We start from the raw sequence: 44,821 nt of genomic DNA on the forward strand, positions 1-44,821 counted from the left end.
ATGCGTAACAGCGTTTACTATCGTATTTCCTCTTCTATTGACAGTGACCTCGCCAAGAAAAAAATCGAAACGCTGGAAAACTACTACGAGAACTACTCTACTCACTGGGGCACAATGCAGTTTGCTGTAGAAGGCCCGAGAGCGATGCTCTATTTTTCCTTAGGTTGTTTCAGAAATGATGATTGCACACCACGCCAAAATGCTGACCCAAACGGCTGGGTCGTGAGAAACCCTAATAGGCATGGCGACGTCGTTTTGCTGTTTGATGGCCTTGGTGAAACATCATCTTCACCCTATCCAAAATCTCGTTTAGATACACGGTTTCTAAACTTTGAATTAGCCGAATACAGTGGCATCGACTTTTCYGAGRTCAGAGATGTTGACGGTCAAATCGCGGAAAGTGCGGTTGAAATGCCGGTGTACTCCAAAGTGGCGTGGAGTGAAGCCATCAACCCTGAAGATGATTTAAAAGCGTGGAAATATCGCTACTATAAATTTGAACATTCGATKGATGACCCAGACGCTCAGGAAGCAAAAATACAGGCCTATCGACAAGGTGCGTTTGATGGGTACCTCAAGCARACTTACATGCAATTTCTGTTAGAGGGCGATWACGTTAAAATCACCTACTCTGTCTCATGCTATTTGCCAATGACGCAATGCACCGTCACCGAAGATCCCCAAAAGCGCTGGGAATACATCCCAGAGATAGATAGGTATGGTGTGGTCCTGTTTAGCGGTAAAGCCGATATGTCGGATAAGCCATTTGATGGCATCCCTGCACCGCAGTAATTCGGATGTTTACATTCAGTACCCTAAAAGAATGAATCTGGTGAGCTATTTAGGGAGATTTTCGACAATGCCTAAATCAATGAGTCTCCTTCTCGTCTGCTTTGTGCTTATCGGATGTTCAGATGAGCAAGAGGTGTATAAAACTCACGCTCGGCTTGCCAATGCAGGTAGTCTTGATGGGCCATATGGGATCATCGATGTATATGCAACCGACACTTTTGGCGGTCGCATGGGGTTTGGATTCGGCGCTGTAAATGGATTCCCAGGGAAAAGTGCGGATGTAGGTGGCCTTGGTGTACCCAGTTTTATTGCWGGTCATTGGGTCAAGCAAAACCCAGACACAATGCGTAACAGCGTTTACTATCGTATTTCCTCTTCTATTGACAGTGACCTCGCCAAGAAAAAAATCGAAACGCTGGAAAACTACTACGAGAACTACTCTACTCACTGGGGCACAATGCAGTTTGCTGTAGAAGGCCCGAGAGCGATGCTCTATTTTTCATTAGGTTGCTTCCGAAGTAACGACTGCACACCACGCCAAAATGCTGACCCAAACGGCTGGGTAGTGCGAAACCCTAATGGACATGGTGACGTCGTTTTGCTGTTTGATGGCCTTGGTGAAACATCATCTTCACCCTATCCAAAATCTCGTTTAGATACACGGTTTCTAAACTTTGAATTAGCCGAATACAGTGGCATCGACTTTTCTGAGGTCAGAGATGTCGATGGCCAAGTTGCAGAAAGTGCGGTTGAAATGCCGGTGTATTCAAAAGTGGCATGGAGTGAAGCCATCAACCCAGATGATGATTTAAAGCATTGGAAATATCGTTACTATCAATTTGAACATTCGATGGATGACCCAGACGCTCAGGAAGCGAAAATTCAGGCCTACCGACAAGGTGCGTTTGATGGGTACCCTAAGCAGACTTACATGCAATATCTGTTAAAGGGGGATAACGTCAAAATCACCTACTCTGTCTCATGCTATCTGCCAATGACGCAATGCACCGTGACCGAAGATCCCCAAAAGCGCTGGGAATACATCCCCGAGATAGATAGGTATGGTGTTGTCCTATTCAGCGGTAAAGCCGTTATGTCAGATAAACCGTTTGATGGCATACCTGCACCGCAGTAATTTGGATGTTTACATTCCGTACCCTAAAAGAATGAGTGACGCATTTTACTAATGGCAGATAGAAAACACAGAAACCATATTTCAAGCACAGTTGTATTGACGATAACATTCGTTGTTATCTCACTCGAAATAGTCACTCTGCTCGAATTCGCATTGAACTCTGACGCTTACCACTTTGGCTCCGAAGTGAACGGCTTACGGCATGAAAGTGAGTGGCACTATGTTGGATTTTCTCTCGCCACCCTCGCCCTTTTGTTTGCCTCCTTGTTCGTGGAACGTCTATTGGAGTCAACCGAGTGGTGCTTTACTCTTCGTACGATCTTGGCTCTAACATCAGTGTTTGTTTTCTTCGCCGTTTAAGCATCTATCTCATTCGCAAGCCCTTTCGATCAACGTTGACGAACAAGGCAATTATTTCAGGGAGATATTCGACAATGAGTACGCTTCATATCGTGCTGTTTATCAGTCTTTTGGGATTGCATATTTCGCGATGTATTAGTAACAGATACGTCAGGTGCCTCTTCTAATCTCGGTTATGTCAACATAAAATTGGTTTGCTTCCCATAGGAATATAGGCAGACGTAAGCTATTTTGTAACAACCACAGCATCTTGGTTTGCATGGAATGCATCAATGATAAATAACAACGGAGTGCGATGATGCGACATCTTGTTTTGGGGCTGTTTTTGTCTCTATTCACGTCCCCTGTGCTAGCCGCTTGGGATGATGATGCTTATGTAGAAAAAGCCTTTGAGCTGATTGCCCTCAACAATGAATATGATGATGACACTCACCCTATTCGCAAGTGGCGTCAGCCAATAAAGGTCTGGATAGACCATAGAGTGGGTGACCAAGAACTTCATACCATGCTAGTTCGCATGCACCTCACGCACCTATCAAAAGTCACGGGTCACGATGTCCAATTGGTCGATAACCTGGAGAAAGCGAACCTAAGAATGGTGTTTACCCGCCAAAGCCGTTGGCAGGATGAAACGCGAGAATTGTGGGGGGCTAATGAGTCTTACCCTTTTCGCGGCGCTATCTGCATGGCGCACTTTTCGGTGACCAAAAGTAATGAAATCCGACGCGGTCTGATTGTTATTCCGGTTGATCTAGCACGTGAGCGCGGCAAGCTGTTTGCTTGCGTAGTGGAAGAATTGACGCAAGCCATGGGCTTGCCAAATGATTCCAATGAGGTTTTTCCTTCCATCTTCAATGACAACACCAAAAACAGCGTTTTGACACCACTGGATGTGACCTTACTCCGGTTGCTTTATGCACCTGACATTCATGCTGGCATGACAGGGAATAAGGCGCTCCCAATCGTGTCACAATGGCTGAAAGCGCGTCCGGCGTGGGCAGAGGAGTCAAAAAAACTCGCTCGCCAATCAGAGTTTGTCACGGAGTTGGGGTTGTTTTGACCCTATAGGCTAAGCCATGGTATCTCGTCTTGAGTGACGACCATTGCTTTGGGCGTTCTGGCACGAAAAAGTGGCCAACGTAAGCGAAATACTCTCAAAAATGGGGTTTTAAGGATAACTCTCTCAATGATCGTCGTTAAATCTTCATAACGCTTGGTTAACCACTTGTACATCTAAGGCATATCCCCAATAATGTTACAGTAACATTGGAGGTTGGCTTAAGAATATGTCTAAAAACAATAAAAAACAGCGAGCTACGCTTCAAGACGTAGCTGATACCATTGGTATCACGAAGATGACGGTCTCTCGTTACCTTCGAAACCCCGACACGGTCGCGGCAAAAACCCGAGAGAAAATAGCACAAGCCATTGAAGAGCTTGGCTACATTGAAAACAAAGCACCAGCGATGCTATCAAAATCGTCCAGCCGTGCGATTGGCATTTTACTGCCTTCACTGTCGAACCAAATATTCGCCTCTTTCGTTCAAGGTATTGAGTCTGTCACCAAAGCTCATGGCTATGAAACCTTACTGGCGCACTTCAGTTATGACGAGGAAGAGGAAGAGCACAAGATCGCCTCCCTCCTTTCTTATCAAGTCGATGGGCTGATATTAACCGAGAGTCACCACACGCCGAAAACACTGCAAATGATCGAGAATGCAGGCGTCCCCGTGGTAGAAACCATGGAGCTACCAACGAACCCGATTGATATGGCTGTCGGCCTTGACCATATTGCCGCGTCATACGACGTGGTAAATCGCATGATTGCGTCTGGTAAGCGTTCAATTGCTTACTTTGGTGCTCGCCTTGATACGCGTACTCAGTTGCGAATGTTGGGATATGACAAGGCAATGAGCGACGCTGGCTTAACACCAAAACACATTCTAACTGGTGACCATTCCAGTTATTCATTGGCGGCCGACTTACTCACACGCGCCCTCAAGCTGCACCCTGATTTGGATGGGGTGTTCTGCACCAATGACGATATTGCTATCGGTACTTTGCTTAACGCACAACAACGAGGGCTGAAGGTGCCTGAACAACTGTCGATTGTGGGGTACAACGCGCTAGATATCGGTCAAACCGTACAGCCAAAATTGACCAGCGTGGACACACCTCGCTTTAAGATTGGTGAAAAAAGTGCAGAGCTATTGCTGGCAAGGCTGAGAGGTGATGAGATTGAAAACAAGATTGTCGATTTAGGCTACAAGATCAGCGACGGTGGTAGCCACTAGCTAAACGTTCGCTTTTCTAAAACAAACAGGGCAGCCATTGGCTGCCCTGTTTCTTGAGTTTGAACGTACTCACACTGTTGGTACACAAAGCATCCAGACAATATCAGAGAATGAAGCTTGCGCCTTCTTCTGCACTTGTCACGCTCTGACGCATCACTTTAAACATGTTTCGTCCCCATGTTTGCTGCAGGGCTTCGGTATCTCGCTCAATCGGCGTTCTACCTTGAGTATCCGCCAAGTTGTTCAACTCGCCCGTTTCGCAGTTCACAGAAATCATATCGCCCTCATGCACCAGACCAATTGCACCACCACGAATGGCTTCTGGCGAAACGTGAATGGCAGAAGGTACCTTACCTGATGCACCAGACAGACGACCATCAGTGACCAATGCCACGCTAAAGCCGGCTTTTTGAATATTACCGAGAATTGGCATCAGCTTGTGCAACTCAGGCATGCCGTTTGCTGCTGGGCCATTGTGTGTCAGCACCACAATGCAATCTTTGTTCAGCTCGCCACGCTTGTAGGCCGCTTCCACTTCATGCTGGCAACGGAACACTGCCGCTGGCGCTTGAATAACGCGCTGATCCGCTTTTAGCGCAGACACTTTGACAACTGCACGTCCAAGGTTGCCATCCAGCACACGGGTACCGCCTGTGCTTTCAAATACTGCACCGCTCGCCGCAATAACGGCTGCGTCACTTGAACCATGACAAGCCTGCCAGTGCAATTTGCCTTCGTTAAGGCTTGGCAGTGATAGCTGGTCTTCAAAAGAACCAAACGCAGGAACCACATCAGAATGCACCAACTGCGCTTCGTGCAGACGATGCATCAACGCGGGCACGCCGCCTGCTTGTTGGAATGCATTCATGTCTGCAGGGCCATTTGGGTAAACCTTGGCCAATAGCGGAACAACATCTGACAGGTCGCTAATGTCTTGCCACGTCAACATGATGCCCGCCGCACGAGCAACTGCCAGCATGTGAATAGTGTGGTTGGTGCTACCGCCTGATGCCAACAGCGCTATCACACCGTTAATCAGGCTCTTCTCGGTCACAACCTCAGAAAGTGGACGGTATTGCGCAGAATCTTTGGTCATTGACGCGATCTTTGATGCCGCGTGATCAGTCAAAGCCGTGCGCATGGCTGAATGCGGGTGAATGAACGCAGAGCCCGGAAGCATCAAGCCCATTGCTTCAAACACCAACTGGTTAGTATTCGCCGTACCATAGAAAGTACAGGTTCCCGGCGCGTGATAGGCGCTACACTCCATGTCCAACAAGGCTTCTTTACCGACTTCACCCGCAGCGTAACGCTGGCGCACATCGACTTTTTCTTCGTTACTGATCCCTGTCGCCATTAAGCCAGCAGGAACAAATGCAGTTGGCAGGTGAGCATAAGCCAACGCGCCCATGAGTTGCCCTGGTGCAATCTTGTCACAGATACCCAGCAGCAAGGTGGCGTCGTAGCTATTGTGGCTTAGTGACAGCGCAGTTGACTGTGCGATGAGATCGCGAGAAAACAACGACATGTCCATGCCTGGCTGACCTTGAGTCACGCCATCACACATGGCAGGTACACAACCTGCAACTTGTGCAGTGTGGCCTTGCAATGCCAACGTTTGTTTAATTTGGTCTGGGTAATCTTTGTAAGGCTGGTGCGCACTTAGCATGTCATTATATGCGCTGATAAGTGCCACGTTAGCGCGGGTCAGATCGAGAATAGATTTTTTCTCAGATGCACAAGACGCCGCCACCGCATGCGCTAAGTTGCCGCAAGAAAGTTGGTTGCGACCTTTCCCTGCGTCAGCTTGCGCTTGGGTGTGAGCCAAGAATATGTCTCGAGTGGCGCGGCTGCGTTCAATCAAACGCTCGGTGACTTTTTTGACGACGGAATGGATCATGCTACCACCTCGCTCATTCCCAGCATGGCTTGGGCGGCGCGCTCAACCACTGTGTTAATGTCGCAATCGATGCTCACTATGATCGTTTGTGGCTCGTTATCCGGGCGATCAAGCGTTTCAAACTGGCTTTTCACCATGTTTTCTTTCATAAAGTGACCTTGGCGAGCACGCATACGTGTCATGATCAAATCCATATCGCCATCAAGAAACAGGAAAGTCACGTTTTGGTTTCCTTCGCGGATCTGGTCGCGGTACTTTTTCTTCAATGCCGAACACACAATCACACCGTGTTCATTTTTGCTTTCTAAGCTGTAAGCCGCATCGCGAATACGCTCTAACCAAGGCATGCGGTCATCATCATTGAGAGGTTCTCCTGATGACATTTTTTGAATATTAGCGCGTGGATGGAGATCGTCTCCATCGATGAATTTGCGGCCAAGCCGTTTAGCGAGTAACTCTCCAATGGTGGTTTTTCCACTGGCACAAACGCCCATAACGATGACACTACTTCCAGCCATGACTAATCCTCTTTACCAAATTTGCGCGTGCTCTCAATTTTGGAATTCACTTTGAAATATGGGTTTATCTTACGAATGTTATCGGTAACATGTTACCGGTAACGCAAACAAATGTGAACTCACACACAAACAATAACAATGCTAGAAAAGGTGTAACTATGGAGCAGTTAGTTCAACCCTCAGATCCTACGTTTTTGTTAACCATTGCTGTGTTCGCTATCGCGGCACTCTTGGTATTGATCATTAAATTAAAAGTGCATGCGTTTGTCTCACTGACCATTGTCAGCTTGGGTACAGCGATTGCGACTGGCGTTGCGTCAGAACAAGTGGTTCCAACCATGATGGGTGGTTTTGGTGGCACACTGGCTTCCGTCGCTCTGCTTGTTGGTCTTGGCGCGATGATTGGTAAAATCCTCGAAGTCACTGGTGGTGCGCAGGTTCTTGCAGACACGCTGATCGGTCGATTTGGCAAAGACAAGGCCCCGTTTGCGTTGGGTATTGCCTCACTGCTCTTCGGTTTCCCTATTTTCTTTGACGCCGGCCTTGTGGTGATGATGCCTATCATCCTGAGTGTTGCGAGCCGTTTCGGTGGTTCTCCGCTGAAATACGCACTGCCATCAGCAGGTGCATTTGCGGTAATGCACGGCTTTGTTCCGCCGCACCCAGGTCCTGTTGCAGCCGCTGAGTTTCTTGGCGCAAACATTGGTCTTCTACTTGTGGTGGGTTTGCTGGTTGCGATTCCAACATGGTACTTGGGCGCATATCTTTTCGGCCTGTACGCGGGTAAGAAGTTCGATATTCCTTTGTCTAAAGCCTTCTTCAACGGCGATACCGTTGTTGATGAATCAAAGTTACCAAAATTTGCCACGGTAATGAGCATTCTGGTGCTGCCTGTGGTACTTATCTGTCTCGACACGGGTCTGCACACGCTATCAGTTGCTGGCATCATTGACGGCAACACGCCGGTCATTGAATTCCTGCGCATGCTTGGCAAAACACCCGTTGCACTGCTTATCACTCTGCTGGTCTGTTTGGTGGTATTTGCCAAAGACTACGGCATGGCAAAACTTGAAAAACTGTGTGGTGACTCATTAGCGCCAATCTGTGGCGTGGTATTGGTAACCGGTGCTGGCGGCATGTTCGGTGGCGTATTGCGTGCAAGCGGTATCGGCGATGCATTAGCCGGCGTACTGACAGACACTGGTATGCCAGTGATTTTGGCAGCATTCGTTATCTCAACGTGTCTTCGCGTTGCTCAAGGCTCGGCGACCGTTGCACTGACAACCACCGCAGCTCTAATTGCCCCAGTGGTTGCATCGACTGTAGGCTTAAGCGAACTCGATTTATGCTTTATCGTTATCGCCATTGCGAGTGGCGCGACGGTACTTTCACACTTCAACGACTCAGGCTTTTGGCTGGTTTCTCGTCTGCTCGATATGGATGAGAAAACCACACTGAAAACATGGACCGTGATGGAAACATTGCTAGGCGGTATCGCATTTATTATCGTCGCGGCACTTAGCTTCATTTTGTAGAGGTAAACAATGAAAACGATTGAACAGCGACTAAAAGAAATCCAAATCGTCCCAGTCATTGCGATTAACGATGTCGCTCACGCTCTGCCTCTGGCAAAAGTGTTGGTAGAAAACGGCCTGCCATGTGCTGAAGTCACTTTCCGTACAGAAGCGGCAGCGGAATCTATTCGTATTATGCGTGACGCCTACCCTGAGCTATTGATTGGCGCAGGCACCGTACTCACGACGGAACAAGTCGACATCGCGATTGACGCGGGTGTGGACTTCATTGTGAGCCCAGGCTTCAACCCGACCACAGTGAAGTACTGTCAACAGCGCAACATGCCAATCGTACCGGGTGTGAACAACCCAAGTCTGGTTGAGCAAGCGATGGAAATGGGCCTGAAGACTTTGAAATTCTTCCCTGCTGAGCCTTCTGGTGGCGTTAACATGCTAAAAGCACTCGGTGCGGTTTACCCTGTGAGTTTTATGCCAACAGGTGGCGTCAGCCCAGCCAACGTTGATCAGTACCTTGCGCTAAAAAGTGTTGTCGCATGTGGTGGTACGTGGATGGTACCGACTGACATGATGGACAACGGCGATTGGGACGGCATAGCCGCGCTAGTCAAAGCGGTTTCCGAGCGTTAATCGTTAAACAGTTAAACAGTTAAATCCATAACATCCTAAGCCGAGCCCCCCCTGCTCGGCTTTTTTATTGCTTCTATTCCCTCATCACCCTCGCCGTCATCATTGCTTTAGCCTCGCTTGATCGCCGCGCTGTATCAACAATAAACCGCTTGGCTAACTCAGCCACAGCTACCCTATTTGCATCCATTGTGAAGAGGATTTTGCTATGTCTGCGATTCAACAGTTCAGCCTTGATGGGCAGGTCGCCATTGTCACTGGCGCTGCGGCGGGGATTGGTCGGCGTATTGCTGAAATGTTTGCTGATGCAGGGGCTGCAATTGTAGTGAGTGACCTTGATTTACAAGCCGCCAATGACGTGGTTTCTACCATCAAAACCCATGGCGGTCGCGCCGTCGCTACGGTGTGCAATGTCACCGATGATGCAGACCGAATCGCGCTGGTTGATACCGCTGTGCGGGAATTTGGCAAGCTCACAATCCTTGCTAATAATGCAGGAGGTGGAGGCCCAAAACCGTTTGATATGCCGATGAAAGATTTCGAATGGGCCTACCAACTCAACGTATTCTCGCCGTTTCGATTAATGCAGTTATGCGCTCCTGCCATGCAAAAAGCAGGCGGCGGGGCAATGCTAAACATCAGCTCTATGGCGGGTGAAAACAAGAACTCGCACATGGCGTCTTATGGTTCATCAAAAGCTGCGGTCAATCACCTCACACGAAACACAGCGTTTGATTTAGGGCCAATGGGCATTCGTGTGAATGCGATTGCACCAGGGGCAATCCGCACTGCGGCGTTGGAGAAAGTGCTCACACCTGACATTGAAAAAGCCATGCTGAAACACACGCCACTTGGCCGATTAGGGAAAACCGATGATATCGCTTCTGCCGCTCTGTTTTTGTGTTCCCCAGCAGCGGCTTGGGTGAGTGGACAAGTGCTTACCGTCAGCGGTGGAGGTAGTCAGGAGTTAAGCTAATACCCCTTTGATGAGGGGAGAAGCAGAGACAAAGAGATGGGGCAATGAAGCAGGGGGCAAGGGGCGTGTTTGAGTCAAACCGCCCCCTTTTAACATGAGTTAGAATTTAACATGAGTTAGACGTTAGAGAGCGTTTATTGCTCCATAATGACCTTCAGATTCTCTAGGCCCACCTTGTATAGCCCAACAATCGCGCCAATTGCCGTTTCGTCATTCAGATTCTCTGGCGGATCGTTGTTTGGGTCACCTCGGTAAAACCCGGCCTTCCACGTCACGATGCTTTTATCGCCGTCAGCTTTCACTGTGATGGTCGATTGATAGTTGGTCACAGGGAGAAGTGCCGTGTTATTTTTGCTGATTTTGTATTTCAGCAGCATGCCTTCTTTGTCTAACTTTTTCAGTTGCTCCGTTACGCTTTGCTCACCCACATAAACAACGCGCACCGCCCCTTTCTGATCAGCAGGTTCTTTTTCCATCACCACCTTGGTCACAGGTGGTAACCACGTTAGGCTGTCAAACGCACCCACGGTTTTCCATACCTTTTCGGCAGGTGCGTCAATCGTGATGGATTCTTTCACCTTGAGCCTTGAGGGGCCATGAGCATAAACAAAGGACGAACCCAGAAAGCTGATGATAGTGAGTAAAAGGAGGGGGAGTTTTACTAGCATGAGTTGTTTGAGCATGAATCGTTTCCTTCTCAATACTGAAGACCGTTTCTGTTATAACGGTGATTGAGAAGGAACAGAATCGCACCTCAGGCAAAAGTGTTTTTCAAGCCAGCGTGTGCAACTAAGCTATGCAGCCCGCACCATTTTAGGGTTATGCTTCTTGATAAAGCCTTTGATTTTCGGGGCTATAACGTCGCGATAACGCCTGCCATTAAAAATCCCATAGTGCCCAACGCCTTGTTGCTCATAATGCATTTTTTTGGATTTTCTCAGTTTTTCACACAAGTCCAAAGCTGCGGAAGTTTGACCTCGCCCTGTAATATCGTCCAATTCCCCTTCAATGGTAAAGATGGCCGTATCTGTAATGCTATCTAGATCCACCCGCTTGCCACGATAGGTCATGGTCTTGTTTGGCAACTTGTGTTCGAGAAAAACTTTACGAATAGTGTCCAAGTAGTAATGGGCAGGCAAATCCATCACCGCCAAATACTCATTGTAGAACTGGCGATGTGACTCAGCATTTTCGCCATCACCTTTAACCAAGTCACCGAAGAACTTGAAGTGCTTTTGCACATGGGTATCAAGGTTCATCGACATAAAACCAGAAAGTTGAACAAAACCGGGATACACCCATTGTCCCACCCCTTTGTATTGTTCGGGCACAGAACAAATCACGTTCGACTCAAACCATTCTAAATCTTTACCGCTGGCGTAATCATTCACTTCCGTTGGGTTGATGCGCGTATCAATCGGCCCGCCCATCAGTGTCATACTCGCAGGTGTCGCCGGGTTATTTCTCGCTGCCATCAATGCTGTCGCGACCATCAATGGTACACATGGTTGGCACACGGCAATCGTGTGAGTGTCAGGCCCGAGCATTTCTAAAAATTCAACCAAGTAGTCCACATAGTCATCGAAGTGAAACTCACCTTCGCTGATTGGCACATCTCGGGCATTTTGCCAATCGGTTACATACACATCATGATCTGGGAGAAATTCCTTGATGGTTCCACGTAGCAACGTCGCAAAATGGCCAGAAAGCGGAGCGACAAAGAGCACTTTCGGCTGCTGAGGCTGCGCTTTACTTCGGCGAAAATGAAGCAAATTACAAAATGGTTTATTCGAAATTACATTGTATTGAATCGCCAGACTTTGGCCGTTAATCACCGTATGGTCGAGCCCCCAGGCAGGTTCGTCATAGCAATCTGTTAATCGCTCCACCAGCTCCATGGACGCATCAAAAGTGCGAACGACGGATAAGTCACGCATGCAATTCCAAGGCGCAGCGTTAACATCTCTGACAAATTTCACCCAACTGTTTAGCGGTTTGATGGATTCCATATATGTCGCATTGAGCTCGTAAAGCATACGCTGTCCCTACTGTTAAAAAACACGTGGCACAACGCCACTATTAACTAACTACTTAATTAACAGACTAGACCAGAAAATCAGGACACAGGATTAAGCACTTGCTTTAACATCGAAAACCATTCATCCACGCCTCTCTATCCCTTTTAGACACCGAGAGTCTCACTGGCGAAACATTCGTTCTATTTCTAATCTCTATAGGTGCAAGTGGTATTTGTGCACTGGCTGATGAAAAATTCAATGAAACCATAAAGGAATACCAATGACGCGTATGCTAATGCTAGGCATGGTGACCTTGTTGCTTACCAGTTGTGAACGCAATGCCGAACCTAACACCCAGACTCCGGTGAAACCCGAAACCATCACACTTACCTTGGCACTCTCCAGTGCATCGGGAAAAGCTGAACTTCAGACAGCAGAGCACTTCGCGGATCTCGTTAACACCACAACGCAAGGTCAGATCTCTGTTAGCGTGATATCAACACCCACATCTACATTTGATAGGGAGATCATTGCGCAAGTGCAGCAAGGCGAATTAGACATAGCGATAACGCCTTCCTCCAAATTGTCCCATTTAACCCCGAAAATGCAGATTTTAGATCTGCCTTACCTATTCAAAGATGAGGCTGCTGCACGTCGTGTTTATAACAGCAACGCAGGGCGAACACTGTTATCTGATCTAAAAGCTCATGACTTAGAAGGCCTGGCGTTATGGCCCGGAGGATTAAAACAACTCATCACCAATTTTCCGCTTTTGAGGTTCGAAGATTTTAATAACAAACTCTTCGATACCATGGAAAGCAGAGTGATACGGGAGCAGTTCGACGCATGGGGAGCAAATACGATAGCCATTGCTGCTAATCAAACTGCCGACGCTTTCACGCAAAAAGCCATTGATGGAACAGAAAACACTTACGCTAACATCGCAAAGCTAGGTATTGAGGATTTACATGTCATTGAAACTAACCACGGGTTTCTGACATTTGTCATGATGATGTCTTCTCGCAAACTCAAATCCTTACCCTCCCCACTCAAAACCGCGTTGATGGAGGCCGTTAAAGCAAGCGCTTTACATCATCAAATATTAGTTAATACCGCACGGCAAGAAGCCATCCGTGTAGTGAAAACGCAACAAGCCGTCATTCCTGTTTCTCCCGCATTGCTTCATGACATGGAAAAATCCTTCAAGTCCCTTCTAGAGCTCAACCGAATGGCATTTGGCACTGTGTTGGTTGAGCAGGTACTTCAAGCACGTGAAGATTGGAAGCAAACGCATTCTGACACCTTAGTTGTTGCATTGGATGCCGACCTTCAAGGCAGCGCGGCCCTATCCGGACTCGCAATTCGCCGAGGCATTGAACTGGCGCTAGATGAAATCAATGAACAAGGTGGATTGCTCGGCAAACCCGTCAAACTGATCGCCAGAGACAACTCAATGGTGCCTTCTCGAGGGGTCGACAACATCAAAACGTTCGCAACACAGCCAAACCTTCTTGCTATTTTTGGCGGTATAAGCAGCCCAGTCATGTTAGCTGAACTCGATTTCATTCATGAAAACAATATGCTGATGCTAGCTCCGTGGGCCGCCGCCACCCCTATTGTTGATAGTGGTCGACAGCCAAACTTCGTTTTCCGAGTTTCCGTACGAGATGAGTATGCCGCTGAGTTTCTCCTTAAGGGCGCCTTGAACGTCTCGAATAATATAGGGCTTCTCTTGGTCAACAACGGGTGGGGGCGAAGCAACTACAAGGGCCTAACCGAAGCGATGAAAAAACGATCCATTGAACCCGCGCATTTGGAATGGTTTGATTGGGGTGAAAAAGAATTTACCGCCAAGACTCAACATTTGGTCGACCAAGGGGCGGAAGTGATCATATATGTTGGAAACGCCGTCGAAGGTGAAAAATTTCTCTCAGTATTATCAACGCTCCCTGATCCACCCGTCGTCATTTCCCATTGGGGCATCACAGGTTCTGAGTTTGCAAAAAATGCCGCCAACGCGCTTGAGAAAGTCGATCTACGCGTGCTGCAAACCATTTCATTTATCGACAACGACTCTCCCGCTGTGAGCTCTCTCGCGTCAAAGTATCAACGTAAATACTCCACATCATCAACGAAAGACATTTTTGCCCCGTCCGGCACCGCCCATGCCTACGACTTAATGAACTTACTCGCACAGGCAACTCGACAGGCAAATGAAAACAGCATGGTTCGCATTCGCCAAGAAATGAAAAAGATAAGAAAACATAAAGGCGTGATGAAAGAGTATCTGCATCCATTTAAGCAGCAGCATGATGCCTTAACAGCTGACGACTACATTTTCACTCACTACCACGACGGAAAGCTTCATCCTTTGGAGCAGATCCGCAAATGACTAAAACGAAAAGTACCGCCATTAGCTTCACCAAACTCATTCTCGTCTTGCTGATCACGTTTTTTCTATTCGTCGTGGGTGCGACCACCGTCATGGAGTTGTTTCGCATACAAAAACACGTTCATGCAGAACTTAAGATTCAAGCATTAAGCCACCTACAAGTGATCGACCAAATATTAAAGAGTCAGCGTGAATCCATCATCCGCACTGCACAAAGCCAGCTTTCAATAAACAGTCTGATTGACGTAGATGGCTCTGACTATTACTTCAAGCATGCGTTAGAAGACCTCACACGATACAACGCCATAGATGACGCTCAAATATTTGACTACGCAGGAAATATATTCAAATCAACCTCTCCTCCATCATGGTACTCATCGAGCATTGTCAGCGATGCACTCGTCACGGGAAAAGGCTATGTGAAACTGGAAAATAACGCCGTCTACATTGTTGAGCCCATCCTCTATTTTGGCGCGGTTCAAGGCGGAATTATTGCCTATGTGAAGTTACCTACCCTTGTCACGCCCGTTTTTAAAAATAGTAACCAACACTACACGCTGAGCTTTGAACACCAATGGACATTCGAAAACAGTAAGCTAAGCACAATGGGCACCACAGCATTCGTCACGCCCACCTCTGACATGCTGTTAAGCGATTACAATGTTTCTCTCTCACTTTCAGAACCTTATACACACTTACTCAATGAGATCACCCCATGGTTAACTAGCTTTATTGTCTTTGCACTGATTTCACTGTTACCAATGACCATCATTGCTCGTCAGTTGGGCCGAAAAATGGCAGCCCCCATCGCGCAGCTGTCTGACAAAGTAAAAATAGGCAGTTACCCCATAGAGATGTCACAAACAACAACCGAGTTAGCGGTCATGGCGAGTGCATTTAATCACGCCACAGAACAAATTAGACAAGCTAACAAGCTCACCGTAGAAGCAGAGCGGCAGGCAGGTCAGAGCCAACTCGCAGCCATCGTTGAAACGGTGAATGACAGCATCATCACCATTGATGAGTTAGGCAACATTGCAACGTTTAACCCTGCGGCTGAAGGATTGTTTGGCTATTTTTCTGACGAAGTGATCGGTAAAAACGTGAAGCTCCTAATGCCTGATGCATTAGCTATTCAGCATGATACCTATATTAAGAACTACTTAGATGGTAAACCCGCCAAGATTATCGGTAGCGGACGTGAAATTGTCGCCATGCGCAAAGATGGCTCCACGTTTCCCGCAGATTTGTCTGTGAGCCAAATGGATGTGCTTGGCAAACGCATGTTCACTGGCATCATTCGGGACATCACGGCCCAAAAACAAGAACAAGATATGAAAAGTGAATTCGTCGCGACGGTCAGCCATGAACTTCGCACTCCACTCACATCGATACGCGGCTCACTTGGGTTGGTGCTAGGAAAGTTCGGAGATTCCGTTCCCGCTAAAAGTAAAAAAATGCTGACTATTGCACTCAGAAACAGTGAACGATTAACCCTACTCATTAATGACATTCTAGATATCGAAAAACTCGAATCAGGACAAATGACATTCCAGTTTAGTCGTAATAACCTCAATGCCATTATTCGCCGATCGGTTGACGACATGGATGGATATGCCAAACAACACCATGTCTCTTTGGTATATATCAATGAAATCCAAGATGCCTATATCAATGCTGATTCAAGTCGACTTCAACAAGTCATTGCTAATCTACTCTCGAATGCCATCAAGTATTCACCCGCCAATAGTCAGGTCACCATCACCTTGTTACAAGTAGATACTCAATTTCGCGTTGAAGTCACGGACGTGGGATCAGGGATACCCGCAGAGTTTCACGACCGTATTTTTGAGCGATTTTCTCAAGCAGACAGCTCCGCGACACGGCTCGTTGGTGGCACAGGGCTGGGGCTCAGTATTACCCGAGCAATCATCAATGGTCACAAAGGGAGCATCGATTTCTTCTCAGTGCTAGGAGAAGGATCGACGTTTTTCTTCACGCTACCTATTGATGCATCAGAGGCTAAGCGGTTGGCAGCATTAGATACTCGCGCATCTCACTCCGACTATGCGATACCACAATTACTTTATGTTGGTAACAACCAAGCCTTAAAGCTAACACTTCGTGATGCATTCAAAAACGACATTGAGCTTTCCTGTTCACCATCTCTTGAATCAGCAGAGATAGCAATTGAACACCAACGTTTTGAGTTGATTGTCTGCGATGTCACACGGGGTGAGGCACGTTTTATACCCTTTTTCAATTCGCTTTCAAGCCTTGCCATTCCAGTCATTTTACTCTCTGAGGTGGCGTCGCATACCACGATGCCAAGCAATATTCTATCGCGCCACAAATCATCAGATTTGAATATCGACAAACTCAAATCTGAAGTCCGTCTTATACTTAAGAAAAACTTCCCTCAAAAGGCAATGTAATGAACAAACCAATTACTGTGCTGTACGTTGAAGATGACGAGGATATTCGTGATGTCTCTGAAATGGCCCTAGAGGGAGACGAGTTTGTACTCCTGTCGTGCTGTAGCGGTAACGAAGCATTAGAAAAAGCAGCGCTCTCAGACCCGGATTTATTTCTTTTGGATGTCATGATGCCTGATATGGATGGACCGACGACGTTGGAACATTTACGAAAGTTACCCCATTTGAGCTCAACACCTGCCATATTCATGACGGCTAAAGTTCAACCTTCAGAGGTAAAGGCTTACCACGATTGTGGCGCAATTGGCGTGATCAGCAAACCGTTTGACCCAATGATGCTTGCCGAACAAATCAAAGGCCTCATGGCAAAGGAAGGCTTATGAGACCATCTCAATTAAAAAAATTCCAAGAGCAACAAGCCAAGTTTACAAAAGGCATTCATAAACGTATCAGCAAAATGAAAACGTTGTGGCAAACGATCCATGAAAACAAAGAGTCGCGACATGGTGAACTGGACGAATTGGTCCTTGAAGCGCATAAGTTAGCTGGTACAGCAACAACGTTGGGATTTGTCGACCTTGGAGAACGAGGTCGTGACATCGAGGTATTGCTCAAACCTTCCCTTGAAAACCAGAAGAACCCTTGGCCCAATACAGATATCGACGCCCTCATCGCAACCATTGACGATGTGGCCAGTATTGCCCCCAAACCCCCTGAAGATCTGACCTATGGTGAAGTCACCCTGCTTCATGAGCAAGGCCGCACCAAACAATTGGTTTATATGCTCGCTGATGATCTCAACACCATTCAGGACATGGTCGACCAACTTAAGTATCTCGAATATGACGTGCTGTCATTCGATTCTACGGATGACTTGAAAGAAGCCCTAAAAAATGAAGCGCCATCCGTCTTGATTGTTGATATCAATGAGTGTGACCTTCTAAGCAAAGTCACCAAAGTTTGGCGAAAAAATAGCGGTATTCCGTTGGTGGTTTTAAGTAGTACCGAATGCTGGAGCAGTCGACTACTCGCCGCCAAGGCTGGGGCGTTTGCCTTTTTTCATAAGCCCGTTGAATACGACGACATTCTTAGTGTGCTGGACTCCCTGTGGGAGAGCCACAACGCCCAATATCGCGTACTGATTGTTGAAGATGAGCAAATGATTGCCGAACACTACTCGATAGTGCTGCAAGGGGCGGGGATGAAAACCTTGATCGTGGATGAGCCGCAGCACCTGCTCGATGAACTTGGCGAGTTCAGCCCCGATCTCGTTCTCATGGATTTATACATGCCAAATTGCACAGGCGTAGAAGCAGCCAGTGTGATCAGGCAACACTCGTCCCACACTAACGTGCCTATTGTCTACTTGTCCGGCGAAACCGATTTAAAACTGCAGATGAAGGCATTGCAAGTCGGGGCGGATGACTTTCTCACCAAGCCAATTAATGATCTCCACCTAACGCAAGCCGTTTCCATTCGCGCCAAACGTTTCCGACAGTTAAGTGCTTTAATGGACAGAGACAGTCTCACTGGCCTACTCAATCACTCGAACCTTAAAGTCGCGCTTGAACGAGAGTTGTCGCGAGCACGCCGGCACCAGTCTCCGTTAAGTTTTGTGATGATAGATATCGATCACTTTAAGTCTGTTAACGACCGATATGGCCACCCAGTGGGAGACAAAGTGATCAAAGGTGTCGCACGCTTACTGAATTATCGTTTTAGAAAAACAGATACTTGCGCTCGGTACGGTGGGGAAGAGTTTGCACTCATTTTACCAGACACACCCGCCGATATCGCACTTCGCCTTATTGACGAATTTCGAATCACGTTTGCGAAAACACCGTTCTCAAATGGTCCCGAGACATTTTTCGCTACATTGAGTGCAGGCGTCGCGACCTTCCCTGAGTTTGATGCGATAGAGTCTATTATTGAGGCTGCAGATTCATCGCTCTACATCGCAAAAGAGAAAGGCCGTAACCGAGTAGTGACACATGTAGAATTGAATACGAACAAAAAAAGTCGCGCCTAATCCAGCAACCTTCGGACACAAGACTGAGAGTGCCACCCTCTTACTTTTATGTTCATGACTTACGCGCGCCACAAGTAAATCATTAAATGCATTAGATAAACCGCGCCACCCGAATGTCACCTCGACGGTACTGAGCCTATAAAGGCTAACCCCATACATGGCGCAATATGCACCTGATGAATTTGACATTATTCTGTGAGAATTTCGCAAGAAGTTCGAGACCATTTCGATACTTTTCCACGCCATGCTTTGAATAACTCAATGTATTTGAGCCTTTCATTCAACATGGAGCGAAATATGAAACCACTACTTTTAGCCATCGCAATGGGCGCGGCTTTTAATGCCAATGCCGCCAACATCGATGTCAGCATTACAAACGCGACTGACGGCATTTATTTCACCCCCCTTATTGTTGCCGCTCACCACGACGACGCTAATCTGTTTCAAACTGGTACACCTGCCTCTGACGCCGTTGAAGCCATGGCCGAAGGTGGCGATATCAGCGGATTAGAAGATCTTGCGCTGAGCGCGGGCGCTGCCGTCAGCTCCAATCCTGCAGAAGGCATTCTTGCGCCGGGCGAAACCGCCTCGACGCATCTTTATACTCAGCACGGTGATGTGCTTTCAATTGCTGCTATGTTACTCCCCTCAAACGATGCATTCGTCGGCGTCGACAGCTGGAAAATCCCGCGTAAGAAAGGCACTTATGTCATCAACGCCAATGGCTATGATGCAGGCACGGAAGCGAATGATGAGCTGGCCGCCAATGTCCCTACCCCTCCTTTTATCACCTTTGGTTCGAATGGGACAGGCGTTGACAGTGAAGTAGCAAATGGAAATGTTCATATTCATCCCGGTAACCTTGGCGATACCAACGCCACGGGCGGTATCAGTGATTTTGATAGCACCAAACACCGTTGGTTGAACCCGGTTGCCATCATCACCGTCACGGTTTATTAAGGGAGGGCGTACTATGTTTCGCTTATCTCTCGTTGGGTTAACCGCGCTGGTACTGGCGGGTTGTCCTTTGCAAAAAGAGTACACGGTTACGGTAGAAAATCTGACTGACGCGCAACCAATGTCACCCGTTACCTTGGTCGCTCACCGTAAACATTTCGAACTTTTTGAAGTCGGGCAACCTGTTTCTGTCGCCCTAGAGAAGCTAGCAGAAAGCGGTGACAACAGCGATGTTATGAGGTTTACAAAGCGTCGTTCCGTTGAGGACACCGTATCGGGCAGCGCTCCACTTGCTCCCGGCGCTTCGGAAACATTCACTCTGCAACTGAACCACCAAAAAACGCGCTACCTATCTGTGGCATCAATGCTGGTTAACACCAACGATGCACTCGTCGCAGAGTCCGGTATCAACTTACGAAAACTCAAGCCAGGCCAGAGCATCACACTCACATTGCCTGTTTGGGATGCAGGCACTGAGGCCAACAGCGAATCGCAAGGTTCTGTTCCTGGGCCAGCAGCAAACGGCGAAGGCTTTAATGCAGATCGCGACGATGCGGATCGTATCCGTATACACCCCGGTGTGTTATCAAAAGATGATGGCCTTTCTTCATCAGCACTTAGCTACCGTCACCGTTTTCTTAATCCAGGCGCAAAAATCACCATCAAACGCGTTTGGTAATTAGCAAAGCGGTAAGCGCTAATAACGCGTTATTTAACATGTACGTTGCGCCTAGCATTCCCTCTGTTAGGCGCATTTTTTTCGTGAGTGATTTTTTGTGAAGACATAGTTTTTGTGAAGGCATAGTTTTTGTAGAGCCATATTTGGGGATTCGTTGCTTTTTTTTTGGGGGGGGCGATGTTTAGTTCGCGCATTGCTCTGATCGCCATTCAGATCCGTATTGTGTGATAAGCTGATAATCAGTCATTCATAGCAGGAGCGCGTGTGCTGACATACATTGAGTCGCAGGAATTAACCTTCCGACTGTTCGCCTTTTTTTCAATTTTTGCGGTAATGGGGCTGGCCGAATGGCTTTTTCCTAAGCGCCTGCTTACCGTGAGCAAAGCGAAGCGCTGGCTCAACAATATCTCGCTGATGATCCTAAACACTGTCGTACTTCGTGCCATCTTCCCATTGGCTGCGGCAGGTTTTGCACTATGGTGTACCAACAACAGTATTGGCCTATTTAATCTCATCAACGCCCCGTTATGGCTGTCGGTGTTAGTGTGTATCATCACTTTGGATGGCATCATCTGGCTGCAACACCGCCTGTTTCATCAAATCCCTTTACTGTGGCGTTTGCACGCCGTTCATCATGCAGACAAAGATCTGGATGTCACATCAGGGGCACGCTTTCACCCTCTCGAAATCTTGCTGTCGATGATCATTAAAATTGCCGCTATTGCCCTGCTTGGGGCACCGGTGGTTGCGGTGATTTTGTTTGAAGTGATACTAAGCGGCATGGCACTGTTTAATCACAGCAATGTCTCGATTCCACCAGCTATCGATCGCTGGCTGCGTGTGTTGGTGGTCACTCCTGATATGCACCGTGTTCATCACTCAATTCATCGTTATGAGAGTGATTCAAACTTCGGGTTTAATCTTGCTATTTGGGACAAGCTTTTTCACACCTATCGCGCCCAGCCAGACGAAGGCCATTACGGCATGACTATCGGCATTAAAGCGAAGCGAGAGGATAAGCATGTCGTCTGGTTGACTGGCTTGCTGGCACTGCCGTTTAGGTTGTTTAGCCCATCTCGCTCAGACAATTCAGACCAGAACGAAAAATCAAAGAAACGCCTTAGTTGAGGAAACTAGCACCATGACAAAAGTGATCGTCACATCACTCAACCCTGCCAAAATAGCAGCGGTAGAAACCGCTTTTCGCGCTGTTTTTCCCGATAACGATATGACATTTGAAGGTATTTCTGTATCCAGCGATGTTGCCGATCAGCCCATGACCAGCGAAGAAACACTTGCGGGGGCACGAAACCGTGTACACAACGCGAAGAAGGTAATTGATGGGAATTTCTACGTGGGTGTAGAAGCGGGGCTAGACAGCCCTTACACCTTTGCGTGGATGGTGATTGAATCATCGAATCGTGTCGGGGAATCGCGTTCTGCTTCTGTGCCCTTGCCACCGCAAGCACTAAAAGCGTTAGAGGCCGGAAAAGAACTCGGCGATGTCATGGATGAGATGTTTAACGAGGAAAACGTCAAACAAAAAGGCGGCGCGATTGGCATGCTAACCGGGCACTTATTAACAAGAAGTTCGGTTTATCATCAGGCATTGATCTTAGCGCTTATCCCATTTATGCATCCCGATTTGTTTCCGCCATTAGAAAAATAGTCTGTCGTAAAACCATAGTTAGCATCCGCATTCATAAAGCGCTTGCAAAAAATAGGACCTCTCGGTCCTATTTTTCTAATATTTCCCCTAACCAAGCCTTCTGGCTGTCATCGAGTTGCTTAAGCTCATTCGAGCCTCGGGTGATGGTCGCAATACCCACACCCAACGTCTGGCTGAGTTGACGTTGACTTACTTCGCCTTTCAACAACTCATTAACGATGTTCACTCTGGCGATCAACGACGTGCGTTCATCTTGCGTCAGCAGCATTTTAAGCAATTCTGCTTCGTGCCCTGAATCTATTGCTCTGTGAATCAAATCCAGCACATCTTGCCACTCAGAATACTCAGGCGTTTCTTGCATACTAGCCTCGTAGGAAGAAAAAACTCTGGCATAGTTTACGCACTGCCAGAGTTTCTCTCAATAATACAATTTCGATGAACGGCCAGAAGTACTGACCGTTTCATGCTACTAACCGTCACAGACTCTCCACCTAATAACGGCGGTTAAGTTCGCCTTCTTGCAGTAGCTCGAGAGGTTGGCCAAGCAGTTTGCTGTAATAGATATCGTACATGAGTACGTTTTGCACGTAGCCACGCGTTTCGTTAAATGGAATCGCTTCAATAAACGCAATGGCATCCAAGTTTCCGTCAGATTTTTTCAACCAACGTGACGCACGGTGAGGGCCAGCGTTGTAAGCCGCAAATGCCAAAATACGATTCTCATCAAATCGGTCCAACACCATTCTTAAATATCCGCTTCCGAGGCGAATGTTAATCCCCGGATCGCTCAAGGTATTCTTACCTAAATATCGATAGCCAAGCTTTTTCGAGGTTTCTTTGGCTGTGGCTGGCATAAGTTGCATCAACCCACGCGCACCAACAGGAGACACCGCATTGGTATAAAACGCACTTTCCTGACGCGAAAGCGCTAGCAAGGTAGTAAGCGGTAATTCACGCTCTTTGCTAAAAAACTCGAACCACCAGCGGTGAGCAACTGGGAATCGGTATTCTAGGTGACCCCATAATTTTCCCGCAATCGTGGCCTGCACAGAAAGGTGATACCAATTACTCTCAGACGCAAACGCCGCTAGCATGGCTTTTTGTTCTACGTCGGCTTGTTGTAACAAATACTGCCATTCGCGCTTGGCTGCTACCACCTTATCAAGCACCAATAACTCCGCCACACGATCAAGCGCGGGGTTAAAAGGCTTCAGTGCCTCGACGTTTAATGGCGTTGTTTGGTAAGGAATATCGATGGGTTGTTCCAAGTGCATAGCTGCGGCAACACTGTAAAAGTTGCGCTTACCCGTCATATCAGCAAATAGCTGATCAGCCAGTGTTTTATTGCCCTTTTCCAGCTCAACACGTGCACGCCAGTAACGCCATTTAAGCTTCTTCGCATCTTTTTCTGACAACACATTAAGCCAGCCTTCAACGCCCTTCCAATCGGCTTCCACAAGGCTGACTCGAATTCGACGCTCCAAAAGAGAGGCGTTGGCGGTTTGCTTTAGCCATTTGTCACGCCATTTCGCCAACACCTTATCGTCGGTCGACATTAGGCGACTCGACACATAATCCGCCATTTCTTGTCGCTCTCGCGCTTTATAGTGTTGGCCTTCCACGACTCGCGTAAATTGCGCCACAGCATCTTTAGATTTAATTCGCGCTAGCCGTTCAAAACTCAGGCGAGTGAGGCGTTGGTTAAACGGGGTAACCTTACTTTTTTTGGCAAAATCACCGACACCTTGAGGCTTGTTATAGAGCGCAATAATCTGCTGACCACTGGCCTTGGCGCTGCCCGTCAGTTGCTTATTCAAATATCGAATTAATGACGTATTTCGATTATCAAACGCCAATAACATACGCTCTAACACCAAGCTATTATTGAGTTTTCCCTGATCTTTCAGCTCATCAAAAAGCTTGTTACATGCATTGTCGACAGACGAGCCTGACAAATACAAAGACTTCGCGCCGGACATAGCGAGTGCCTTGTCGCCAGCTTGGCTATGAGCGTAGTAATACTGGCACTGATAACTTTCACCACGAGGTAGTGTGGTTTGAAATGCCAACAATTCAGTCCACTCCCCGCGAGCTGCCAACACATTTAAGTATCGCGCTCGCACCGTGTTCTTAAACGGCAAGGAGTCATAACGCCCAACGAATGCTTCAACCTCTGCTACCTCTGCATCGCTCAATCCGCGCATGAACTCTCGATAATCAAGGTAGGGGTAAAGGGGGTAACCTTTCAACTCTGACTTCAGTTGGGTGAATGTCGCCACGTTATTGCGTTCAACCGCAGCAATGGCCTTTTCATAGCGGGTACGCTGCTCATCCATACTCAGTGCTTGCACAGGAAGAGAAGTACAAAAAATCGTGATACTGCCCAAACGAATCAAACGAAGAATGCCGCTCACTGACGCTCTGTAGCTTTTTGTAATTATTGATTTTTCTGTTGATAGCATTCCGTATGCTTCTCCAAAACGCACTGGTTCATTTAGCTTATACCCAATCCAGTCAAAGATTCAGGTTTCACCAAGTTTAATTCAATCTGTGATCTATACCTTTCATGCTTCGGCCATATCACTCTCGAGGATGTCACTCTTACGAGTGTTTCGTTACACCACGAATGCGCGTTATATCCAAGTAACATCGCGATGCGAACATTCAGGACTCTTGGTTATATACCAAACTGGCAGCAGGAATGCCTCAAATTAACTGTTGCTGAATGCGTCATAGTGAAGCCAGTAACACATTGAGTCAGTTCACCGCCATTCCAATATTGGTATCAGAGTCGGTGAATTTCGCACTTTTCGCTTTCTTGCCCTTAATGAATTGGTTGTCTAATCGACGAATTGGTTCCCTTCACGTTTAAATTTCATATGACGGATAGGCTCCAGATTTATCTCGTTGATACCTGCAACTTGGGGTGGATTGGGATAGAATAAGCCTTTTATGTGACAAGAGAACGCGAGCAGAAATGGCTGAGTACGTTTATACCATGTCGCGCGTTGGCAAAATTGTGCCACCGAAGCGTCAGATCCTGAAAGACATCTCTCTGTGCTTTTTCCCTGGCGCCAAAATCGGCGTATTGGGTCTAAACGGCGCAGGTAAATCCACCCTTCTTCGCATCATGGCGGGTATCGATACCGATATCGAAGGTGAAGCACGTGCACAACCTGGCATCAAAGTGGGTTACCTTCCACAGGAACCTAAGCTTGATGAAGAAAAAACCGTTCGTGAAACCGTTGAAGAAGCGGTAGCGGATGTTGCGGGTGCACTTTCTCGTCTAGACGCAGTTTACGCGGCGTACGCAGAACCTGATGCAGACTTCGATGCCCTTGCAAAAGAGCAAGGCGAACTGGAAGCGCTGATCCAAGCTAAAGACGGCCACAATCTTGATAACGCCCTTGAGCGCGCTGCTGACGCACTGCGTTTGCCAGAGTGGGATGCGAAAATTAAGCATCTATCTGGTGGTGAGCGTCGTCGTGTTGCTATCTGTCGTCTACTGCTAGAAAAACCTGACATGCTGCTTCTTGACGAACCAACGAACCACTTGGATGCAGAATCTGTGGGTTGGTTGGAGCGTTTCTTGGTGGATTACAACGGTACCGTTGTGGCTATCACGCACGACCGTTACTTCTTGGACAACGCTGCAGGCTGGATCCTAGAACTTGACCGTGGTGAAGGTATTCCATGGGAAGGTAACTATACCTCATGGCTTGAGCAAAAAGATGCGCGTCTGCAACAAGAATCGTCGCAAGAAAGTGCGCGTCAAAAGACCATCGAGAAAGAGCTTGAGTGGGTTCGCCAGAATCCTAAAGGCCGTCAGTCTAAATCTAAAGCACGTATGGCGCGCTTTGAAGAGCTGAACAACAGCGAACACCAGCGCCGTAACGAAACCAATGAGCTGTTCATTCCGCCTGGTCTCCGTCTTGGTGACAAAGTTATCGAAATCAACAACCTGACCAAATCATTTGGTGATCGCGTGTTGATCGACGACTTATCATTCAGCGTGCCAAAAGGTGCAATCGTCGGCATCATCGGTGCGAACGGTGCGGGTAAATCTACTCTGTTCAAGATGTTGAGTGGCACTGAGCAACCCGACAGCGGCACCATCGAGTTGGGTGAAACCGTGCAACTGGCATCGGTTGAACAGTTCCGTGACAGCATGACGGATTCGAACACCGTATACCAAGAGATCTCTGAAGGTGCGGAAATTATCCGTATCCACAACTTTGAGCTTCCAGCACGTGCTTACTGCTCGCGCTTCAACTTCAAAGGCAGCGATCAGCAAAAACGTATCGGTGAATTGTCAGGTGGTGAGCGTAACCGTGTTCACTTGGCAAAACTGCTTAAATCAGGCGGCAACGTATTACTGCTGGATGAACCAACCAATGACTTGGACGTAGAAACCCTGCGTGCATTGGAAGAAGCACTACTGGAATTCCCAGGCTGTGCCATGGTTATCTCGCACGACCGTTGGTTCCTTGACCGTATCGCTACCCATATTCTTGATTACCGTGACGAAGGTAAAGTGAACTTCTTCGAAGGTAACTACAACGAATACAGCGAGTGGTTGAAGCAAACGTTGGGCGCACAAGCAGCCCAACCGCACCGCATGAAGTACAAGCGTGTCACCAAGTAATATTGGGCATACTGTACCCAAAGGGTCACTTCGGTGACCCTTTTTATTTTTATCGACATCTTATTGAGCCCCTTATCATCGAGACGAGTGACGCATCACGGAGACGAAACACAAGAGTAGAGATATTGCATCGTCTCTCCTACACTGGTGTAAAGTGTATTGGGAGTTTGTCGATGCCAGAACGTCGTATGTTTTCGCGAGTAGTCTACCTAACTGCCGCAACCATCACGCAAAACGAACAGAGCTGGAGTTCGAGCGTGCTTGATCTTTCACTCAAAGGGGCACTGCTCGCAACACCCGAGGATTGGACTGAAGGAAACCATGCAGACTATATCGTCACGTTTCAACTGCATGACTCTGACATTGAGATAACAATGGAAGCGCTGCTGGTCAGTGAGCGTGATGACTTTCTTCGTTTTCAAATCGATCATATTGATATCGATAGCGCCAGCCATTTAAAACGTCTGGTTGAACTCAACGTGGGTAATGACGATCTGCTGCACCGAGAATTAGGGCAACTAACAGACCTCAAAGATATTGTATAATCCAAGACGTTTAGAAAAAGACGTTTAGACACACATGCAAAATGCATAGATACATTAAGTAGTAGTAACCATGCCTCACAACATTCGAATCGCTGTTTCCCATGCAGATGGATCGCGCCACTTTGTGCTTTCCCCTTCACTCAAGAAAGTCATCGTGACGTTATTGATTACCCTAGTGGTAGGCATTATCGCCAGTATAGCGGCAATCTATTACCTTAATCATCGTTCTGAGACCGCCGAGCAGACACTTCAGAGTATGACCGAACAAAGCTCTGAACTGGTGGGGCAACTAGAAACGCTAAAACAAAAAAGACAGCAACTCGAGCAGCTCATCAACAACAAAGAAGAAGAGTATGCTCAGGTGATTGAGGAAAAAGACAGCGAGCTAAGTTACCTCACTCAACGTGTGTCCAGCGTAGAAGAAGTGTTAGGGCTAGAAAAAGACGACAGCAATATTCCACTTACGGAGCGTCTTGATGTCGCCGTGATCAACTCAGCCGTGCGTGCCACCATGCTGCAACTGATCCCAAGCGGCCAGCCAATTGAAAGTTATCGTCGCTCATCCGGCTACGGTTCTCGCACCCACCCAGTCACAGGCAATAAAAAATTCCACCTCGGACTAGATTTAACCGCCGACGTCGGAACACCGGTTTATGCGCCTGCCGATGGCGTTGTCGAATACAAGCGCCCGAGTCGAAAAAAAGGGTACGGTAATTTACTGAAGATTGACCATGCCTTTGGTTTTATGACGCTGTATGCCCACCTCGACAAGTTTAATGTCAACACTGGTCAGTTTGTCAAAAAAGGCGATTTGATTGGCTGGTCAGGGAATACAGGGCTATCTACCGGACCACACTTGCATTATGAAGTGCGATTTCTAAGCCGTGCGTTGAACCCGAAACGCTTTATTGCGTGGACACCTGACAACTTCGAGTCACTGTTCAAAGAAGAAGATAAAGTGAACTGGGCAATGCTCGTTGGCGTGATTGAAAGCATGGTCGCAACACAAGTTCAATTAGCGTCTGATGCCGTAGCTCAACCTGCTATCATCACGGCATCTGCCGACAGCGTGGTTGGACAAAGTACTTCTGAGGCTAACAGCGCGGAGTAACAGCTTGTTCAAATAGCGCTATCCATACAAACAAGAAAAGGCACTCAGGTGCCTTTTTTCTTTTTGTGCGATATGCCAAGCGCGATGCTTAGTTTTAAGCTAAATCTCTAATCAAATTCATCCAACACAGACAGCGCTTCCGATAGCTTGTTCACGCCATACACTTTCATGCCCGGAATGTCTTTTTTCGGCGCATTGGCAGTGGGAACAACCGCGCGGGTAAATCCATGCTTAGCAGCCTCCATTAAACGCTCCTGACCACTTGGTACTGGGCGGATTTCTCCCGCAAGACCCACTTCACCGAACACCACCAGATCACGTGGCAATGGGCGATCACGGAAGCTCGAAATCAAGGCAAGTAACAAAGCCAGATCGGCACTGGTTTCTGTTACCTTCACGCCGCCGACAACGTTGACAAACACATCTTGATCGGACATTTGCAGGCCACCGTGTTTGTGCAATACAGCAAGCAACAGAGCCAAACGGTTTTGCTCAAGGCCAACGGCAACACGACGAGGGTTCGATAGCTGGCTGTAGTCCACCAATGCTTGTATCTCTACCAGCAAAGGGCGCGTGCCTTCCCACAGCACCATGACTGAGCTTCCCGATGTCACTTCTTCGCCACGGCTCAAGAAGATCGCAGACGGGTTATTCACTTCACGAAGTCCCTGCCCTGTCATGGCAAAAACGCCAAGCTCGTTCACCGCACCAAAACGGTTTTTGTGGCTGCGTAGCGTTCTAAAACGGCTATCGTTCGAACCATCTAGCATTACTGAACAGTCAATACAGTGTTCGAGCACTTTTGGGCCTGCCAACGAACCGTCTTTGGTCACATGCCCCACCATGAAAATTGCCACATTGTGCTGTTTGGCATAACGCGTCAGCGCAGCGGCGGATTCGCGGACTTGAGCAACACTGCCAGGCGCAGACACCACATCCGCACAATGCATGACTTGAATCGAGTCAATCACCATGATTTTTGGCTGTTCTTTGTGCGCAATCTGGCAAATGGTTTCGACATTGGTCTCCGATAACATTTTTAGCTTATCTTTCGGCAAACCCAGACGCTCGGCACGCATCGCTACTTGCTGTAGCGATTCTTCACCTGTCACATATAACGTTGGCATTTGGCTTGCCAACCAGCACATGGTTTGCAGTAACAAAGTACTTTTTCCCGCACCAGGGCTGCCGCCAATCAAGATAGCTGCGCCGGGCACCACGCCCCCACCAAGTACGCGATCAAGTTCTTTAAAACCACTGCTAAAGCGCGGCACTTCTTGCAGATCTATCGATGATAGCGTCTGCACTTGTGCATCGGCTTTTCCGGCATAGCCCGCATATTTTTCGGTTCGTGCAACCTGAGGGGATGCCGCTAAACGTACTTCTGTAATGGTGTTCCAAGCACCACACGCTGAACATTGCCCCTGCCAGCGTGGATAGTCAGCGCCGCAATCATTACAGACATAGGCACGTTTTGCTTTCGACATGATTTCTCCTGAAATAACGTCTAAAAATGAGATAAATGCGAGACACGGCGCTTTTATGCATCTCTTCGCGATTATTCGGCGAAAAAAGGTAAACTATGCATCTTCACTGCCGTTAAAGAATCCACGATTCTACCAGACTTTACCATGATGCAGGACCACGATAAGGCGCTGTACGATCAACTCCTTCCACTGTACGAAACAGACGGATTCGATGATCTCCTTTTGAGGCTGACGCCAACCGAAACCAACTCCGAACGCTTACTGATCAAAATGGAAGTGCGTAAACTCATGTCTGCATGCAGCCGACCTGTCGACTTGCGCGGTAAAGTTATGGGTGAATGTCGACGCTACTTCCTCAATGGCATTAACCATTGGCTCGATGACGTTGCTATCAATGTTTATCATCGTCGTCTTGATGTTTACCAAGGCAATATGACACAAGGGCTTTGGGATGAACTCCACAACACAGCAAACAGCTATCGAGTTTTGCAGCGCCAAGGTGACGTGCGCGCAACCGAGTCACTCGATACGGTAGAAACCGTCCCCCTGCGCTTCGGGCAGTATTTGTCACGTAGTGAAAATCGCATTCAACTCTCGAGTCGAATTCAGGCCTTTCTCCCTGACGGAACGGAAGTTAACGGCTCCACCATCGATCTTTCCAATTCAGGGATGCAAGTAAAACTGCCAGCATCGTTTCGTTATGAAGCAGGCTCAACACTGATTATCTATTTCCCTCAGTTAGGCGATGAATGCCAATTACCTGAACTGTTTAGCGGATTGAATTACCGTGTTGTTGGTGTTGAACTCAACGTAAACAATGACAGTTTCCAACGCCTGCGCCTGCGTCTTGTCTCCAACACCGATTGCATTAAAATCGCGATCGAAGCCAAGAGTGCACAAAAGGACATATCTGCACGAGTCGAAAATGAAGATAAATTTTTATCGACGCGATCGCGAAGCTACGAGCAAGTTTTCCTTGAGCAAACACCATCGTTGCCGCTGTTTTTTTGTGGTAACAAACTACGTTATGGCCTAATCACAGAGCAAAACCGTGCTCTGTGGGATTATTGGCACGACGAACGCAACTTGCCGGTGATCGACAAGCTATTTTCAGAGCAACGCCTGCAACATCTTGCGTTAGATGGATTAACCAGCAGTGAAACACTCGTGTACTGCTTTAGCCACCAACACAGTGACAAGACCTTCTTTTTCTCTGCCTGCCCAACGGAACTGTCGACCGAATTACGTCGTTTATTTTGGCATATTGGCAGCGCGAGGGCCTCTTGGCGGGTTCTTCGCGTCACAATGGCAAAGATAAGTGAAGAAGATACTCAACGCTTACAGGAAGCTTCTCCGGCGTATATTGACCAAATTGAAGAACTGACGCACATTGCGACCATTCAAGACTTAACCTTACCGGTGGTTAACAGCGACTTTCGCATACCTATTAAGCCCAAACAGCCGTCTCGAACTCTGAATCAATTCGTACATCAACGCGATCCTATTTCTATGATTGATGCCATCCCTTCTGCACTGGCGCCTCAGCGAAAAGAACCTCGCTATCAGCACAAAACGGGGACGATTTTGATTCATCACATCAGCGGCGAGCTTCATGGAGAAACCATTGATTTCTCGCCACATGGTTTGAACCTTTTACTCAGCGAACCTTTTTCTGGCAGTAAATGTCAGGAAGTCGCGGTGACATTCACGGATCTAAAACGGGTTGACCCCAATGCGCCACTGGGCAACGTGCCATATAAAGTGGTTCAAATCAGTGAAGACAGAATGCAGGTGAAGCTATCACTTCTCAAAGACAGGCACAGCAAACACCGCAGCCATTATTTGCAAAGACTGATTGATCACAACCAGCATAAGCTATTGTTAGACAGTGAAAAAATGCCTGACGCACCATTACTAAGCGCGATGCATCAAATGTTGTTGACCCGCTTATCAGTGACGCCATACTTCCTGCTTCGCCGAGGCGAAACGTTGCAGACATCTGGTATTGGTACTAACTACCCAGGCAGTGAATTAAGTCGTATTCTGCATCAGAGCGCATCTGCTGGCATGATTTCACTCGCCCCTGTTCTGGGTGAACATTTATCAAAATATGCCAATGGCGTAACACGCCAGCGCAACCGTTTGGATCAGGTGAAACATGAGTTTTATGTTGCAGCAACCATCGCTAACGGTGCTGTCATTGATGTGACATCGCGATCACTCGAGAGTTTTCAATCGGTAGAAGAGCGGAAATTTTTCATTTCTCGGGCGAAAAAGCGCGGTAAGTTTTTTGCAGTGCGAAATTGGATGCACCCGATTGAGCATGGTAGCCAATGGCTAGGCACAGAAACCACTGAGCAGTTAATGAAGCTGTCTACCAAAAGAGCAGCACAGCTTGAGCATGAATTTGCTGATTTATGTGTTTACGGTGAGATGAGTGATATTACTGACGAAGTGCTAATGCGTCTGGAAATGGGGTAACCCTACCCCACTTCCAAAAGCCACAATGTTACCAGCGGTTGTTACCAACTCAGGCGCTGTGGCAATAAAGAGGCCGATAGCACACACATCACGCCACCAAGATCGGCATGGCGAATCGCCACTTGAGCCGCTTGCTGCACTTTTGGTTTGGCGTGATACGCAATACCCAAACCAGCTGCTGACATCATAGTAAGGTCATTCGCGCCATCGCCAATCGCTAGCGTATTAGACGGTGTGAATTCATAGCTTTCAGCAAGATCACGCAAAATATCGGCTTTTCGCTGCGCATCAACCACAGCGCCCGACAATTCGCCTGTCAGCTTGCCATTCTCAATCACCAGTTGGTTAGATTCCGCATACGCAAGTGACAAATCTTCTTTGAGTTTATCGGAAAACCAAGTAAATCCACCTGACGCAATGGCCACTTTCCAGCCTCGAGCTTGAAGCGATGCGGTTAAACGATGCATGCCTGGCATATAAGGGATGTTGTCACGCACTTGCTCTAAAATAGACACATCAGTGCCTTTCAATGTTGCTACACGCTGACGAAGGCTTTGTTCAAAATCGAGCTCTCCGCGCATTGCGCGTTCTGTCACTTCAGAGACTTGCGCTCCTACACCAGCTAGCTTGGCAATTTCATCAATACATTCAATTTGAATAGCCGTTGAATCCATATCAAATAAGGCCAAGCCCGGCTCGTAAAGATTAGGAATATTATCAAGCCCTGAACAATCTAACGACAAGGCATCGCAAAGCGCGACAATCTCTGGCGTAAGTTCACCGCGCATCAACAGAACTTCATAAGGGCCGACAGTCCAACCCGCTAAAGGTAAAACCTGTTCGCCGGTTAAAAAGGCAAGATCATCAAGATATGACGGGCTTAAGTGAAGGCCGAAGAGTAACCAGCCTGCTTGACGGCTGTCAGAAGGGCGAAAGCCACGTATAGAAGGAAAACGGTTAAGAAGCTTTGTGTGTTTTTTTATTGGATAAGCTGAAAGTGCATCCATTGCATCAATTCCTTTTCGAAAACTCGCTTTACTATATCAAAGAGTGCGAGTGATCACATTAACGACAGCCACGCGTTAAACCAAGCGCTGACTTGCATTTTTTGAGTGCGGGCAGCAAACTGAGAACGCGCTAATTTGATGCGAAGACTATGATACCTTCGCCATAGCTTGGAAAGCTTATGCTACAAATAAACAAAAAACGCTTAAAAAAACTGTGGCAGTTCATCATTCTTGTGGCGTGTTTTGCCACTGTCATGATGCTCTTTATGTACAGTAATCAATTGAACAACCGTAACTATAAGATGTTATATGATCAGACAGAATCACTTTCTCGTGTGATCTTACGTCAAGCTGCAGCAACAGCGCATGATGCCATCACCAACGATGATATAGATGCGCTGCAAAGCATCGTGGCGAATCTTCAACACGAAGATCTGATTTTGGATGCTGCCGTGTATGACATGAGAGGTAACCTCGTTGTCAGCTCCATTGGCGCGATGCCACTTGAGCAATTAACAGGGTTAAATACGCCTTTATCCGTGGCAAGCATTGGCAGGCTGCAACTTGTAGAGCCTGTAGCAGAAGATGGCAACATGGTCGGGTTCGTGCGTATTACGTTGGAACACGGCAATGTGATTAAGGCTGCGTCTAACCGTTTGGAGCAAAGTATCAATTTGGTACGCGCTATGATTTTGGTCGCGATTGTGACGGGAGCGCTTCTGATTTTCACCTTTGCGAACAGGAAAGATTTGTTGCGGTCGACGTTTTTGCTAAAGAGTAATGATTGAGCAAGAACGGTTCCTAGAATCTCACCCCCAAGCCCCTACTCCTCACGTAAACGCAAAAAGGATGGCCTGAGCCATCCTTTGTCGTTTCTGTTACTCGGCAAAATTTACGCTTCGTCAGCGTCGCCAAGCAGCACAGATTCAAGTGCGATTTCGATCATCTCGTTGAACGTGTTTTGACGCTCTTCAGACGTTGTTTGCTCACCAGTCTTGATGTGGTCAGATACGGTACAGATAGTCAGTGCTTTCGCACCAAATTCTGCTGCAACACCGTAAATGCCTGCCGCTTCCATTTCTACACCTAGGATGCCGTACTTCGCCATAGTGTCGAAGAATTCTGGCTCTGGTGAGTAGAAAAGATCGGCAGAGAAAATGTTACCTACGCGTACGTTGATGCCTTTTGCTTTCGCTGCATCTACCGCGTTACGGGTCATTTCGAAGTCAGCAATCGCTGCAAAGTCATGGCCGTTGAAACGAGTACGGTTGATTTTCGCATCGGTAGATGCGCCAACACCGATAACTACATCACGCAATTTCACGTCTTCACGCACCGCGCCACAGCTACCTACGCGAATGATTTTCTTCACGCCAAAATCTTTGATCAACTCAGTCGCGTAGATTGAGCATGATGGGATACCCATACCGTGGCCCATCACAGAGATCTTACGACCTTTGTAAGTACCAGTGTAACCAAACATGTTGCGAACATCACAAACTTGCTTAACGTCTTGCAGGAAAGTTTCTGCAATGTATTTAGCACGTAGCGGGTCACCCGGCATCAGAACTACGTCTGCAAAATCACCCATTTCAGCATTGATATGTGGAGTTGCCATTTGTTTTTTCCTTTTGATCAAAATTCGGATTCAACCAGTCGAACATCTCGTTGCGATGCGGTACTTCATCGTCATCGCAACGGCGTTCCACGGGGTATTACAGGAATGATTTACCGTATTCCATGTCGGAAGTACCGAAGTATTCCGCCAGAGTCTGGCCAATATCAGCAAAGGTTTCACGGCGTCCTAATGAGCCTGCTGGAACCTTTTTGCCATATACCAACACAGGAATATACTCACGTGTGTGATCTGAACCAGGCCAGGTTGGATCGCAACCATGATCAGCCGTCAGGATCAGCACATCGTTCTCATCCAACATGTCGATGATTTCAGGTAAACGGCCATCGAAGTATTCCAGCGCAGCTGCATAGCCCGCGACGTTACGGCGATGACCGTAATGTGAGTCAAAATCGACAAAGTTGGTGAACACAAGGCTGCTATCACCTGCGGTTTGAATGGCGTCTTTCGTCGCATCAAACAAGGCTTCTAAGCCCGTGGCTTTCACTTTCTGGGTGATACCCACGTGCGCGTAGATATCGGCGATTTTACCAATGGAGATAACCTCGCCCGATTTTTCTTCTACCAGCTTTTGCAGCACAGTCGCCGCTGGCGGCTCCACTGACAAATCACGACGGTTGCCCGTACGTGCAAACTGACCTTTGCCTTCACCCACAAACGGACGCGCGATAACGCGGCCAATGTTGTAATCTTCCAGCTCTTCACGCGCAATTTGGCAAAGCTCTAACAGACGATCTAAACCGAAGGTTTCTTCGTGACATGCGATTTGGAACACCGAGTCTGCTGAGGTATAGAAGATAGGCAAACCTGTCTTCATATGCTCTTCGCCTAGTCTGTCCAGAATCTCTGTGCCTGATGCATGGCAGTTACCCAAGTAATCAGGGATGCCTGCACGCGCAAGAATGCGATCGGTGAGTTCTTTCGGGAAGCTGTTTTCTTTGTCGGTGAAATATCCCCAATCAAACAAAACAGGTACGCCAGCAATTTCCCAGTGACCAGACGGCGTGTCTTTGCCCGACGATAACTCTTGAGCATGACCATAAGCGCCGATGATTTCTGCGTTTGCGTCTAAGCCTTCTGGGAAGTAGCCCGAGGCTTCTTCACAGGCTTTGCCTAGACCCAGCTTGTTTAGGTTCGGTAACGTCAACAGACCATGACGATCTTCATTATTCGCTTCCCCTGCAGCACACGCTTTCGCGATTGAACCGAGAGTGTTGGCGCCCACATCACCAAATGTATGGGCGTCTGCTGAAGCTCCGATCCCGAAAGAATCGAGAACCAAAATTATCGCACGTTTCATGATCGCCTCCTTTAGACGTCTTCTGGGCCAATCTGACGGTAAACATCCGGTGTTGCTTGTGGCGCTAGTTCTGAAACAACCATGGCTGACTGAAGCGCTGTTGCCGCTTGTTGCCATTGCTCTTCATTATTAGCGTGCACAACCGCCAGTGGCGTGGTGCTATCAGCGCGCATTCCGAGTCGAATGACGTCACTAAAGCCCACTGAATAATCAATTGTATCGCTCGCAACACGGCGTCCGCCACCTAAACCCACAACAGCCATACCGATCGCTCGCGTATCCATCGCAGACACAAAGCCTGAGGCGTTCGCAAACACGGGTTTTATCACGCCAGCAGTCGCGAGATATTTGCTGTGATTCTCAACGAAATCGAGTGGGCCACCGAGGCCTGCCACCATTTTGCCGAAACACTCTGCCGCTTTGCCGTTATCCAGCACGGCTTGCAGTTTGTTCATCGCGTGATCTTTGTCTTTCGCCAAACCACTGATCATCAGCATTTCAGCACACAAAGCCATGGTAACGGTATATAAGCGAGGGTTACGATATTCGCCAGTTAAAAACTGTACCGCTTCTTTCACTTCAAGCGCATTACCTGCGCTAGAGGCCAAGACTTGGTTCATGTCGGTCAGCAATGAACTTGTGCGTGTTCCCGCACCATTTGCTACCGCCACGATTGATTTCGCGAGCTCTTCGGATTTTTCGTAAGTCGGCATGAAAGCGCCAGAGCCTACTTTGACATCCATTACTAGCGACTCTAAACCCGCCGCTAATTTCTTCGACAAAATTGACGCTGTGATCAGCGAAATATTGTCGACGGTTGCTGTCACATCGCGAGTCGCATAAACACGTTTATCGGCAGGAGCCAGATCGCCCGTTTGGCCGATGATCGCAACACCTGCATCTCGCGTTACCTGACCAAATACGTCATTGGTCGGGGTAATGTTATAACCAGGAATAGACTCAAGTTTGTCTAGCGTACCGCCTGTGTGACCCAAGCCACGGCCTGAGATCATCGGTACATAGCCACCACATGCTGCCACCATTGGGCCAAGCATTAACGAAGTGACATCGCCCACACCGCCAGTACTGTGTTTATCGACGATTGGGCCATCAAAATTCATGTGTGACCAATCGATCACCATGCCGGAATCGCGCATGGCACATGTCAGTGCAACACGCTCATCCATGGTCATATCATTGAAGTACACCGCCATCGCAAACGCTGCGATTTGTCCTTCGGACACCGTATCTTTGGCAATGCCTTGGATGAAAAAGTTAATTTCTTCAGTCGTTAGCGCAATATTGTCACGCTTCTTTCTGATTATCTCTTGGGGAAGGTACATGGTCGACCTCACGATCTCAGTGATCAACAACATCAGGGGAGCGTATTCACTCCCCTACCAAAAGGCTTAGTAACCGCCTTCCGCCGCTTTTTCACCTTCACCCAAGGTATTAAGAAGGTTTGCAAGCAAGCTAGATGCACCGAAACGGTAATGCGCGCTGTCTGCCCAGTCACCACCTAAGATACGATCTGCCATTGCCAAGTAGTCAGCCGCATCTTCTGCTGTACGAACGCCGCCAGCTGGCTTGAAGCCCACTTTCTGCGCTACACCCATGTCTTTGATCACGGTCAGCATGATTTCAGCAGATTCAGGCGTCGCGTTAACTGGCACTTTACCCGTTGAGGTTTTGATAAAATCTGCGCCCGCTTCGATTGAGATTTCAGAAGCGCGCTTAATCAGTGCTGCCTCTTTCAACTCACCGGTTTCGATAATCACTTTCAAGGTGATGTCGCCACACGCTTCTTTCACTTGTTTAACCAGTTCAAAACCGGTTTTCTCGTCGCCAGCGATCAGCGTGCGGTATGGGAAAACCACGTCAACTTCATCTGTTCCATAAGCAATTGCCGCTTTAGTTTCAGCCACGGCAATCTCGATATCATCGTTGCCGTGTGGGAAGTTAGTGACGGTAGCAATTTTGATCTCTGGCGTGCCTTGTTCGCGAAGTTGTTTTTTCGCGACAGGAATGAAACGCGGGTAGATGCAGATAGCAGCAGTATTACCAACAGGGGTTTTCGCACTCTCACACAGCGCAATCACCTTCGCATCAGTGTCGTCGTCGTTAAGGGTGGTCAAATCCATCAATTTTAGGGCACGTAGGGCTGCTGCTTGTAGATCGCTCATGACTTTCTCCAGTCTAAATATTCAAAACCAAGTAACAAACTGAACGGCCATATTTGGCACGTCACAATCTGATGAGCGGACTTGGCTCCTTGAAGTTTGGCAATACCATCGCCAATCAACATTCCTTGTTGCCGCACACCCTCTATCATCAATATCGAGGGTGCAAACCCAACCGCAACGTGTGCTATGCATCATCGGCGTTTGGGCATTAAGATTTCATCGTTCCGCTGTCGTGATGAAACAGAAGTGAAAATATATGAAATGTACCTTCTGAATCTTTGACAGTGCTCACCAATTTTACCAATGTTCTGCGAGCACGACTAGGTGTTACCTGTTTCTGTTGAAAAACACTTTGTTGCCCTTGGTGTCCAAACCACCAATGCAACCACTCCCATCAAGAGAGACTGCGCAATATAGCCAACAGAACGTCGCAGCAAGGGTAATAAACCAACTATATCCGCTTGCACAGCTTTGCCCTGTCTTATTGATGGGGAATGTATGTTTCGATACTCAGTTAAACGTCCCTATCAAAACCACAAATAACAGGCACAAAAAAGCCGCCTATCGAAGGCGGCTTTTACAGTCAGCAATTTGCTGTGATTACATCATTGACAGAGTCAGGAAGAAACCAGCAATCGTTGCACTCATCAGGTTAGAAAGCGTACCAGCGGCAACTGCTTTCATACCGAAGCGAGCGATATCATGACGACGCGTCGGTGCGATGCTACCTAGGCCACCCAGTAGGATTGCTACTGAAGACAGGTTAGCGAAGCCACACAATGCGAACGAGATGATTGCAACGGTCTTATCAGACAAGTCTGGAATCATTGGCGTGAAGTTCAAGTACGCAACGAACTCGTTCACAACAATCTTCTGACCGATCAAAGAACCTGCAAGGTCAGCTTCAGCCCAAGGAACACCGATTAGGAATGCAAGCGGAGCAAAGACTTTACCCAACAGGAATTCAAGCGTTAGGTCTTCAATACCGAACCAACCACCGATGCCACCCAGCATACCGTTAACTAGCGCGATAAGACCGATGAAAGCAAGAAGCATTGCGCCGATGTTTAGCGCAAGTTGCATACCTGATGATGCGCCGCCAGCAGCTGCATCGATAAGGTTTGCAGGCTTATCTTCTTCTTCGTCTGAATCTTTACCGAACTGGTCAATAGGCTGATCAGTTTCTGGCTTGATGATTTTAGCGAACAGAAGACCACCTGGTGCTGCCATGAACGACGCTGCAATTAGGTAAGAAAGAGGAACACCCATCGCTGCGTAACCTGCTAGTACACCACCTGCTACAGATGCCATACCACCACACATTACTGCGAACAGTTCTGACTGGGTCATTTTAGGAACGTAAGGACGAACAACCAATGGTGCTTCAGTTTGGCCAACGAAGATGTTTGCAGTCGCAGACATTGACTCAGCGTGAGAGGTACCAAGTACTTTGCGAAGAGCGCCACCCAGAATGCGGATAACCAACTGCATCACGCCTAGGTAGTAAAGTACGCTGATCAACGCAGAGAAGAAAACAACGGTTGGCAGAACTTGGAAAGCAAAGATAAAACCGATGCCATCGACAGAAAAGTTAACTAGGCTACCGAATAGGAAACCGATGCCATCTTTACCATAGTTGATAACATTTTGTACGGCATTCGCCATACCATTCAGTAGGGTTTGGCCCCACGGAACGAAAAGGATAAAACCACCCAGGATAAACTGGATAGCAAACGCACCACCAACGGTGCGAAGGTTGATTGCTTTGCGGTTGTCAGACAGAAGTACGGCGATTAACAGCAGTACAACCATCCCTACAATGCTCATAATCAGGCTCATAATATGGGTTCCTAAGAAAGTCTTGGCGTCTCGACAAATTGGGAGTGTTATTCCGGCGGCGATTATACTCACGGGACGCGCTGCAAAGGAATGCATGAGTCACGGTTTAAGTGAAAAATTCACTGCAATTCACACAAAAGAGTGATGTAGATCTATTTTTGTGACCTATGCACGACGCAAACGATTGGGCAAACGATGGCTATATCGTCCTAAACACGAAACAAGCTTCAGCATTTTGTGATGTTGCTTGAATAATTTCTTCAACATCGACACCTTTTATTTGAGACAACGCCTTCGCAATTAGGGGTAATCGCTCTGGTAAATTAGGCTCCCCTTGAAACCCGAAAATCGGCATATCCGGCGCATCGGTCTCCAACACCATGGATGAAAGTGGCAATGCTTTGACCGCATTTCTGGTTTTATTTGCCCGTTCATAAGTGATCGTTCCCCCTATTCCAAGCAAAAAACCACGTCGAATGTAGTTAAGCCCTATTTGCTCACTGCCACTAAAAGCGTGCAAAATTCCGTTTATCTTAGGAAACTCGTTAAGAATTTGTAGCAATTCATTGTGCGCTTTTCGGCAATGTAAAATGACTGGTAACTGGTATTTTTCGGCCAATTTAAGCTGCGCACGAAGAAACATTTTTTGCTTTTCAGGCTCTGGATTATCAATGGCAAAATCTAACCCACACTCCCCCACAGCGATACACCCTTCAGACGCTTGAGAGAGCGCCTCATCAAGCGCTTTAAGATCGTCTTCATGATGGGAGCCAAGCCAAACAGGATGAAGCCCTAAGGCGTAGGAAATACTGCGGTACGAATTGGCAAGATCAGCAACGCGCTTCCAGTTGCTAACTGCAACGGCAGGAACAATAAGATGATGGACTCCCGCTTTATAACTGCGAGCTACCCACTCGTTAGCGTCAGCATCAAAAGGCGGGAAATCGAAATGGCAATGGGTATCAATCATACTAAATCCTTATTGCTCCATTTGTAGCATACGAAAAAGCCGTCGAGTCCGACGGCTTTTCTGAAGCAAAACATTTCTTTGCGAGGGATTAGTGCTCGCGAGTCGCTCTGAATTTCACATCGGGGTGACGTTCTTGCGTCAGGTTCAAGTTAACCATTGTTGGCGCGATGTAGCTAAGGTTATCGCCACCATCAAGCGCTAGGTTTGACTGGTTCTTACGCTGGAAATCTTCCAACTTCTTCGCATCAGAACATTCTACCCAACGAGCGGTTGCAACGTTAATAGGCTCATAAATAGCTTCTACGTTGTACTCAGATTTCAAACGAGCCACAACTACGTCAAACTGAAGAACACCTACCGCACCCACAATTAGGTCATTGGAGATCAACGGGCGGAATACCTGTACCGCCCCTTCTTCTGATAATTGAACCAAACCTTTCAGAAGCTGCTTTTGCTTCAGCGGATCACGCAAACGAATACGGCGGAACAATTCCGGGGCAAAGTTAGGAATACCCGAGAACTTCAAATCTTCACTTTGTGTGAATGTATCACCGATCTGAATGGTGCCATGGTTGTGCAAGCCAATAATGTCACCAGCATACGCTTCAGCAGCGCGTGAACGGTCACCCGCCATAAAGGTAACAGCATCAGAGATGGATACCATTTTGCCGGTACGAACATGCTTCATCTTCATGCCTTGGCTGTATTTGCCAGACACGATACGCATAAATGCGATACGGTCACGGTGCTTAGGGTCCATATTCGCTTGGATCTTAAACACGAAGCCGCTGAATTTCTCTTCGCTTGATTCAACAGCACGTTCATGTGCTTGGCGAGCCAGCGGCTTTGGTGCCCACTCCGTCAGGCCATCTAGCATATGGTCAACACCAAAGTTACCCAATGCCGTGCCAAAGAACACAGGTGTTAGTTCACCACGAAGGAACAACTCTTGGTCAAACTCATGAGATGCACCAATCACGAGCTCTAGTTCGTCACGAAGCTGCGCGACAAGATCTTCACCAATCGCCACATCAAGCTCTGGGTTATCTAACCCTTTAATGATGCGTTCTTCTTGAATAGTGTGGCCTTGACCCGTTTGATACAAAATCGTTTCGTCGCGATGGATGTGATAAACACCCTTAAACTCTTTGCCGCAACCAATTGGCCAAGATACTGGGGCGCACGCAATCTTCAGTTCGGTTTCAACTTCATCAAGCACTTCCATTGGATCACGAATATCGCGGTCCAATTTGTTCATGAAGGTCACAATCGGCGTGTCACGAAGACGGGTAACTTCCATGAGCTTACGTGTACGGTCTTCAACACCTTTAGCGGCATCAATAACCATCAAGCAGGAATCAACCGCCGTCAATGTACGATAAGTATCTTCCGAGAAGTCTTCGTGTCCCGGTGTATCCAGCAGGTTTACTAAACAATCATTATAAGGAAACTGCATCACAGAAGTGGTCACAGAGATACCACGTTCTTTTTCCATTTCCATCCAGTCAGATTTCGCATGCTGGTTAGAGCCACGACCTTTTACCGTACCGGCTTTTTGGAGTGCGTTTCCGAACAACAACACTTTTTCAGTGATGGTGGTTTTACCAGCATCTGGGTGCGAAATGATCGCAAACGTACGTCGTTTGCCAACTTCTAGATGGAATGGTGAATTTGTCATGCTTAGGTTTTTCCGGGTTAGACAATCAACGAATAAAGAGGAAGACTTTCGCCGTATTGTACATCAATTCAAATCGGCGGGTATTTTGTACGATCTAGATACCATTCTCAACGGTTGGCTAAAGAAACCCCTCGCTTTCGCTGCTTTTAAATAATCAAGTGCCATGAGATGCGCATTGAACTAAAAGCACTGTCCAAGAATGACAACACAACTCTAACAACATCAATTTTTTGACACTAATCGCATTTAAATTGAAATCCTCTATATTTCAACCACCTGAATGTGGTCAAAAATTAACCAGACTTTAACTTAAATTTACAAATTGAGTCATTTTTTTGGCATTTTTGAGCAACAACAGACCCCCTATCCATTGCTTTGCATAGTAATATAGATGAAACTTATGTTTCGCTTTAGATACACGCATTTATTTAACTTGCTGCAGGAATAATATTCATGGATTCGATTATCACCAAGCAGGCTGCAAAAGTAGTTTCAGTAAACGGTAACGCTCACGTCAAAATTAACGGTAAAGAAGTTCCCGTTACCGAGTTAGCAGAGCTGCAATCCGGTACTGAACTCCTCCTCCCCCCTGGCTCAGGAGCGCTTCTTGAATTGGAGGATGGATCTTTTATTCCTGTAGGTAATGTTGGATCTGACAGCGCATCAACCGCTGAATTCGCTGTCGATGATGAAATTGCAGCACTTCAAGAATTGCTCCTCAACGAAGACTTCGACCCGACGCAAGAATTGGAAGCAACAGCTGCGGGTAATTCACCGACAAACACTGGTTCACAAACATCGGCGTTAGAAAGCCGTATCGGCAAAGAAACCCTCGCACAAGCTGGGTATGATACTGAGGCAACAGCACGTAGCTCTTCAAATGCAAGAGATATAAACGAGGCATCTAGTTCGGCAGCTAACGATTTACCTACCCTTACCGTGTCTGACGGCGGCGAAGTGAATGAAGGTGATAATGTCACCTTTAACGTCGAGTTGGGTAACCCTGTAAACAGTGATATTACATACACGTTGATTCTTAACAATAGTGCAACTGACAACAGTGACTTTGCCCTCAACCCAGACGGCAGCCTAACCGTCGAAGTCAACGGGGAGAGTGTCGTCTTTACACTGATTGACGGCAAATTAACAGGTACAGTAGAACTCCTCGGTAATGTCACTTCCTTCAACGTTATAATCCCAACCTTTAATGATAGCGGCAGCCCGGTATTTGAAGGCGATGAATCGTTTAACCTCGATATCTCTGCCAGCCTTGGCAGCCAAACTCTGGCAGATTCAGGCAGTGCAACTATTTCAGATGATGGACTAGTCACTGACGAGCCAGGAGAAGACCCAACGTCTGGCGGTGATGACGACCGCCCTGAAGTGGCCAGCGTGTCTGACACCACGGTCAGTGAAGGCGATGACGCCACCTTTACCGTCACCCTGACCAACGCGAGCACCACYAACACCACAGTGAGCCTGACYCTGGCTGGTGACAGTGCCGACAAGAACGTCGACTTCACGGGCACCACCGTGACCGTAAACGGCACCGAGATCCCTGTTGCCGCTGACGGCAGTTTCACCGTCTCCGTTGCTGCGGGCGACACCGCATTCAATGTGGTGGTC

The 44,821-nt window shown here is 47.6% G+C and carries 35 protein-coding genes and 2 pseudogenes; 22 read left to right on the forward strand and 15 right to left on the reverse strand.

The annotated features are described in order from the left end of the window. The 5 genes and pseudogenes from L4D06_RS24200 to L4D06_RS24220 form a co-directional block, all read left to right on the forward strand. Positions 1-792 (forward strand): annotated as a pseudogene (locus L4D06_RS24200) (hypothetical protein); the annotation flags it as partial. Between the two features lie 67 nt (positions 793-859). Beyond that, positions 860-1,927, forward strand: a complete 1,068-nt coding sequence (locus L4D06_RS24205; RefSeq protein ID WP_429741999.1) for a hypothetical protein — start codon at positions 860-862, stop codon at positions 1,925-1,927. A 51-nt stretch (positions 1,928-1,978) separates the two neighbouring features. Further along, positions 1,979-2,287 (forward strand): hypothetical protein, encoded by a 309-nt coding sequence (locus L4D06_RS24210; protein WP_429742001.1) that lies wholly within the window; start codon positions 1,979-1,981, stop codon positions 2,285-2,287. A 295-nt stretch (positions 2,288-2,582) separates the two neighbouring features. Further along, positions 2,583-3,347: a DUF2927 domain-containing protein gene (locus L4D06_RS24215; protein WP_274163664.1), complete on the forward strand. Its 765-nt coding sequence runs from the start codon at positions 2,583-2,585 to the stop codon at positions 3,345-3,347. Positions 3,348-3,573: 226 nt separating this feature from the next. Further along, positions 3,574-4,581, forward strand: coding sequence for a substrate-binding domain-containing protein (locus tag L4D06_RS24220; RefSeq protein ID WP_429742003.1), 1,008 nt, complete (start codon positions 3,574-3,576; stop codon positions 4,579-4,581). A 103-nt stretch (positions 4,582-4,684) separates the two neighbouring features. On the opposite strand, the gene edd is transcribed toward L4D06_RS24220, so the two are convergent. Both edd and L4D06_RS24230 read right to left on the reverse strand, forming a co-directional pair. After that, positions 4,685-6,481, reverse strand: coding sequence for a phosphogluconate dehydratase (gene edd, locus L4D06_RS24225; protein ID WP_274163666.1), 1,797 nt, complete (start codon positions 6,479-6,481; stop codon positions 4,685-4,687). After that, positions 6,478-6,999, reverse strand: a complete 522-nt coding sequence (locus tag L4D06_RS24230) for a gluconokinase (RefSeq protein WP_429742005.1) — start codon at positions 6,997-6,999, stop codon at positions 6,478-6,480. Before L4D06_RS24230 ends, edd begins: the two co-directional genes overlap by 4 nt. 158 nt (positions 7,000-7,157) lie before the next feature. On the opposite strand from L4D06_RS24230, the gene L4D06_RS24235 reads away from it, so the two are divergent. The 3 genes from L4D06_RS24235 to hdhA all read left to right on the forward strand — a co-directional run bounded on the left by L4D06_RS24235 (position 7,158) and on the right by hdhA (position 10,134). Next, positions 7,158-8,534, forward strand: a complete 1,377-nt coding sequence (locus L4D06_RS24235) for a GntP family permease (protein ID WP_274163668.1) — start codon at positions 7,158-7,160, stop codon at positions 8,532-8,534. Between the two features lie 9 nt (positions 8,535-8,543). Further along, positions 8,544-9,161: a bifunctional 4-hydroxy-2-oxoglutarate aldolase/2-dehydro-3-deoxy-phosphogluconate aldolase gene (locus tag L4D06_RS24240; RefSeq protein ID WP_016959772.1), complete on the forward strand. Its 618-nt coding sequence runs from the start codon at positions 8,544-8,546 to the stop codon at positions 9,159-9,161. Between the two features lie 205 nt (positions 9,162-9,366). Then, positions 9,367-10,134 carry a 7-alpha-hydroxysteroid dehydrogenase gene (hdhA, locus tag L4D06_RS24245; RefSeq protein ID WP_429742008.1) on the forward strand — a complete coding sequence of 256 codons (768 nt, stop codon included), beginning with the start codon at positions 9,367-9,369 and terminating at the stop codon, positions 10,132-10,134. A gap of 134 nt (positions 10,135-10,268) precedes the next feature. Here hdhA and L4D06_RS24250 read toward each other — a convergent pair whose 3' ends face one another. Together L4D06_RS24250 and L4D06_RS24255 are read right to left on the reverse strand one after the other, a co-directional pair. Next, positions 10,269-10,817, reverse strand: a complete 549-nt coding sequence (locus L4D06_RS24250; RefSeq protein ID WP_274163670.1) for an SRPBCC family protein — start codon at positions 10,815-10,817, stop codon at positions 10,269-10,271. 111 nt (positions 10,818-10,928) lie between these two features. Continuing rightward, complete coding sequence (locus L4D06_RS24255; RefSeq protein ID WP_429742010.1) at positions 10,929-12,170, reverse strand: polyhydroxyalkanoate depolymerase; 1,242 nt, start codon at positions 12,168-12,170, stop codon at positions 10,929-10,931. Positions 12,171-12,432: 262 nt separating this feature from the next. Here L4D06_RS24255 and dctP point away from each other — a divergent pair, with 262 nt between their 5' ends. From dctP to yjjX, 8 genes are all read left to right on the forward strand, one after another. Beyond that, positions 12,433-14,544 (forward strand): TRAP transporter substrate-binding protein DctP, encoded by a 2,112-nt coding sequence (gene dctP / locus L4D06_RS24260; protein ID WP_429742012.1) that lies wholly within the window; start codon positions 12,433-12,435, stop codon positions 14,542-14,544. After that, positions 14,541-16,979 (forward strand): sensor histidine kinase, encoded by a 2,439-nt coding sequence (locus L4D06_RS24265; protein ID WP_429742014.1) that lies wholly within the window; start codon positions 14,541-14,543, stop codon positions 16,977-16,979. The genes dctP and L4D06_RS24265 overlap by 4 nt, the downstream gene beginning before the upstream one ends. Then, positions 16,979-17,362 (forward strand): response regulator, encoded by a 384-nt coding sequence (locus tag L4D06_RS24270; RefSeq protein WP_429742016.1) that lies wholly within the window; start codon positions 16,979-16,981, stop codon positions 17,360-17,362. The genes L4D06_RS24265 and L4D06_RS24270 overlap by 1 nt, the downstream gene beginning before the upstream one ends. Continuing rightward, complete coding sequence (locus tag L4D06_RS24275) at positions 17,359-19,008, forward strand: diguanylate cyclase (protein ID WP_429742018.1); 1,650 nt, start codon at positions 17,359-17,361, stop codon at positions 19,006-19,008. The genes L4D06_RS24270 and L4D06_RS24275 overlap by 4 nt, the downstream gene beginning before the upstream one ends. Before the next feature lie 297 nt (positions 19,009-19,305). Beyond that, positions 19,306-19,968 carry a spondin domain-containing protein gene (locus L4D06_RS24280; RefSeq protein WP_274163676.1) on the forward strand — a complete coding sequence of 221 codons (663 nt, stop codon included), beginning with the start codon at positions 19,306-19,308 and terminating at the stop codon, positions 19,966-19,968. A 13-nt stretch (positions 19,969-19,981) separates the two neighbouring features. Beyond that, positions 19,982-20,644, forward strand: a complete 663-nt coding sequence (locus L4D06_RS24285; protein WP_429742020.1) for a spondin domain-containing protein — start codon at positions 19,982-19,984, stop codon at positions 20,642-20,644. 276 nt (positions 20,645-20,920) lie between these two features. Beyond that, positions 20,921-21,772, forward strand: a complete 852-nt coding sequence (locus tag L4D06_RS24290; protein ID WP_429742035.1) for a sterol desaturase family protein — start codon at positions 20,921-20,923, stop codon at positions 21,770-21,772. 13 nt (positions 21,773-21,785) lie between these two features. Then, positions 21,786-22,313 carry an inosine/xanthosine triphosphatase gene (yjjX, locus tag L4D06_RS24295; protein ID WP_274163679.1) on the forward strand — a complete coding sequence of 176 codons (528 nt, stop codon included), beginning with the start codon at positions 21,786-21,788 and terminating at the stop codon, positions 22,311-22,313. A gap of 67 nt (positions 22,314-22,380) precedes the next feature. On the opposite strand, the gene trpR is transcribed toward yjjX, so the two are convergent. Further along, complete coding sequence (gene trpR, locus L4D06_RS24300) at positions 22,381-22,674, reverse strand: trp operon repressor (protein ID WP_274163680.1); 294 nt, start codon at positions 22,672-22,674, stop codon at positions 22,381-22,383. Between the two features lie 130 nt (positions 22,675-22,804). Next, positions 22,805-24,775, reverse strand: coding sequence for a murein transglycosylase (gene sltY / locus L4D06_RS24305; protein WP_429742022.1), 1,971 nt, complete (start codon positions 24,773-24,775; stop codon positions 22,805-22,807). A gap of 515 nt (positions 24,776-25,290) precedes the next feature. Between sltY and ettA the strand changes: the two genes are divergently transcribed. The 3 genes from ettA (at position 25,291) to L4D06_RS24320 (ending at position 28,614) form a co-directional block, all read left to right on the forward strand. Then, the gene (gene ettA / locus L4D06_RS24310; RefSeq protein WP_274163682.1) at positions 25,291-26,958 is read left to right on the forward strand and encodes an energy-dependent translational throttle protein EttA; all 1,668 of its coding nucleotides are present in this window, start codon (positions 25,291-25,293) and stop codon (positions 26,956-26,958) included. Between the two features lie 173 nt (positions 26,959-27,131). After that, on the forward strand, positions 27,132-27,503 hold the full coding sequence (locus L4D06_RS24315; protein WP_274163683.1) for a PilZ domain-containing protein: 372 nt from the start codon (positions 27,132-27,134) through the stop codon (positions 27,501-27,503). Positions 27,504-27,573: 70 nt separating this feature from the next. Beyond that, the gene (locus L4D06_RS24320) at positions 27,574-28,614 is read left to right on the forward strand and encodes a peptidoglycan DD-metalloendopeptidase family protein (protein WP_429742025.1); all 1,041 of its coding nucleotides are present in this window, start codon (positions 27,574-27,576) and stop codon (positions 28,612-28,614) included. A gap of 107 nt (positions 28,615-28,721) precedes the next feature. On the opposite strand, the gene radA is transcribed toward L4D06_RS24320, so the two are convergent. After that, entirely contained in the window at positions 28,722-30,101 is a 1,380-nt protein-coding gene (gene radA / locus L4D06_RS24325) for a DNA repair protein RadA (RefSeq protein ID WP_274163685.1), read from the reverse strand. Between the two features lie 144 nt (positions 30,102-30,245). Between radA and L4D06_RS24330 the strand changes: the two genes are divergently transcribed. Next, positions 30,246-32,582 (forward strand): PilZ domain-containing protein, encoded by a 2,337-nt coding sequence (locus tag L4D06_RS24330; RefSeq protein ID WP_429742027.1) that lies wholly within the window; start codon positions 30,246-30,248, stop codon positions 32,580-32,582. Positions 32,583-32,623: 41 nt separating this feature from the next. Here L4D06_RS24330 and serB read toward each other — a convergent pair whose 3' ends face one another. Beyond that, complete coding sequence (serB, locus tag L4D06_RS24335) at positions 32,624-33,589, reverse strand: phosphoserine phosphatase (protein WP_274163687.1); 966 nt, start codon at positions 33,587-33,589, stop codon at positions 32,624-32,626. A 179-nt stretch (positions 33,590-33,768) separates the two neighbouring features. On the opposite strand from serB, the gene L4D06_RS24340 reads away from it, so the two are divergent. After that, positions 33,769-34,377, forward strand: coding sequence for a YtjB family periplasmic protein (locus L4D06_RS24340; RefSeq protein WP_274163688.1), 609 nt, complete (start codon positions 33,769-33,771; stop codon positions 34,375-34,377). A 104-nt stretch (positions 34,378-34,481) separates the two neighbouring features. Here the strand turns inward: L4D06_RS24340 and deoD are convergent, their stop codons facing one another. The 7 genes from deoD to prfC all read right to left on the reverse strand — a co-directional run bounded on the left by deoD (position 34,482) and on the right by prfC (position 43,195). Further along, positions 34,482-35,207, reverse strand: coding sequence for a purine-nucleoside phosphorylase (gene deoD / locus L4D06_RS24345; RefSeq protein WP_028023798.1), 726 nt, complete (start codon positions 35,205-35,207; stop codon positions 34,482-34,484). Between the two features lie 97 nt (positions 35,208-35,304). Continuing rightward, a complete protein-coding gene (locus L4D06_RS24350; RefSeq protein WP_274163689.1) occupies positions 35,305-36,525 on the reverse strand; it encodes a phosphopentomutase in 1,221 nt (406 codons plus the stop codon). An 11-nt stretch (positions 36,526-36,536) separates the two neighbouring features. Next, on the reverse strand, positions 36,537-37,868 hold the full coding sequence (deoA, locus tag L4D06_RS24355; RefSeq protein ID WP_429742030.1) for a thymidine phosphorylase: 1,332 nt from the start codon (positions 37,866-37,868) through the stop codon (positions 36,537-36,539). 66 nt (positions 37,869-37,934) lie between these two features. Then, positions 37,935-38,708: a deoxyribose-phosphate aldolase gene (gene deoC, locus L4D06_RS24360; protein WP_274163691.1), complete on the reverse strand. Its 774-nt coding sequence runs from the start codon at positions 38,706-38,708 to the stop codon at positions 37,935-37,937. Between the two features lie 600 nt (positions 38,709-39,308). Next, the gene (locus tag L4D06_RS24365) at positions 39,309-40,547 is read right to left on the reverse strand and encodes a NupC/NupG family nucleoside CNT transporter (protein ID WP_274163692.1); all 1,239 of its coding nucleotides are present in this window, start codon (positions 40,545-40,547) and stop codon (positions 39,309-39,311) included. Positions 40,548-40,746: 199 nt separating this feature from the next. Next, positions 40,747-41,517: a TatD family hydrolase gene (locus L4D06_RS24370; RefSeq protein ID WP_429742032.1), complete on the reverse strand. Its 771-nt coding sequence runs from the start codon at positions 41,515-41,517 to the stop codon at positions 40,747-40,749. Positions 41,518-41,605: 88 nt separating this feature from the next. Continuing rightward, a complete protein-coding gene (prfC, locus tag L4D06_RS24375; protein ID WP_274163694.1) occupies positions 41,606-43,195 on the reverse strand; it encodes a peptide chain release factor 3 in 1,590 nt (529 codons plus the stop codon). Positions 43,196-43,648: 453 nt separating this feature from the next. On the opposite strand from prfC, the pseudogene L4D06_RS24380 reads away from it, so the two are divergent. Continuing rightward, positions 43,649-44,821 (forward strand): annotated as a pseudogene (locus tag L4D06_RS24380) (hypothetical protein); the annotation flags it as partial.

Origin of the sequence: Enterovibrio makurazakiensis, assembly GCF_050336585.1 — a bacterium.
Lineage (GTDB): Bacteria > Pseudomonadota > Gammaproteobacteria > Enterobacterales > Vibrionaceae > Enterovibrio > Enterovibrio gelatinilyticus.

Excerpts from the sequence above, each read along its gene's own strand:
- L4D06_RS24210 (WP_429742001.1), top strand. The coding sequence starts at position 1,979 with ATGGCAGATAGAAAACACAGAAACCATATTTCAAGCACAGTTGTATTG.
- L4D06_RS24215 (WP_274163664.1), top strand. The coding sequence starts at position 2,583 with ATGATGCGACATCTTGTTTTGGGGCTGTTTTTGTCTCTATTCACGTCC.
- L4D06_RS24220 (WP_429742003.1), top strand. The coding sequence starts at position 3,574 with ATGTCTAAAAACAATAAAAAACAGCGAGCTACGCTTCAAGACGTAGCT.
- edd (WP_274163666.1), bottom strand. The coding sequence starts at position 6,481 with ATGATCCATTCCGTCGTCAAAAAAGTCACCGAGCGTTTGATTGAACGC.
- L4D06_RS24230 (WP_429742005.1), bottom strand. The coding sequence starts at position 6,999 with ATGGCTGGAAGTAGTGTCATCGTTATGGGCGTTTGTGCCAGTGGAAAA.
- L4D06_RS24235 (WP_274163668.1), top strand. The coding sequence starts at position 7,158 with ATGGAGCAGTTAGTTCAACCCTCAGATCCTACGTTTTTGTTAACCATT.
- L4D06_RS24240 (WP_016959772.1), top strand. The coding sequence starts at position 8,544 with ATGAAAACGATTGAACAGCGACTAAAAGAAATCCAAATCGTCCCAGTC.
- hdhA (WP_429742008.1), top strand. The coding sequence starts at position 9,367 with ATGTCTGCGATTCAACAGTTCAGCCTTGATGGGCAGGTCGCCATTGTC.
- L4D06_RS24250 (WP_274163670.1), bottom strand. The coding sequence starts at position 10,817 with ATGCTCAAACAACTCATGCTAGTAAAACTCCCCCTCCTTTTACTCACT.
- L4D06_RS24255 (WP_429742010.1), bottom strand. The coding sequence starts at position 12,170 with ATGCTTTACGAGCTCAATGCGACATATATGGAATCCATCAAACCGCTA.
- dctP (WP_429742012.1), top strand. The coding sequence starts at position 12,433 with ATGACGCGTATGCTAATGCTAGGCATGGTGACCTTGTTGCTTACCAGT.
- L4D06_RS24265 (WP_429742014.1), top strand. The coding sequence starts at position 14,541 with ATGACTAAAACGAAAAGTACCGCCATTAGCTTCACCAAACTCATTCTC.
- L4D06_RS24270 (WP_429742016.1), top strand. The coding sequence starts at position 16,979 with ATGAACAAACCAATTACTGTGCTGTACGTTGAAGATGACGAGGATATT.
- L4D06_RS24275 (WP_429742018.1), top strand. The coding sequence starts at position 17,359 with ATGAGACCATCTCAATTAAAAAAATTCCAAGAGCAACAAGCCAAGTTT.
- L4D06_RS24280 (WP_274163676.1), top strand. The coding sequence starts at position 19,306 with ATGAAACCACTACTTTTAGCCATCGCAATGGGCGCGGCTTTTAATGCC.
- L4D06_RS24285 (WP_429742020.1), top strand. The coding sequence starts at position 19,982 with ATGTTTCGCTTATCTCTCGTTGGGTTAACCGCGCTGGTACTGGCGGGT.
- yjjX (WP_274163679.1), top strand. The coding sequence starts at position 21,786 with ATGACAAAAGTGATCGTCACATCACTCAACCCTGCCAAAATAGCAGCG.
- trpR (WP_274163680.1), bottom strand. The coding sequence starts at position 22,674 with ATGCAAGAAACGCCTGAGTATTCTGAGTGGCAAGATGTGCTGGATTTG.
- sltY (WP_429742022.1), bottom strand. The coding sequence starts at position 24,775 with ATGCTATCAACAGAAAAATCAATAATTACAAAAAGCTACAGAGCGTCA.
- ettA (WP_274163682.1), top strand. The coding sequence starts at position 25,291 with ATGGCTGAGTACGTTTATACCATGTCGCGCGTTGGCAAAATTGTGCCA.
- L4D06_RS24315 (WP_274163683.1), top strand. The coding sequence starts at position 27,132 with ATGCCAGAACGTCGTATGTTTTCGCGAGTAGTCTACCTAACTGCCGCA.
- L4D06_RS24320 (WP_429742025.1), top strand. The coding sequence starts at position 27,574 with ATGCCTCACAACATTCGAATCGCTGTTTCCCATGCAGATGGATCGCGC.
- radA (WP_274163685.1), bottom strand. The coding sequence starts at position 30,101 with ATGTCGAAAGCAAAACGTGCCTATGTCTGTAATGATTGCGGCGCTGAC.
- L4D06_RS24330 (WP_429742027.1), top strand. The coding sequence starts at position 30,246 with ATGATGCAGGACCACGATAAGGCGCTGTACGATCAACTCCTTCCACTG.
- serB (WP_274163687.1), bottom strand. The coding sequence starts at position 33,589 with ATGGATGCACTTTCAGCTTATCCAATAAAAAAACACACAAAGCTTCTT.
- L4D06_RS24340 (WP_274163688.1), top strand. The coding sequence starts at position 33,769 with ATGCTACAAATAAACAAAAAACGCTTAAAAAAACTGTGGCAGTTCATC.
- deoD (WP_028023798.1), bottom strand. The coding sequence starts at position 35,207 with ATGGCAACTCCACATATCAATGCTGAAATGGGTGATTTTGCAGACGTA.
- L4D06_RS24350 (WP_274163689.1), bottom strand. The coding sequence starts at position 36,525 with ATGAAACGTGCGATAATTTTGGTTCTCGATTCTTTCGGGATCGGAGCT.
- deoA (WP_429742030.1), bottom strand. The coding sequence starts at position 37,868 with ATGTACCTTCCCCAAGAGATAATCAGAAAGAAGCGTGACAATATTGCG.
- deoC (WP_274163691.1), bottom strand. The coding sequence starts at position 38,708 with ATGAGCGATCTACAAGCAGCAGCCCTACGTGCCCTAAAATTGATGGAT.
- L4D06_RS24365 (WP_274163692.1), bottom strand. The coding sequence starts at position 40,547 with ATGAGCCTGATTATGAGCATTGTAGGGATGGTTGTACTGCTGTTAATC.
- L4D06_RS24370 (WP_429742032.1), bottom strand. The coding sequence starts at position 41,517 with ATGATTGATACCCATTGCCATTTCGATTTCCCGCCTTTTGATGCTGAC.
- prfC (WP_274163694.1), bottom strand. The coding sequence starts at position 43,195 with ATGACAAATTCACCATTCCATCTAGAAGTTGGCAAACGACGTACGTTT.